The 56,829-nt window shown below is 60.5% G+C and carries 50 protein-coding genes, 1 pseudogene and 1 riboswitch (1 of these 52 only partly in view); of the genes and pseudogenes, 28 read left to right on the top strand and 23 right to left on the bottom strand.

The window, feature by feature from the left end; genetic code table 11:
* The 7 genes from OK411_RS26225 to madM all read left to right on the top strand — a co-directional run.
* Nucleotides 1-47, top strand: the 3' end of a protein-coding gene (locus tag OK411_RS26225; RefSeq protein WP_039757560.1) for a malonate decarboxylase subunit delta. The gene continues 253 nt to the left of window position 1, outside the view; 47 of the gene's 300 nt are visible here — the last part of the coding sequence; its start codon lies beyond the left edge, outside the window; it ends in the stop codon at nucleotides 45-47.
* Nucleotides 40-891: a biotin-independent malonate decarboxylase subunit beta gene (locus OK411_RS26220; protein WP_264365892.1), complete on the top strand. Its 852-nt coding sequence runs from the start codon at nucleotides 40-42 to the stop codon at nucleotides 889-891. The genes OK411_RS26225 and OK411_RS26220 overlap by 8 nt, the downstream gene beginning before the upstream one ends.
* Entirely contained in the window at nucleotides 888-1,673 is a 786-nt protein-coding gene (mdcE, locus tag OK411_RS26215; protein WP_264365891.1) for a biotin-independent malonate decarboxylase subunit gamma, read from the top strand. Before OK411_RS26220 ends, mdcE begins: the two co-directional genes overlap by 4 nt.
* On the top strand, nucleotides 1,667-2,287 hold the full coding sequence (locus OK411_RS26210) for a malonate decarboxylase holo-ACP synthase (RefSeq protein ID WP_264365890.1): 621 nt from the start codon (nucleotides 1,667-1,669) through the stop codon (nucleotides 2,285-2,287). Before mdcE ends, OK411_RS26210 begins: the two co-directional genes overlap by 7 nt.
* On the top strand, nucleotides 2,284-3,204 hold the full coding sequence (gene mdcH / locus OK411_RS26205) for a malonate decarboxylase subunit epsilon (RefSeq protein WP_125916644.1): 921 nt from the start codon (nucleotides 2,284-2,286) through the stop codon (nucleotides 3,202-3,204). Before OK411_RS26210 ends, mdcH begins: the two co-directional genes overlap by 4 nt.
* A 67-nt stretch (nucleotides 3,205-3,271) precedes the next feature.
* Entirely contained in the window at nucleotides 3,272-3,664 is a 393-nt protein-coding gene (madL, locus tag OK411_RS26200) for a malonate transporter subunit MadL (RefSeq protein ID WP_125916642.1), read from the top strand.
* A 5-nt stretch (nucleotides 3,665-3,669) separates the two neighbouring features.
* Nucleotides 3,670-4,434 carry a malonate transporter subunit MadM gene (gene madM / locus OK411_RS26195; protein WP_024014642.1) on the top strand — a complete coding sequence of 255 codons (765 nt, stop codon included), beginning with the start codon at nucleotides 3,670-3,672 and terminating at the stop codon, nucleotides 4,432-4,434.
* Nucleotides 4,435-4,551: 117 nt separating this feature from the next.
* On the opposite strand, the gene OK411_RS26190 is transcribed toward madM, so the two are convergent.
* A complete protein-coding gene (locus OK411_RS26190) occupies nucleotides 4,552-5,472 on the bottom strand; it encodes a LysR substrate-binding domain-containing protein (protein WP_024014641.1) in 921 nt (306 codons plus the stop codon).
* A 141-nt stretch (nucleotides 5,473-5,613) separates the two neighbouring features.
* Here OK411_RS26190 and trhA point away from each other — a divergent pair, with 141 nt between their 5' ends.
* The gene (gene trhA / locus OK411_RS26185) at nucleotides 5,614-6,231 is read left to right on the top strand and encodes a PAQR family membrane homeostasis protein TrhA (protein ID WP_039757573.1); all 618 of its coding nucleotides are present in this window, start codon (nucleotides 5,614-5,616) and stop codon (nucleotides 6,229-6,231) included.
* A gap of 134 nt (nucleotides 6,232-6,365) precedes the next feature.
* Here the strand turns inward: trhA and OK411_RS26180 are convergent, their stop codons facing one another.
* A complete protein-coding gene (locus tag OK411_RS26180; protein ID WP_095181344.1) occupies nucleotides 6,366-7,085 on the bottom strand; it encodes a 16S rRNA (uracil(1498)-N(3))-methyltransferase in 720 nt (239 codons plus the stop codon).
* A gap of 222 nt (nucleotides 7,086-7,307) precedes the next feature.
* Entirely contained in the window at nucleotides 7,308-8,714 is a 1,407-nt protein-coding gene (locus tag OK411_RS26175) for an adenosylmethionine--8-amino-7-oxononanoate transaminase (RefSeq protein WP_217878952.1), read from the bottom strand.
* 223 nt (nucleotides 8,715-8,937) lie between these two features.
* On the opposite strand from OK411_RS26175, the gene OK411_RS26170 reads away from it, so the two are divergent.
* From OK411_RS26170 to OK411_RS26160, 3 genes are all read left to right on the top strand, one after another.
* Nucleotides 8,938-10,707 carry a flavin monoamine oxidase family protein gene (locus OK411_RS26170; RefSeq protein WP_264365889.1) on the top strand — a complete coding sequence of 590 codons (1,770 nt, stop codon included), beginning with the start codon at nucleotides 8,938-8,940 and terminating at the stop codon, nucleotides 10,705-10,707.
* Between the two features lie 618 nt (nucleotides 10,708-11,325).
* On the top strand, nucleotides 11,326-11,877 hold the full coding sequence (locus OK411_RS26165) for a cytochrome b (protein ID WP_024014636.1): 552 nt from the start codon (nucleotides 11,326-11,328) through the stop codon (nucleotides 11,875-11,877).
* Nucleotides 11,878-11,908: 31 nt separating this feature from the next.
* Entirely contained in the window at nucleotides 11,909-12,487 is a 579-nt protein-coding gene (locus tag OK411_RS26160) for a YceI family protein (RefSeq protein WP_024014635.1), read from the top strand.
* Between the two features lie 250 nt (nucleotides 12,488-12,737).
* On the opposite strand, the gene OK411_RS26155 is transcribed toward OK411_RS26160, so the two are convergent.
* The 5 genes from OK411_RS26155 to ahcY form a co-directional block, all read right to left on the bottom strand.
* On the bottom strand, nucleotides 12,738-14,600 hold the full coding sequence (locus OK411_RS26155) for a DEAD/DEAH box helicase (RefSeq protein ID WP_016772767.1): 1,863 nt from the start codon (nucleotides 14,598-14,600) through the stop codon (nucleotides 12,738-12,740).
* Nucleotides 14,601-14,821: 221 nt separating this feature from the next.
* Nucleotides 14,822-15,634 carry a substrate-binding periplasmic protein gene (locus tag OK411_RS26150; RefSeq protein ID WP_264365888.1) on the bottom strand — a complete coding sequence of 271 codons (813 nt, stop codon included), beginning with the start codon at nucleotides 15,632-15,634 and terminating at the stop codon, nucleotides 14,822-14,824.
* 87 nt (nucleotides 15,635-15,721) lie between these two features.
* On the bottom strand, nucleotides 15,722-16,804 hold the full coding sequence (locus OK411_RS26145) for a hypothetical protein (protein WP_197891254.1): 1,083 nt from the start codon (nucleotides 16,802-16,804) through the stop codon (nucleotides 15,722-15,724).
* Between the two features lie 73 nt (nucleotides 16,805-16,877).
* The gene (metF, locus tag OK411_RS26140) at nucleotides 16,878-17,723 is read right to left on the bottom strand and encodes a methylenetetrahydrofolate reductase [NAD(P)H] (RefSeq protein ID WP_130926816.1); all 846 of its coding nucleotides are present in this window, start codon (nucleotides 17,721-17,723) and stop codon (nucleotides 16,878-16,880) included.
* 159 nt (nucleotides 17,724-17,882) lie between these two features.
* Entirely contained in the window at nucleotides 17,883-19,292 is a 1,410-nt protein-coding gene (gene ahcY / locus OK411_RS26135; protein ID WP_016772771.1) for an adenosylhomocysteinase, read from the bottom strand.
* A 23-nt stretch (nucleotides 19,293-19,315) separates the two neighbouring features.
* Nucleotides 19,316-19,414: riboswitch (S-adenosyl-L-homocysteine riboswitch) on the bottom strand.
* Nucleotides 19,415-19,612: 198 nt separating this feature from the next.
* Between ahcY and OK411_RS26130 the strand changes: the two genes are divergently transcribed.
* Together OK411_RS26130 and OK411_RS26125 are read left to right on the top strand one after the other, a co-directional pair.
* Entirely contained in the window at nucleotides 19,613-20,017 is a 405-nt protein-coding gene (locus tag OK411_RS26130) for an acyl-CoA thioesterase (RefSeq protein WP_016772772.1), read from the top strand.
* A gap of 174 nt (nucleotides 20,018-20,191) precedes the next feature.
* Nucleotides 20,192-21,079: a formate/nitrite transporter family protein gene (locus tag OK411_RS26125; protein WP_016772773.1), complete on the top strand. Its 888-nt coding sequence runs from the start codon at nucleotides 20,192-20,194 to the stop codon at nucleotides 21,077-21,079.
* Here OK411_RS26125 and OK411_RS26120 read toward each other — a convergent pair whose 3' ends face one another.
* Both OK411_RS26120 and OK411_RS26115 read right to left on the bottom strand, forming a co-directional pair.
* Nucleotides 21,080-22,345 carry a cation:proton antiporter gene (locus OK411_RS26120; protein ID WP_073471058.1) on the bottom strand — a complete coding sequence of 422 codons (1,266 nt, stop codon included), beginning with the start codon at nucleotides 22,343-22,345 and terminating at the stop codon, nucleotides 21,080-21,082.
* 224 nt (nucleotides 22,346-22,569) lie between these two features.
* On the bottom strand, nucleotides 22,570-23,739 hold the full coding sequence (locus OK411_RS26115; protein ID WP_122698571.1) for an MFS transporter: 1,170 nt from the start codon (nucleotides 23,737-23,739) through the stop codon (nucleotides 22,570-22,572).
* Nucleotides 23,740-24,072: 333 nt separating this feature from the next.
* Here OK411_RS26115 and OK411_RS26110 point away from each other — a divergent pair, with 333 nt between their 5' ends.
* Complete coding sequence (locus tag OK411_RS26110) at nucleotides 24,073-24,456, top strand: MAPEG family protein (RefSeq protein WP_039757593.1); 384 nt, start codon at nucleotides 24,073-24,075, stop codon at nucleotides 24,454-24,456.
* Nucleotides 24,457-24,570: 114 nt separating this feature from the next.
* On the opposite strand, the gene OK411_RS26105 is transcribed toward OK411_RS26110, so the two are convergent.
* Nucleotides 24,571-25,755 carry a murein transglycosylase A gene (locus OK411_RS26105; protein WP_264365887.1) on the bottom strand — a complete coding sequence of 395 codons (1,185 nt, stop codon included), beginning with the start codon at nucleotides 25,753-25,755 and terminating at the stop codon, nucleotides 24,571-24,573.
* Nucleotides 25,756-25,883: 128 nt separating this feature from the next.
* Between OK411_RS26105 and OK411_RS26100 the strand changes: the two genes are divergently transcribed.
* A complete protein-coding gene (locus OK411_RS26100; RefSeq protein WP_136493097.1) occupies nucleotides 25,884-26,333 on the top strand; it encodes a c-type cytochrome in 450 nt (149 codons plus the stop codon).
* Nucleotides 26,334-26,516: 183 nt separating this feature from the next.
* Here the strand turns inward: OK411_RS26100 and OK411_RS26095 are convergent, their stop codons facing one another.
* From OK411_RS26095 to OK411_RS26080, 4 genes are all read right to left on the bottom strand, one after another.
* Nucleotides 26,517-26,912 carry a DUF1090 domain-containing protein gene (locus OK411_RS26095; RefSeq protein WP_016772779.1) on the bottom strand — a complete coding sequence of 132 codons (396 nt, stop codon included), beginning with the start codon at nucleotides 26,910-26,912 and terminating at the stop codon, nucleotides 26,517-26,519.
* Nucleotides 26,913-27,009: 97 nt separating this feature from the next.
* On the bottom strand, nucleotides 27,010-28,686 hold the full coding sequence (gene ligB / locus OK411_RS26090) for an NAD-dependent DNA ligase LigB (RefSeq protein WP_264365886.1): 1,677 nt from the start codon (nucleotides 28,684-28,686) through the stop codon (nucleotides 27,010-27,012).
* Between the two features lie 221 nt (nucleotides 28,687-28,907).
* Entirely contained in the window at nucleotides 28,908-30,098 is a 1,191-nt protein-coding gene (gene metK, locus OK411_RS26085; protein WP_024014624.1) for a methionine adenosyltransferase, read from the bottom strand.
* 18 nt (nucleotides 30,099-30,116) lie between these two features.
* Complete coding sequence (locus OK411_RS26080; protein WP_024014623.1) at nucleotides 30,117-31,112, bottom strand: ArsR/SmtB family transcription factor; 996 nt, start codon at nucleotides 31,110-31,112, stop codon at nucleotides 30,117-30,119.
* A gap of 259 nt (nucleotides 31,113-31,371) precedes the next feature.
* On the opposite strand from OK411_RS26080, the gene tkt reads away from it, so the two are divergent.
* The 9 genes and pseudogenes from tkt to OK411_RS26035 all read left to right on the top strand — a co-directional run bounded on the left by tkt (nucleotide 31,372) and on the right by OK411_RS26035 (nucleotide 41,032).
* Nucleotides 31,372-33,369: a transketolase gene (gene tkt, locus OK411_RS26075; RefSeq protein ID WP_264365885.1), complete on the top strand. Its 1,998-nt coding sequence runs from the start codon at nucleotides 31,372-31,374 to the stop codon at nucleotides 33,367-33,369.
* 166 nt (nucleotides 33,370-33,535) lie between these two features.
* Nucleotides 33,536-34,588 carry an erythrose-4-phosphate dehydrogenase gene (gene epd, locus OK411_RS26070; RefSeq protein WP_264365884.1) on the top strand — a complete coding sequence of 351 codons (1,053 nt, stop codon included), beginning with the start codon at nucleotides 33,536-33,538 and terminating at the stop codon, nucleotides 34,586-34,588.
* A gap of 12 nt (nucleotides 34,589-34,600) precedes the next feature.
* Nucleotides 34,601-35,764: a phosphoglycerate kinase gene (locus tag OK411_RS26065; RefSeq protein WP_016772785.1), complete on the top strand. Its 1,164-nt coding sequence runs from the start codon at nucleotides 34,601-34,603 to the stop codon at nucleotides 35,762-35,764.
* Between the two features lie 34 nt (nucleotides 35,765-35,798).
* Nucleotides 35,799-36,020 carry a hypothetical protein gene (locus OK411_RS26060; RefSeq protein ID WP_016772786.1) on the top strand — a complete coding sequence of 74 codons (222 nt, stop codon included), beginning with the start codon at nucleotides 35,799-35,801 and terminating at the stop codon, nucleotides 36,018-36,020.
* Nucleotides 36,021-36,077: 57 nt separating this feature from the next.
* Nucleotides 36,078-36,410: an MliC family protein gene (locus OK411_RS26055; RefSeq protein WP_016772787.1), complete on the top strand. Its 333-nt coding sequence runs from the start codon at nucleotides 36,078-36,080 to the stop codon at nucleotides 36,408-36,410.
* Nucleotides 36,411-36,673: 263 nt separating this feature from the next.
* On the top strand, nucleotides 36,674-37,738 hold the full coding sequence (gene fba, locus OK411_RS26050; RefSeq protein ID WP_008081027.1) for a class II fructose-bisphosphate aldolase: 1,065 nt from the start codon (nucleotides 36,674-36,676) through the stop codon (nucleotides 37,736-37,738).
* 119 nt (nucleotides 37,739-37,857) lie between these two features.
* A pseudogene (locus OK411_RS26045) lies at nucleotides 37,858-39,280 on the top strand (IS1182 family transposase).
* Nucleotides 39,281-39,489: 209 nt separating this feature from the next.
* Nucleotides 39,490-39,753: a helix-turn-helix transcriptional regulator gene (locus tag OK411_RS26040; RefSeq protein WP_024014619.1), complete on the top strand. Its 264-nt coding sequence runs from the start codon at nucleotides 39,490-39,492 to the stop codon at nucleotides 39,751-39,753.
* Nucleotides 39,746-41,032 carry a type II toxin-antitoxin system HipA family toxin gene (locus tag OK411_RS26035; protein ID WP_136493093.1) on the top strand — a complete coding sequence of 429 codons (1,287 nt, stop codon included), beginning with the start codon at nucleotides 39,746-39,748 and terminating at the stop codon, nucleotides 41,030-41,032. Before OK411_RS26040 ends, OK411_RS26035 begins: the two co-directional genes overlap by 8 nt.
* 190 nt (nucleotides 41,033-41,222) lie before the next feature.
* Here the strand turns inward: OK411_RS26035 and OK411_RS26030 are convergent, their stop codons facing one another.
* Entirely contained in the window at nucleotides 41,223-41,891 is a 669-nt protein-coding gene (locus OK411_RS26030) for a polysaccharide lyase family 7 protein (protein WP_016772792.1), read from the bottom strand.
* A 312-nt stretch (nucleotides 41,892-42,203) separates the two neighbouring features.
* Between OK411_RS26030 and OK411_RS26025 the strand changes: the two genes are divergently transcribed.
* The 3 genes from OK411_RS26025 to OK411_RS26015 are packed head-to-tail and all read left to right on the top strand — an operon-like array spanning nucleotide 42,204 to nucleotide 45,181.
* Nucleotides 42,204-44,327, top strand: coding sequence for a putative bifunctional diguanylate cyclase/phosphodiesterase (locus OK411_RS26025; RefSeq protein ID WP_136493092.1), 2,124 nt, complete (start codon nucleotides 42,204-42,206; stop codon nucleotides 44,325-44,327).
* 44 nt (nucleotides 44,328-44,371) lie between these two features.
* The gene (locus OK411_RS26020) at nucleotides 44,372-44,866 is read left to right on the top strand and encodes a YgjP-like metallopeptidase domain-containing protein (RefSeq protein ID WP_038861199.1); all 495 of its coding nucleotides are present in this window, start codon (nucleotides 44,372-44,374) and stop codon (nucleotides 44,864-44,866) included.
* Between the two features lie 18 nt (nucleotides 44,867-44,884).
* Entirely contained in the window at nucleotides 44,885-45,181 is a 297-nt protein-coding gene (locus tag OK411_RS26015) for a winged helix-turn-helix domain-containing protein (RefSeq protein WP_264365883.1), read from the top strand.
* 96 nt (nucleotides 45,182-45,277) lie between these two features.
* Here the strand turns inward: OK411_RS26015 and OK411_RS26010 are convergent, their stop codons facing one another.
* The gene (locus OK411_RS26010; RefSeq protein ID WP_136493091.1) at nucleotides 45,278-45,730 is read right to left on the bottom strand and encodes a GNAT family N-acetyltransferase; all 453 of its coding nucleotides are present in this window, start codon (nucleotides 45,728-45,730) and stop codon (nucleotides 45,278-45,280) included.
* A gap of 255 nt (nucleotides 45,731-45,985) precedes the next feature.
* Here OK411_RS26010 and OK411_RS26005 point away from each other — a divergent pair, with 255 nt between their 5' ends.
* Nucleotides 45,986-46,723, top strand: coding sequence for a substrate-binding periplasmic protein (locus OK411_RS26005; protein WP_024014615.1), 738 nt, complete (start codon nucleotides 45,986-45,988; stop codon nucleotides 46,721-46,723).
* A gap of 127 nt (nucleotides 46,724-46,850) precedes the next feature.
* Here the strand turns inward: OK411_RS26005 and yccS are convergent, their stop codons facing one another.
* The 6 genes from yccS to OK411_RS25970 form a co-directional block, all read right to left on the bottom strand.
* Nucleotides 46,851-49,025: a YccS family putative transporter gene (gene yccS / locus OK411_RS26000; RefSeq protein ID WP_073476432.1), complete on the bottom strand. Its 2,175-nt coding sequence runs from the start codon at nucleotides 49,023-49,025 to the stop codon at nucleotides 46,851-46,853.
* 230 nt (nucleotides 49,026-49,255) lie between these two features.
* Entirely contained in the window at nucleotides 49,256-50,434 is a 1,179-nt protein-coding gene (locus OK411_RS25990; protein WP_264365882.1) for an NAD(P)/FAD-dependent oxidoreductase, read from the bottom strand.
* Nucleotides 50,435-50,565: 131 nt separating this feature from the next.
* The gene (dbpA, locus tag OK411_RS25985) at nucleotides 50,566-51,951 is read right to left on the bottom strand and encodes an ATP-dependent RNA helicase DbpA (protein WP_024014613.1); all 1,386 of its coding nucleotides are present in this window, start codon (nucleotides 51,949-51,951) and stop codon (nucleotides 50,566-50,568) included.
* Nucleotides 51,952-52,244: 293 nt separating this feature from the next.
* Nucleotides 52,245-53,672, bottom strand: a complete 1,428-nt coding sequence (gene mdtD, locus OK411_RS25980; protein ID WP_042606617.1) for a multidrug transporter subunit MdtD — start codon at nucleotides 53,670-53,672, stop codon at nucleotides 52,245-52,247.
* A 145-nt stretch (nucleotides 53,673-53,817) separates the two neighbouring features.
* On the bottom strand, nucleotides 53,818-55,155 hold the full coding sequence (locus tag OK411_RS25975) for a TldD/PmbA family protein (RefSeq protein ID WP_130900721.1): 1,338 nt from the start codon (nucleotides 55,153-55,155) through the stop codon (nucleotides 53,818-53,820).
* Complete coding sequence (locus OK411_RS25970) at nucleotides 55,155-56,597, bottom strand: TldD/PmbA family protein (protein ID WP_016772800.1); 1,443 nt, start codon at nucleotides 56,595-56,597, stop codon at nucleotides 55,155-55,157. Before OK411_RS25970 ends, OK411_RS25975 begins: the two co-directional genes overlap by 1 nt.
* Nucleotides 56,598-56,829: the final 232 nt, after the last annotated feature.

Genomic DNA, 56,829 nt, shown 5'->3' with positions numbered 1-56,829 from the left:
TGCGCTTGCGTCTGGAACAGGGTTTCGAGGAGATCGGCCATGACTGACAGCGCAGCGTTGCTCAACAAACACAGCTTCGTCGAACTCGGCGCGCGGCAGCGGGCGCAAGCCTTGCTCGACGCCGGGACCTTTCGCGAACTGCTCGATCCGTTTCAACGGGTCATGTCGCCATGGCTTGAGCGCCAAGGTGTGGTGCCGCAAGCCGACGACGGGGTGATCATCGCCAAGGGCCGCCTCGACGGTTTGCCGGTGGTCATCGCGGCGATTGAAGGTGCGTTTCAGGGCGGCAGCCTTGGCGAAGTCGGCGGGGCGAAGATTGCCGGTGCGCTGGAACTGGCTGCCGAAGACAACCGCAACGGTATCCCCACCCGCGCGGTGTTGCTGCTGGAAACCGGTGGCGTGCGCTTGCAGGAGGCCAATCTGGGGCTGGCGGCGATTGCCGATATCCATGCGGCGATTGTCGATTTGCAGCAATACCAACCGGTGGTCGGCGTGGTCGCCGGCAGTGTCGGTTGCTTCGGCGGCATGTCGATTGCCGCTGCGCTGTGCAGCTATCTGTTGGTGACCCAGGAAGCACGTCTCGGTCTGAACGGCCCGCAAGTCATCGAGCAGGAAGCCGGGATCGAGGAATACGACTCCCGCGACCGGCCCTTCATCTGGAGCCTGACCGGCGGCGAACAGCGTTTCAACACGGGACTAGTGGACCGTTATGTCGGCGATGATGTGGCGCAGATTCGTCAGCAGGTCGGTGAATTGCTCCGGCAAGGCTTGCCGGCACAGCCGCGCAGTCAGCGCGCCGCGTGGTTTCTGCAACGCCTCGGCAAGCTGAACACTGACCAGCAAATCGAACCGTCGGTGGTTCGCGATCTGTATCAAGGAGAGCGCTCATGAGCAGTTATTCATTGCGCGGTTTGCACTGGTTCAACGCCTTGAGCATGGGCGCTGAAAGCGTCGAAGGGTTGCCGCCGTCATTGAAAGTGGCCGACGCTGAGCTCGGGCGTTTTATCGCCGTGGTCGCCGACCCGGACAATCGTTTCCCCCGCGCCCGAAACGGCGAAGTCGGTTTGCTCGAAGGCTGGGGGCTGGCCAAAGCTGTGGATGACGCGATCAGCGCCGATCGCGACAACGCGAAGAAGCGTCCGATCATCGCCATTGTCGATGTGCCGAGCCAGGCATATGGCCGGCGCGAAGAAGCCCTCGGCATTCATCAGGCGCTGGCCGGCGCGGCGGACAGTTATGCCCGTGCGCGTCTGGCCGGGCATCCGGTGATTGCGCTGCTGGTGGGCAAGGCCATGTCGGGTGCATTTCTCGCCCACGGTTATCAGGCCAATCGCCTGATTGCTTTGCGCGATCCGGGTGTGATGGTGCACGCGATGGGCAAGGCTTCGGCGGCGCGGGTCACCTTGCGCAGTGTCGAGGAACTGGAAGCGCTCGCCGCCAGCGTGCCGCCGATGGCCTATGACATCGACAGCTACGCCAGCCTCGGCCTGCTCTGGGAAACCCTCTCGGTGCAGCAGATTGAACAGCCGACAGAGGAAGATCTGACCCGCGTGACTGAGTGCCTCAAGCAAGCGATCAGCGATGTGACCAGCACTGATTTGAAAGGGCGCCTTGGTGCGAGCAATCGTGCCGCCTCCAGCAAAGTCCGCGAATTGCTGAGGGCGCAGTGGTGAACCTGCCCCTGGCCCACGATCTGCTCTGGGGCATGACCCCAGCGCAGTTGCCGGCTGATGCGCCGGCGTGGGCGATCGCGGCGCTGGCGGCCGGGCAACCGGTGGTGGTGCGGCGGGCCTTGAGCGAGAAAGGTCTGGTCGCGGTCGGCGTTCGTGGTGTGTTGCGTGAGCAGCGGCTGGCGGCGTTTATGCCGCTCGATTCGATTGCCTGTCGGGTCAGTCCCGAAGCCCTTTGTCAGGTTGAGTGCGAGCGAGATCTGCCGGTGATGCAGGCGCTCAAACAACTGCGGCCGATACTCGATGACTGCGGTTGGGTCTGGGGTGTCAGCGGTAGTGTCGGGTTTGAATTGGCCAGTGGTTTTGCAGCGATGCACGCGGCCAGTGATCTCGATCTGATTCTGCGTGCGCCGCACATCATCGGCCGTAATCAGGCGCGCGAACTGGTCGCGCTTTTTGATCAAACTGCGTGCCGGGTCGACATGCAATTGCAGACCCCATTCGGCGCTGTGGCGTTGCGGGAATGGGCCAGCGGTTCGGCCCGAGTGCTGCTGAAAAATGCCCATCAGGCTGCATTGGTGATCGATCCGTGGAACCCGCAGGAGCAGGCAGCGTGAGCAGTCTGCTGGTGTTTCCCGGCCAGGGCGCGCAGCAAGCGGGCATGCTCCAGCGTTTGCCTCGGGAAACACTGGTCGAGGCCAGTGATGTGCTGGGCGAAGACGTTGCGCTGCTGGATTCAGCCGAGGCATTGCGCACGACCAGAGCGGTTCAGCTGTGCCTGCTGATCGCCGGTGTCGCTGCTTCGCGGCAGTTATTGCAGGATGAACTGACTGCGGATTACGTCGCCGGCCTGTCCATCGGCGCTTATCCGGCAGCAGTGGTGGCGGGGGCCTTGAGTTTCAGCGATGCGCTGCATCTGGTCAGCCTGCGCGGTGAGCTGATGCAACAGGCTTATCCACAGGGCTACGGCATGACCGCGATCATCGGCTTGCAGTTGTCGACCGTCGAAACCCTGCTGGCGCAAGTGCACAGCGAAGATGCGCCGGTGTATCTGGCCAACATCAACGCCGATAACCAAGTGGTCATCGCCGGCAGCGACAAGGCCATGCAAGCAGTGGCCGAACTGGCGCGCAGTCGCGGCGCCGGAGTGGCGAAGCGGCTGGCGGTGAGCGTGCCGTCGCATTGCCCATTGCTGGAAAAACCGGCGCAGGCGCTTGCCGAGGCCTTCGCCAAGGTTGAACTGAAGAACCCGAAAGTCGCTTATCTGAGCGGCAGTCGCGCGCGGCCTGTGAGCAAAGTCGAAGCGCTGCGCGAGGACCTCGCTTTTAACATGTGCCGCGTGGTGGACTGGCGCGGCACCGTGCAAAGCGCCTACGAGCGCGGCGTGCGTCTACAGATCGAACTGCCGCCCGGTGCGGTGCTGACCGGGCTGGCGCGCCGGGTGTTCGAGCAGGGCACCGTCACTGCCTTCGACAGTGCCCGCCTCGATACCCTGCAAGCGCTGTTGCGCGAGGAGGGTGGCCGCCAACTCTAAAACCGCCGCGACTCAAGCTTCGAACAACAAAAACAACATTCGACGATGCACTTTGAGGACTACAACAATGATTATTTACGGTGTGGCGTTTCTCGCCTTCTGCACGCTGGTCGGTATCTGGGTCGGTGAACTGCTCGGCAAGCTGATCGGCGTGCCGGCCAACGTCGGCGGTGTCGGTATTGCGATGCTGCTGTTGATCGGCCTGGGCAGCTATCTCTATAAGAGCGGCTGGCTCAAGGGCAAGACCGAGCAGGGCGTGGAGTTCTGGAGCGCGATCTACATTCCCATCGTGGTCGCCATGGCCGCACAGCAGAATGTCTACGGTGCGCTGAAGGGCGGGCCGATGGCGATTCTTGCCGGCACCCTCGCCGTAGTGATCGCTTTTGCCCTGGTGCCGGTGCTGACGCGCATGGGCAACAAGCAAGAGACGCCGATTGCTCCTGTCAAGACTGCGGGGTAATCGCCATGTACGAATCGATGATGAAAGTGATCACCGGCTACGGTCTGATCAGCGGCTTTTTGATTGTCGGCCTGACCATGTGGGTGTCCTACTGGATGTCCAACACCTTCACCAAGGGCCGTCTGCACGGTTCGGCGATCGCCATTCTGCTCGGGCTGGTGCTGTCGTATATCGGCGGCGCACTCACCGGTGGGCAAAAAGGCGTGGTGGATATTCCCCTCTTGTCCGGCATCGGCCTGCTCGGCGGTGCGATGCTGCGGGATTTCGCGATTGTGGCGACGGCGTTTGGGGTGAGTGTCGATGAGCTCAAACGCGCCGGACTCGTCGGTGTGCTGGCGCTGTTTGTCGGCGTTGGCACCTCGTTCGTCGCCGGCGTCGGCGTGGCGATGGCGTTCGGCTACACCGATGCGGTGAGCCTGACCACCATTGGCGCCGGTGCGGTGACCTACATTGTCGGCCCGGTGACCGGCGCGGCGATCGGCGCCAGCTCCGAGGTGATGGCGCTGTCGATTGCGGCGGGGCTGATCAAGGCGATTCTGGTGATGGTGATGACACCGTTCGTGGCGCCGATGATCGGCCTGAACAATCCGCGCAGCGCGGTGATTTTTGGTGGTTTGATGGGCACCTCCAGCGGCGTTGCCGGCGGCCTGGCGGCCACCGACCCGAAGCTGGTGCCGTATGGTTGCCTGACGGCGGCGTTCTACACCGCGCTTGGGTGTCTGCTGGGGCCTTCGCTGCTGTTTCTGGCGATGCGCGGGTTGATGGGCTGACCGAGCTGACATTGATCGTTCCCACGCTCTGCGTGGGAATGCAGCCCGGGACGCTCCGCGTCCCAAAGCGGACGCAGAGCGTCCATTGAGACATTCCCACGCAGAGCGTGGGAACGATCATGAGCTGGCCTGGCGATTGGCATACATCCGACACTCCGCCAGCAACGCCAGCAGATTCGGATCACGCTCCTTGGCCTTGAGAAACACCACGCCAATGTGCTGCTGCAACCGGTACTTCTCCTGCAACGGGATGAGCTTCACCCGGTTCTCGTACACCGCCGCAATCCGCCCCGGCAACAAGGCGTACCCCACCCCTGAGCTGACCATGCTCAGCAGGGTGAAGATGTCATTGACCTGCATCGCCACCTTCGGCTCGAACCCCGCTTGCTTGAATACCCGCACACCGTCCTGATGGGTGGCGAAGCCCTGGGTCAGGGTGATGAAGGTTTCATCGCGGACTTCCGCCAGATCGACTTCACTGCGCTGAGCGAATTTTGAATCGGCCGGGGTGGCGAGGAAAATGTCGTCGGAGAACAGCGCAATCTGTTCGCAATCCGGATCGTTGATGCTGTCGTCCAGCGACACCAGAATCGCGTCGACTTCCATGTTTTTCAGCTTGTAGAGCAGGTCGATGTTCGAGCCGAGGATCAGGTCGATGTTGAGTTCGCTGCGGCGGATCTTCAGGCCCATGATCAGCTGCGGCACGGTCTTCACCGTCAGCGAATACAGCGAGCCGAGCTTGAAACGCTCGGCGGAGAACCCGGCGGCTTCGCGGGTCAGGCGTACGCTGTCGACGACGTCGTTGATCAGCTTCTGCGCACGTTCTTCCAGCACATAGGCGCTTTCCAGTGGCGTCAGATTGCGCCCTTCGTGTTTGAACAGCGGGCAGCGCAGGGCGTTTTCCAAAGAGTGAATGGCGCGGTGCACGCTGACGTTGCTGGTCTGCAGTTCGGCGGCGGCGCGGGCGAGGTTGCCGGTGCGCATGAAGGCGAGGAACACCTCGAGTTTTTTCAGGGTCAATTCTTCGTCGATCAGCATGGCGCGGACTCTTTTTGGTATCGGCCGATTGTGCCCAATTCCTGCGGGCCGCGCAGGCGAGGTTGAACAGAAACATTGCGCTTTTACGCTCAAGGCCCGAGCCTTGCGCGCTTGCGGTAGTGACTACGAGGTATGCGATACATGTATCACGGGGAAAAACTCAACGCCTGGACCCATCTGGTCGGAGCCATCGCCGCGTTTATCGGCGGCGTATGGATGCTGGTGATTGCCAGTCTCGACGGCAGCCCTTGGAAGATCGTCAGCGTGGCGATCTACGCCTTCACCTTGCTGGTGCTCTACAGCGCCTCGACCGTGTATCACAGCGTGCGCGGGCGCAAGAAAGCGATCATGAAGAAGGTCGATCATTTCTCGATCTACCTGTTGATCGCCGGCAGCTACACGCCGTTCTGCCTGGTGACGTTACGCGGGCCGTGGGGCTGGACGCTGTTCGGGATTGTCTGGGGGCTGGCGCTGATCGGCATCCTGCAAGAGATCAAACCGCGCTCCGAGGCACGGATTCTGTCGATCGTGATTTACGCGGTGATGGGCTGGATCGTGCTGGTCGCGGTCAAACCGCTGATCGCCGCGCTGGGCACGGCCGGGTTTGCCTGGCTGGCGTCGGGCGGGGTGTTGTATACGGTGGGGATTATCTTTTTTGCCCTCGATCACCGACTGCGGCATGCCCATGGCATCTGGCACCTGTTCGTGATTGCCGGGAGCTTGCTGCACTTTGTGGCGATTCTGTTTTACGTGCTGTAGCCCGGCTGACTGATCGTTCCCACGCTCTGCGTGGTAACGCCTCCTGTGATGCTCTGCGTCACGCTGTTTGGGACGCGGAGCGTCCCGGGCTGCATTCCCACGCAGAGCGGGGGAATGCAGCCCGGCAAAAAGGTTTAGAAATCACCCCAAAGTTGCTGGGCTACCGCCAGCGCCACCACCGGCGCAGTCTCGGTGCGCAGCACCCGTGGGCCGAGGCGGGCGGCGTGGAAGCCGTTGCCTTTGGCCTGCTCGACTTCGCCGTCCGTCAAGCCACCTTCCGGTCCGATCAGGAACGCCAGCGTCGCCGGTTTGGCATGGCTGACCAGCGGTTCTGCGACCGGATGCAGCACCAGTTTCAATTCGGCTTCAGTCTGCTTGAGCCAGTCCGCCAGCAACACCGGCGGATGAATCACCGGCACCCGTGAACGCCCGCACTGTTCGCAGGCACTGATCGCCACCTGGCGCCAGTGCAGCAAGCGCTTGTCGGCGCGTTCGTCCTTGAGCCGCACTTCGCAGCGTTCGCTGAAGATCGGGGTGATTTGCGTCACGCCCAGTTCAGTGGCTTTCTGAATCGCCCAGTCCATGCGCTCGCCCCGGGACAGGCCCTGGCCGAGGTGGATCTGCAGTGGCGATTCGATTTGCCCGGCGAATTGCTCGTCGATCTGCACGACCACGCGCTTCTTGCCGACATCCACCAAGGACCCGCGAAATTCATGGCCGGAACCGTCGAACAACTGCACCGCATCGCCTTCGACCATGCGCAACACGCGGCTGATGTAATGCGCCTGGGCTTCCGGCAGTTCGTGTTCGCCAGTGCTCAGCGGGGCGTCGATAAAGAAGCGGGACAGTCTCATTTCGGGTCTCTAAAAAATTGGCGCGTAGTCACTGTTGGCAGAGCTTTGGTGGCGAGGGGATTTAGCGAACCGTCGCACCGCCCCGTTCGGCTGCGCAGCAGTCGTGAAATCAGCACACGCAATAATCCTGACTCACCGCGATTGCAGATTTCAGGGCGGCTTCGCCACCCAACGGGGATAAATCCCCTCGCCACAGGGTCCTTCTCAAACCTTTGGTATCGATCAGCCCGGGTCGCGGAATCCCGGATGGAAGTCTTTCGGCACCGCCACGCTGACGCTGTCACGCGTAGCAATATCAATACCTTCACTGGCCACTTCGGCCAGGAAGTCGATCTGCTCCGGGGTGATCACATACGGCGGCAGGAAATACACCACGCTGCCCAGCGGGCGCAACAACGCACCGCGCTCCAGCGCATGCTGGAAAACTTTCAAGCCACGACGCTCCTGCCAAGGGTAGGCCTCTTTGGTGGCTTTATCCTTGACCATCTCGATGGCCAGGACCATGCCGGTCTGGCGCACTTCCGACACGTTAGGGTGATCGACCAGATGCGCGGTCGCCGAGGCCATGCGCTGAGCCAGCGCCTTGTTGTTCTCGATGACATTGTCCTGCTCAAAGATATCCAGGGTCGCCAATGCCGCAGCGCAGGCCAGCGGGTTGCCGGTGTAGCTGTGCGAATGCAGGAAGGCGCGCAGGGTCGGGTAGTCGTCGTAGAAGGCGCTGTAGACCTCGTCGGTGGTCAGGCACGCGGCCAGCGGCAGGTAGCCGCCGGTCAGGGCCTTGGACAGGCAGAGGAAGTCCGGGCGGATGCCGGCCTGTTCGCAGGCGAACATCGTCCCGGTGCGGCCGAAGCCGACGGCGATTTCGTCGTGGATCAGGTGCACGCCATAGCGGTCGCAGGCCTCGCGCAACAGCTTGAGGTAGACCGGGTGATACATGCGCATGCCGCCGGCGCCCTGAATCAGCGGCTCGACGATCACTGCCGCGACGCTGGCATGATTTTCCGCCAGGGTCTGTTCCATGGCGGCGAACATGTTGCGCGAATGTTCTTCCCAGCTCATGCCTTGCGGGCGCAGATAGCAATCCGGGCTCGGCACTTTGATGGTGTCCATCAACAGGGCTTTGTAGGTCTCGGTGAACAGCGGCACATCGCCGACCGCCATCGCTGCCATGGTTTCGCCGTGGTAGCTGTTGGTCAGGGTGACGAAGCGCTTCTTGTTCGGTTGGCCGCGATTGAGCCAGTAGTGAAAGCTCATTTTCAGCGCGACTTCGATGCACGACGAGCCGTTATCGGCGTAGAACACCCGGTTCAAGCCTTGCGGGGTCATTTTCACCAGACGCTCGGACAGCTCGATCACCGGCTGATGGCTGAAACCGGCAAGAATCACGTGTTCGAGTTGATCGACCTGATCCTTGATGCGCTGGTTGATGCGCGGGTTGGCGTGGCCGAACACGTTGACCCACCAGGAACTGACCGCGTCGAGGTAGCGCTTGCCTTCGAAGTCTTCGAGCCAGACGCCTTCGCCGCGCTTGATCGGGATCAGCGGCAGCTGTTCGTGGTCTTTCATCTGGGTGCAGGGATGCCACAACACCGCAAGATCGCGTTGCATCCACTGGTTATTCAGGCCCATTTACAGTCTCCTCGAGGCGGCTCGCGTCAGGCGCGGGCGAACAATCGCGCAAGCCTATGCAATGCATCGCGCGGGAACAACCCATTGTGTCGATTGAGCTACTTTGTCTGAGCCGATAGACGTCGCTGGCGGCGTTTTGATGGCTAACGTATTCTTCGCGGTTCTTTGAGTCGTCTGACTCGCAAAACTGCTTTTTCCCACATGTTTTTCCGGAGTTCGCTGAATGTCTGTCGGTTGGCTGCGCGCCTGTGCGCTGGTGATGTTGGGGCTGTTCAGCGTTACGGCGCTGGCCAAGGATAAAACCGCAATCGTGATCGGCGGTGGCCTGTCGGGTCTGACCGCCGCTTACGAACTGCAGAACAAAGGCTGGCAGGTCACCCTGCTGGAAGCCAAGCCGAGCCTGGGCGGCCGCTCGGGCATGGCCACCAGCGAATGGATCGGCAACGACAAGACTCAGCCGGTGCTGAACAAATACGTGTCGACCTTCAAGCTCGGCACCACGCCGGCGCCGGAATTCGTCCGTACCCCAGGCTATCTGATCGACGGCGATTATTTCTCCGCCGCTGATCTGGCCACCAAGCAGCCAGCCACCGCCGATGCGCTCAAGCGCTACCAGAAAACCCTCGACGATCTGGCGCGCTCGATCGACGACCCGCAGAACCCGGCGGCGACCGCTACCCTGCATGCACTGGACCAGATCACCGTATCGAGCTGGCTCGACAAGCAGAACCTGCCGGCCACCGCGCGTCAGTTGATCAACCAGGACATTCGCACCCACTACGACGAACCTTCGCGTCTGTCGCTGCTGTATTTCGCTCAGCAGAACCGCGTCTATCGCGGCGTTTCCGACCGCGACCTGCGCGCCTCGCGTCTGGTCGGTGGCAGCCAGGTACTGGCCCAGGCCTTCGTCAAACAGATCAAGACCATCAAGACCAGCTCGCCGGTCTCGGCCATCATCCAGGACAAGGACGGCGTGACCGTCAAAGTCGGCAGCGTCGGCTATCAGGCTGACTACGTGGTGCTGGCGGTGCCGTTGCGCGCACTGAACAAGATCTCGCTGACCCCGGCGCTGGATGCCCAGCATCTGGCGGCGATCAAGGGCACCAACTACGGCTGGCGCGACCAGATCATGCTGAAGTTCAAGACGCCCGTGTGGGAAAGCAAATCGCGCATGTCCGGCGAGATCTACAGCAACGCAGGTTTAGGCATGCTCTGGATCGAGCCGGCGCTGAAGGGCGGCGCCAATGTGGTGATCAACCTGTCCGGCGATAACGCCCGTGTGATGCAGGCGTTCGGCGACAAGCAGATGGTCGATCAGGTGCTGATCCGTCTGCACGCGTTTTATCCACAGGCCCGTGGCTCGTTCACCGGTTATGAAATCCGTCGCTACAGCACCGACCCGTCGATGGGCGGCGCCTACTTGGCTTACGGCCCGGGGCAGATCAGCAAGTTCTGGCGCCTGTGGGAACGTCCGCTGCAACGCGTAGCGTTCGCCGGCGAACACACCGACACCTTGTACCCGGGCACTCTGGAAGGCGCACTGCGCACCGGCCAGCGCGCGGCCAGCCAGGTTGAAGATCTGGCGGCAGGCAAGTCGTTCGAACCGGCCAAAGTGGTTCCGGCTGCAGCTGCGGCAGGCGCGGCGGGTGCGGTAGCGGCGAAGAAGGGCAACTTCTTCAGCAACCTGTTCGGCGGTTCGGATGACGAGAAGAAGCCAGAGCCTGTGAAAGCGCCAGAGCCAGCACCTGCTCCGGCCGCTCCAGCGCCTGCACCGACCCCTGCGCCAGCGCCAGCGCCGGTGGAAGCACCGAAACCAGCGGCCCCGGTGAAAGCCGAGCCGGCGAAAAAAGCAGCGGCCAAGCCAGCGGCGAAGAAGCCTGCGGCCAAAACCGAAACGAAAAAGCCGGCGGCCAAACCGGCAGCGAAAAAGGCTGAGCCGGCGAAGAAACCAGCGGCCAAGCCTACTGCAACGACCGAGACCAAGGCGCAGTAAGGCTTTGTTCACATGAAAACGCGGCCCTCGGGTCGCGTTTTTTTTGCCCTGCGTTTCAGTCCTTCGTCATCCGGTTACGGGACTTACCGGCGTACCGGAGCCTTCCCACAAGATGCTCGGAATGAGGTGATAGCGGCTGCCAGCGCGCCAATTTTATGCTGGAAAAAATTGGAGGCATGCTATGAAAACGCTTATCGCGATACTGGTTTTGATTGCACTTTCCGGATGTAGCAACGGGCAATTTTTCCCCGGCGGCTATGGTTCTGAACTGGCGCACAAGTGCCACATAGACCCCTACAGTGCCGAATGCCTGCAACCGCCGGCAGTACTTCATAACTGATCGGCCATGAATGGCTGGTCAGTTAAAACTCCCACTTGAAGAACTCTGTCCCGTTCGGCAGTTTCCTCAGCCACTTTTGCTTGGGTTTGCGCAGGCGCCCGATATCAAAACCGTTCATTTGTTCAAGCGCCCTATCCTGAGATCGCCTTTAATCCTTCCTTAACACCTCGCTCGCAGACTCTTGATCGTATTTCTCGATATTTCAAAGCAAAATTTTCCGCTTTAATTCGATAGATAACTCGCTAGTCTTGGTTCGCAGTTCTCACAGGATTTGGGCAATGCAGCTACGTAACTCTTCTTCGCGCTATGGTTGGGTCAGCATCTTCATGCACTGGGGCGTGGCGTTGGCGGTCTTCGGGCTGTTTGCGTTGGGTCTGTGGATGGTCGGGCTGGATTACTACAGCACCTGGCGCAAAGACGCGCCGGATCTGCACAAGAGCATCGGTCTGGTGCTGCTCGGTGTGATGGTGTTGCGGGTGGTGTGGCGTTTCATCAGCCCGCCGCCGCCAACTCTGCAAAGCTACAGCCGCATGACCCGTATCGGCGCCAAATTCGGCCACGGGTTTCTGTATCTGGCGCTGTTCGCTGTGATGATTGCCGGTTACCTGATTTCCACCGCAGACGGTGTCGGGATCCCGGTGTTTGGCCTGTTTGAAGTTCCTGCACTGCTCTCCGGACTACCGGATCAGGCAGATACCGCTGGGGTGATTCATCTCTGGCTGGCGTGGGCACTGGTAATTTTTTCCGGTCTCCATGCGTTGGCAGCATTGAAGCACCACTTTATCGATCGTGATGCGACCCTCACTCGAATGCTCGGTCGCAAAGCCTGAAATTCAACCTCGACTCAAAGGAAAAGAAAGCATGTTGAAAAAGACTCTGGCCGCTCTGGCAATCGGTTCTGCACTGCTCTCGGCTGGTCAGGCCATGGCTGCGGACTACAAAATCGACAAGGAAGGCCAGCACGCCTTCGTTGACTGGAAAATCAGCCACCTGGGTTACAGCTTCATCCACGGTACCTTCAAAGATTTCGACGGTACTTTCTCTTGGGATTCGGCCAAGCCTGAAGCCAGCAAGATCTCTGTGGATGTGAAAACTGCCAGCCTGTGGTCGAACCATGCTGAACGTGACAAGCACATCGCCAGCAAAGATTTCCTCGACGTGAGCAAGTTTGCTGATGCCAAGTTCGTCTCCACCGCCGTTAAATCGACCGGTGAAAAGACTGCTGACGTGACCGGCGACCTGACCTTGCACGGCGTGACCAAGCCTGTGACCTTCAAGGCCACATTCAACGGCGAAGGCAAGGATCCATGGGGCGGCGAGCGCGCTGGCTTCAACGCCAAGACCACTCTCAATCTGAACGAGTTCGGGATCAAGGGCCCAGGCCCAACCTCGCAAACGGCAGATCTGGATATCTCGCTGGAAGGTGTGAAAGTCAAATAACTTTCGCTCGCCACAATAAAACGCCCCTGGTCGAAAGGCCCGGGGCGTTTTTTTATTGCCTGCGACACATTCCCTGTGGGAGCGAGCCTGCTCGCGAAAGCGGTCAGTCCGGCAACATCATTGCTGACTGACCCGCCGCCTTCGCGAGCAGGCTCGCTCCCACAGGGGTATTGCGGTGTGGCAGAGATAATCGAGGTAAAAAATGCCCCGGCTCTTTCGAGTCGGGGCATTTTTCATGACGGTATGAAACTCAGCGATTGCGGGTCAGCAGTGCTGGTTTCTCGCCACGTGGGCGGCTTGGCAGTTGATCGAGCTGCTCAGGCGTCGGGAAGCGGTCGGCTTTCGATTCCTTGTGCATGATCTTCGGACCGTTGCTGCGCGGGTTCTGCACGGCCGGTTCGCTGCGTGGCTGATCGTCACGGGCCGGACGGCGGTTGCGCGGCGCGGATTCGTCACGACGACCCTGACCGTCACGCGGTGCGCCATTGCGCGGGCCGCTGCGTTTGGCCGGTGGCGTGCCGGTGCTCGAACCGTTGCTGTTGCGCGGACCGTTCTGGCGTCCCTGAGGCTGACCACCGCGTGGTGCGCCTGCGCCTTGCGCCGGTGCGCCCGGACGACGGCCACGGCCGCCGGCAGGAGCGGCCTTCGGCACGTAGTCAACGCGGTTACCGAAGTTATCGATATCGTCGTCGAGGAATTCGTCCGGGGCACGGTCAGCCGCTGCACGCGGGGGCTGGCTCGGGCGCTGTTCGCGGCTCGGCGTGCCTTCGCGCGGTTTCTGCTGACGGGCAGGGCGCTCGCCACGTTCACCGGCCGGCTTTTCCTTGCCCTTGTCTTTGCCTTTGTCCTTGCGACCGCCGCCACCGCCGCCGCCATTCGGGCCGTCGCCACGTGGGCCACGGGAATTGCGCGGGTTGCGGATGTCCGGACGCTCGCGGGCTTCCGGCTTCTCGGCTTCGATGGTGCTGGAGTCGAAGCCCATCAGATCGCCGTCGGCAATCTTCTGTTTGGTCATGCGCTCGATGCTTTTCAGCAGCTTCTCTTCGTCCGGTGCGACCAGGGAGATCGCCTCGCCGGAACGACCGGCGCGGCCGGTACGGCCGATACGGTGCACATAGTCTTCATCGACGTTCGGCAGCTCGAAGTTGACCACATGCGGCAACTGATCGATGTCCAGACCACGGGCAGCGATGTCGGTCGCTACCAGAATACGCACTTCGCCGGCCTTGAAGTCGGCCAGGGCCTTGGTGCGGGCGTTCTGGCTCTTGTTACCGTGGATCGCCACCGCCGGCAGGCCGTGTTTGTCCAGGTATTCAGCGAGACGGTTGGCGCCGTGCTTGGTGCGGGTGAACACCAGTACCTGTTCCCACGCGCCGGCGGTGATCAGGTGTGCCAGCAGCGCACGTTTGTGGCTGGCGGGCAGGCGGAACACGCGTTGTTCGATGCGCTCGACCGTGGTGTTCGGCGGCGTCACTTCGATGCGTTCCGGATTGTGCAGCAGTTTGCCGGCGAGGTCGGTGATGTCTTTGGAGAAAGTCGCCGAGAACAGCAGGTTCTGACGCTTGGCCGGCAGACGTGCGAGGACTTTCTTCACGTCGTGGACAAAACCCATGTCGAGCATGCGGTCGGCTTCGTCGAGAACGAGAATTTCCACGTGGGACAGATCGACGCTGCCCTGGCCGGCGAGGTCGAGCAAGCGACCCGGGCAGGCGACGAGAACGTCGACGCCACGGGACATGGCCTGGACCTGCGGGTTCATGCCGACGCCGCCGAAGATGCAGGCGCTGACGAATTTCAGGTCACGGGCGTAGATCTTGAAGCTCTCGTGCACCTGGGCCGCGAGTTCGCGGGTCGGGGTCAGGACCAGCACGCGCGGTTGGCGCGGGCCGTGACGCTGGGATTTGTCCGGGTGACCGTTGGGGAACAACCGCTCCAGAATCGGGAGGGCGAAACCGCCGGTTTTACCGGTACCTGTCTGAGCCGCCACCATCAGGTCGCGACCTTGCAACACGGCGGGAATGGCCCGCTGTTGCACCGGAGTAGGCTCGGTATAGCCCGCATCTTCGATGGCACGGACTAAAGCCTCGGAGAGACCGAGGGAAGCAAAGGACATGAGTAATCCTGTTTTAGTTAGGGCTTGGCCCAATGGGAGTCTTGCCTGGCGCGAATCACGTTTAAGAGGACGCAATCCCGTCCGGTCCAGCGGCGGTTCCGAAGGCACGTCAGGAGCGCTCGCGCGGGCTGGAAGCTGCGCTGTAGCGGGTCGAGAGGCCTGTTACGGTTCCGGGCGTCCGGGCGTGAGCCTGGCGGGAACGCCGGAGTATAACAGAGCAATCACTGCGCGCTGCTTTCCTGCTGCTCAACGGTTTTGCCGCCGGCCGTGGCCGAACGCAGTGACGCGCTATCAACGGGCGCAGCACCGTAACGCGCGCTGAGCTCGGCGTAGGCCGGTTCGCGCTTGAAACGCTTGAGCTCGGCGCCGAAACGCTTCACCAGCAAATCCATACCGGCATTGCGCCGAACCGCAAGAAACTGGCTCTGACGGCTGATAACCGTCGGGTTTTCCGTGATCAGATCGCGAATATTCAGCTCATCGAGCAAATGCTGACCGACGCGGCGATCGGTAATCAGCAGGTCAATCCGCCCGCGCACCAGTTTGCCGAAATTGGCTTCATGGGTCGGTGCCGGCTCACGAACAAACAGTTCCGACTGGCTGAAGTCAGGGCTGTACAGATAACCCGGCGAGGTGCCGATGGTCAGGCCTTTGAGTTGTTCGAGGGTGTTGAATGGATGCGGCCGGTCGTTGGCGTAGAACATCACGAATTCGACATCGGACAGCGGTTCGCTGGGATAGAGCAGGGTGGCGTCGCGTTCGGCGCTGTGAAAGATGTCCAGCGCACCGTCGGCCTGGCCGGTCTCGAGCATCGACAGGCAGCGCTTCCACGGCAGGAACTGCCATTCCACTTCAATGCCCAGACGCTGGAACACGATGGCAGTGGTTTCGTAGTCAAGACCAAGGTTTTTGCCACCCTGTTCGTAGACGTACGGCGCCCACGGCTCGGTGACAATACGCAACTTCTCCCCCCGAGCGGCGACGCTCAGGCAAGTCAAAAGAATAACGCTCAGCAGTTGGGCAATAAGGGGCATGGCCTGAGGTTAGTACGCGAAACGCCTGATGAGAAGCTCTGGCATGCATGTTTCGCGCAGACCCCGGGCGCAATGGCCGTGATGGCCTTATTTGCTTGCGGTTTTCAGCAGGTGTTGGTGGACCTTCGCGTGACGCGAACCAAGGATCCGCTTGACCAGGCCGCGACTGAACCAGTCCCTGAGCAAGTGCCTGCAAACCGGCTTGCCAATGCGTTGCTGCTGGTTTTCCAGCGCCTTGTCCCACCAGACCGCTGCACACGCCTGATCGAACTCGTTGGGATGTTCATAGCAGCCGTAAAGGATTTCGCGAATGAACTGACGCAGATGCGCCGGCAGCAGCAGCGTGACGAGCTTGTAGAACATCCGCTGCAGGCGCGGTGGTCGAGGCAGTTGCGGTGATACACGTCGGGTGTCGTCCAGTGCAGCCTCGCCGGTCGGGTTGTCGCCATGTTTGGCGACCCAGGCCTGAACCTTGGCCCTGAACAGGTGCTTGCGGCTCCAGTAATGGTGAATCAGATCCGGGCACTTGTTGACGTCGAGCGTGCGGTAGGCGGCCACTGACAGGCAGAACTCTTCGAGGGTGTAGGCGCCCTGTGCCGACGGGAACAGCTCATCAATCAAAGCGATGGAGCGGTCCAGCACGTGAGCGTCCTGCCGGTGCAAGCCGATGACGCCGGAGTTGAGCAGGCGCATGTGATCGTCAGTCAGGCCTTTGTCCAGCAGTGTGGCCGACAGCGTGCGGTAGAGCAGGCTCATCTTGTTGTCGCCATAGCGGGCGTAGTAGTCATTGCACAGCAGGGTGCCGGGCTGCACCCGCTCGAACAGTTTCAGCGGCGAGCAGTGGAAAAACGTATCGGTGTCGATCAACAGCGCCGTTTCATGCTCTTCAAGTACCGAGCGCAACGCGACATGTTTGATGCGGAAATGATAACCGTGGGGCTCGCTCCATTTCTGGCGCGTTTCGGCGTCCAGCGGGCGAATGCGTACGGGGAGATGCTCGTAGGGTTGCGGATTGTCGCTGAAGACCTGGATATCGATCGCGGCATCCGGTGTCTCGCGCAACCACGCCAGAGCACTGGCGATGCTGAAAACAGCTTCCTGATGGTAGGTCTCGGCACCGAAAACCAGATAGACCAGTTGAGGGCGGGTTTTTGTTTGCGCGCAGATCATCGACGACAATATTCCATTTGTGCTTTTCAGTGAAAAGGCCCGGTGAGGGCCTTTTTTATCGCATGGAAAACCTTCAGCGCGGCAGCTTCAGGTTGTTCCAGATGGCTAGGCTAGGTTCGGCCTGGTTCATCGAGTAGAAGTGCAGCCCCGGCGCGCCGCCCTGCAGCAGGCGTTCGCACATCTCGCTGACGACTTGTTCGCCAAAGCTTTGAATGCTTCGCGTGTCATCGCCGTAGGCTTCCAGTTGCTTGCGGATCCAGCGCGGAATTTCCGCACCGCAGGCATCGGAGAAGCGCGCGAGTTTGCTGTAGTTGGTGATCGGCATGATCCCCGGCACGATCGGCAGATCCACGCCCAGCGCCTGCAAACGGTCGACGAAGTAGAAGTAGCTGTCGGCATTGAAGAAGTACTGGGTGATCGCGCTGTCGGCACCGGCCTTTGCCTTGCGCACGAAGTTGGCGAGATCGTCTTCGTAGTTGCGCGCTTGCGGATGCATCTCCGGGTAAGCGGCGACTTCGATGTGGAAATGATCGGCGGTTTCTTCACGAATGAATTCCACCAGTTCATTGGCGTGACGCAGCTCACCGCTGGTCATGCCCATGCCGGACGGCAGGTCGCCACGCAGGGCAACGATGCGCTTGATGCCGGCAGTCTTGTATTCGTTCAGCAGGCCGCGCAGGTCGTCCTTGCTGTCACCGACGCACGACAGGTGCGGAGCGGCGGGTACTTTGACTTCGCTTTCCAGCTGCAACACGGTGTTGAGCGTGCGATCACGGGTCGAACCGCCAGCGCCGTAGGTGCAGGAAAAGAAATCAGGGTTGTAAGTGGCTAACTGACGGGCAGTGGCAAGCAGCTTTTCTTGCCCGGCATCGGTCTTGGTCGGGAAAAACTCGAAGCTGTAGCGACGGTCTTGGGACATGGTCATACCCTTGGAAACAAGTACCTTCGAGGCGCTGCAATCCCGTGTGGGAGCGAGCCTGCTCGCGAAAGCGCTGGGTCAGACAACACGGATGTTGAATGATAAGCCGCCTTCGCGAGCAAGCTCGCTCCCACAGGGAGAGCGAGCATTCAGCGCCTGTTAGTAGCGATAGGCGTGCGGCTTGAACGGGCCTTCGACGGTGACGCCGATGTAGTCAGCCTGTTGCTTGGTCAGTTGGGTGACCACGCCGCCGAAGCCGCGAACCATTTCCAGGGCCACTTCTTCGTCGAGTTTCTTCGGCAGTACTTCAACGGTCAGACGCTCGGCTTTCTGCGCTGGCGACAGGTCGGCGTACTTCTGGCCGAACAGGAAGATCTGTGCCAGAACCTGGTTGGCGAACGAACCGTCCATGATGCGGCTCGGGTGACCGGTGGCGTTGCCCAGGTTCACCAGACGGCCTTCGGCCAGCAGGATCAGGTAGTCGTCGTTCTGTGGATCGAAGCTGCCAGCGCCGGTGCGGTGAACCTTGTGCACCTGTGGCTTCACTTCTTCCCATGCCCAGTTCTTGCGCATGAAAGCGGTGTCGATTTCGTTGTCGAAGTGACCGATGTTGCAGACCACGGCGCGCTTCTTCAGGGCTTTGAGCATGTTCGCGTCGCAAACATTGACGTTACCGGTGGTGGTCACGATCAGGTCGATCTTGCCCAGCAGCGCTTTGTCGATGCTCGCTTCGGAACCGTCGTTGATACCGTCGATGAACGGCGACACCAGTTCGAAGCCGTCCATGCAAGCTTGCATGGCGCAGATCGGGTCGACTTCGGAGACTTTAACGATCATGCCTTCCTGACGCAGGGACTGAGCCGAGCCCTTGCCCACGTCACCGTAACCGATGACCAGCGCTTGCTTGCCGGACAGCAGGTGGTCGGTGCCGCGCTTGATCGCATCGTTCAGGCTGTGACGGCAGCCGTATTTGTTGTCGTTCTTGGACTTGGTCACCGAGTCGTTGACGTTGATCGCCGGGATCTTCAGCTCGCCCTTGGCCAGCATGTCCAGCAGGCGATGCACGCCAGTGGTGGTTTCTTCGGTTACGCCGTGAACGCGATCGAGCACTTGCGGGTATTTCTTGTGCAGCAGCTCGGTCAGGTCGCCGCCGTCGTCGAGGATCATGTTGGCGTCCCAAGGCTGGCCATCCTTGAGGATGGTCTGCTCCAGGCACCACTCGTACTCTTCTTCAGTCTCGCCTTTCCAGGCGAACACCGGGATACCGGCGGCAGCGATAGCGGCAGCGGCCTGATCCTGAGTAGAGAAAATGTTGCAGGACGACCAGCGTACTTCGGCACCCAGGGCAACCAGGGTTTCGATCAGCACGGCGGTCTGAATGGTCATGTGGATGCAGCCGAGGATTTTCGCGCCCTTGAGCGGCTGCTCGGCAGCGTATTTGCGGCGCAGACCCATCAGGGCAGGCATTTCCGATTCGGCGATGATGGTTTCGCGACGGCCCCAGGCAGCCAGGGACATGTCGGCAACTTTGTAATCGGTAAAATCGGCAGGCGTGTTGACAGCGCTCATGAAGAGCCTCCATTCGTAATGTATGCGAATGGGCGCCGTTGTGCGTTTAGTGTCCGGCGTGAGCCGGTCAACGCCCCATCCGAGCCTGACAGGTCGAACCTGCTGCAGCGCCCCTCGGACAGGTGGCGGGAAAACGGTAGCCAGTGAACGTTACCGTTTTTTGAAACGGGGGCGATTATAGCCGCCCGGGCTGATCTTCCAAAGGGTTTCTGTCGGCCAGATGAAGATCGCCAATGGCGACCATAGTCGCAGCTGCCTGGAGCCTGACTGAGCAGTCTGCCAAGATGGGCGCATCTTTCGGCAAGCGCTCAGGAGTGAACATGAATTTCCACACCCGCAAATGGGTTAAACCCGAAGACCTCAACCCCAACGGCACCCTGTTCGGCGGCAGCCTGCTGCGCTGGATCGATGAAGAAGCGGCGATCTACGCCATCGTGCAACTGGGCAACCAGCGTGTGGTGACCAAGTACATCTCGGAAATCAACTTCGTCAGCGCCTCGCGCCAGGGCGACATCATCGAACTGGGCATCACCGCCACCGAATTCGGCCGCACCTCGATCACCCTGACCTGCGAAGTGCGCAACAAGATCACCCGCAAGAGCATCCTGACCGTCGAGAAGATGGTGTTCGTCAACCTCGGCGAAGACGGCCTGCCGGCGCCGCACGGGCGGACCGAGATCAAATATGTGAAAGACCAGTTCAAGGATGACGAAGCTGTTCAATAAGATCGGCGGCGCATTCTTCGCGAGCAGGCTCGCTCCCACAGGTACAGCGTGATCCTTGTGGGAGCGAGCCTGCTCGCGAAAGCGGTTGCCAATTCAGCGGAGATTCGCCTGGCCACTGAACAGCCATGAAGCGCAACGGTCGTAGCTACATCCCCCCCCACCGGTTGCCACGCCATGACCACCCCCACCAGCGACAAGACCCCCGACCTCTCGGCCAAGGAGCAGCACGAAGTCGAGAAGAGCCAGCCGCCGCGCGCGGCCGTTCTGCATGAAATCATCCGCACCCAGGGCGATCAGGAACTGGAGCGCAGCATTGCCGCGCTGTGGTGGTCGGCGCTGGCGGCAGGGTTGACCATGGGCCTGTCGCTGATGGGCATGGGATTGCTCAATTCGCGCCTGCCCGATGGCGACGAATTCAAGGTGATCGCCAGTTTCGGCTACTGCGCCGGTTTCCTCGCGGTCATCCTCGCGCGCCAGCAACTGTTCACCGAAAACACCCTGACCGCCGTGCTGCCGGTGATGACCAGGCCGACGCTGAAGAATTTCCTGCGCCTGATCCGTCTGTGGACAGTGGTATTGGTCGGCAACCTCTGCGGGACGATTCTGGTGGCGTACGTGATGCTGGAACTGCCGATTTTCGACAGCAAAACCGACGTCGCCTTCCTCGAAATCGGCCGCAAGGTCATGGAGCACAGCGCCAGTCAGATGTTCGCCAAGGGCATCGTCTCCGGCTGGATGATCGCCACCATGGTCTGGATGATCCCGTCCATGGAGAGCGCGAAGATGTGGATCATCATCCTCATCACCTACTTCATGGCGCTGGGCGACTTCACCCATATCGTCGTCGGATCGGCGGAAGTGTCGTATCTGGTGTTTGCCGGCGAGTTGCCGTGGAGTGATTTCTGGGCGGTGTTCGCCGGGCCGACGCTGGCGGGGAACATCATTGGCGGCAGCTTTATCTTCGCGCTGATCAGCCATGCGCAAATTCGCAGTGAAAGCGGTGCGCCGAAGGAATCTGCGGATCAGGCTGTCAAGCCCGACCCGCAGTCGATCAAGAAATGATCAGTGGTGGGCTGGCTCAGGCACGACGGCCGGCTCATTGCGCGTTGCGTGCTTGACCAGTTTGCCGATGGTCAGGCCCTGCAGCAGGATCGATGACAGCACAACGATGTAGGTGATGCTCAGCAGCAGGTCGCGTTCCGGGCCCAGCGGCAGGGCCAGCGCCAGGGCCACCGAAACACCACCGCGCAAACCGCCCCAGGTCAGGATGCGGATGGTGCCGGCCGGCACTGAGCGCCAGCGGCGCAGCAAAAGGATCGCTGGCGCCACGGTGAGCAGGCGCGACAGCAGGATCGCCACCGCCAGCAGGCCTGCGGCGGCCATGTGCAGCCAGTTGAACGGCAGCAGCAACAGTTCCATGCCGATCAGCGCAAACAGCAGCGCGTTGAGCATGTCATCGAGCAATTCCCAGAAGCCGTCCAGATAACGCCGGGTCATGTCGTTCATTGCCAGATTGCGCCCCAGGTTGCCGATGATCAGACCGGCCACCACCATCGCGATCGGTGCCGAGACGTGCAACTCGGTGGACATCGCCGAACCGCCGATCACCAGGGCCAGGGTCAGCATCACGGTGATCTGATGCTGCTCGACGCTTTTGATCATCCGATAGACCAGATAACCGATCAGCCCGCCGAACAACACACCGCCAATGGCCTCATGGACGAAGAGCATGGCCGTGGCGCTGACGGTCGGGGTTTCGCCCAGTTGCGCGATGCCCAGCAGCACGGTGAAGACCACCACCGCCGTGCCGTCGTTGAACAGTGATTCGCCGACGATGGTGGTTTTCAGTGGCTTCGAAGCGTTGGCGGTACGCAACACGCCGAGTACCGCAATCGGGTCGGTCGGTGAGATCAGCGCGCCGAACAACAGGCAGTAGAGGAAACTCACGTGCCAGCCGAACAGGGCAAAAATGTAGAAGGCCAGGCTGCCGATCACCACGGTGGCGATCAACACGCCGAAGGTGGCCAGCAGGCCGATCGGCCAGCGGTAGCTGCGCAAATCATTGAGGTTGACGTGCAGGGCGCCGGCGAACAGCAGGAACGAGAGCATCCAGTTCATCAGCAGATCGCCGAAATCGATCTGGCCGATCAGTTGCTGCACGCGGTCTTCGAGGCCGGGAAAGCCGAGGACGCTGAGGCCTTGCAGGAGCAGTGAGAACAGCAGGGCGGTAACCATCACGCCGATGGTCGGCGGCAGGCCGATAAAGCGGAAATTGACGAAGGTCAGGAGGGTGGTGAGGCAGATGAAAGCGGCGACGAGTTCAAGCATCCGGGGTCCTTTGGATGGAGAGTGAATGGAGCGCGACCGGAGGTTGGACGCAGGGGTTTGATGGGCAAACAGCGACATGGGACACACCACAGTTCATTGTGGCGAGGGGATTTATCCCCGCTCGGCGGCGAAGCCGTCGCAATCGGGCTTATCGATAATTCCTGACAAAACCCGATCGAAGGTTTTGGGGCTGCTGCGCAGCCCAACGGGGATAAATAGAGGTCTCAGCCAGACACATTGACCGCACTCGCCCGCCGACGTTGCAGGTAAATGAACAACAGCGCCGTCAGCACCGTCAGCACGCCGACCAGCGCCCCGGTCCACGGCAGGTCCGCCAGATCCGCGCCGCTGGCAACCACCAGTCCGCCGATCCAGGCGCCTGCGGCATTGCCAAGGTTGAACGCGCTCTGGTTCAGCGTCGAACCCAGATTCGGCGCTTCATGCGCCTGATCGATGATCAGCAGCTGCAGAATCGGGCACAGCGCAAAGGCGAAAATCCCCCACAGCATCAGGGTAATCGCCGCCGGAATCACCGCACGGCTGGTCTGGCTGAACGCCGCGAGAATCACCACGACCGCCAGCGCTACACCGACCAGTGACGGCAGTAAGCGGCTATCGGCCAGGCGCCCGCCGAGCATGCTGCCCGCTGTCAGGCCGACGCCGAACAACAGCAGCATCACCGTCACGCCGTGGGGGCTGACGCCAGTGATGTCTTGCAGGATCGGTGCGATATACGTGAACACGCTGAACAGGCTGGTCGAGGCCAGCACGCTCATGCCCAGCGCCAGCAGCACGTTGGCCTTGCCCAGCACTTTGAATTCGCTGGCGAGGTTGGCCTTGTCCATCGCGATGTGTTTTGGCAGCCACAACCACTGCGCCAGCGCCGCAACAATGCCGATCACCGACACCGCCCAGAAGGTCGAGCGCCAGCCGGCGTATTGGCCCAGCGCGGTGCCCAAGGGTACGCCGAGCACGTTGGCCAAGGTCAGGCCGGTGAACATCATGGCAATGGCTTGCGCGCGTTTGTTCGGCGCAACCAGGCCGGCGGCGACCACCGAGCCGATGCCGAAAAACGCCCCGTGACACAGCGCCGTGACCACCCGCGCCGCCATCAGCGTCGCGTAGTTCGGCGCGAGCGCGCAGAGCACGTTGCCGAGAATGAACATCAGCGTCATGCCCAGCAATGTTGCTTTGCGCGGCATATTGGCGGTGCCGATCGCCAGGATCGGTGCGCCGAACACCACGCCCAGGGCGTAACCGGTGATCAGCAGCCCGGCGTGAGGAATGCTTACCGCCAGATCGCGGGCGACGTCGGGCAGCAGGCCCATGATGACGAATTCGGTGGTGCCGATGCCGAATGCGGCAACGGCGAGTGCAAGTAAAGCGAGGGGCATGCGCAAGGTCTCTGTCGGTAGTCTTGACGCTTTGATCAGGCATACGCGTGCCAGCGACCGTTTTCGAAGAAAGCGGAGCAGGCAGCTTTTATTGGAATTTTTTGGTGTGCAGCTGAGTACGGCGTGGTGGGTTGCAGTATAAACAGCTGCTGACACATGACGAATCAATAATCTGACTAATCGACGGCGCGCTTGAAGTGCCGTGTTATATCCAGCTGAAAGAACCTTTCGGCCGGGCGCGGCTCTTAGCCTGTGGGCAGGTGCTGATCGGCATGCTGGTGATGAATTTCTGATCGCTCGCCAATTTCTCCAATCGAAAAAAAGGACGACGTTATGACAGTGGCTCTGTGGTGTGTGTTGATCGCGATTTTCCTGCCGTACGTGTGCACGATCGTGGCCAAGGCCACCGGCGGTTTCCGCCTCAAGGACAATTACGATCCACGGGACTTTCTCGACAGCGTCGATGGCGTCGCCCGTCGCGCCCACGCCGCGCAACTGAACAGCTTTGAAGTAACGCCTGCGTTTGCCGCTGCGGTGATCGTTGCCCACCTGGTCGGCACTGCGCAGCTGGTGACGGTCAATGTGCTGGCCGTGCTGTTTATCACCAGTCGCCTGCTGTACATCATTTGCTACCTGGCTGACTGGGCTGCACTGCGTTCGGTGGTGTGGTTTATCGGGATGGGGCTGATTGCTTCGTTCTTCTTTGTGTCGATCTGATTATCGGCTATTGCTGCCGGCCTCTTCGCGAGCAGGCTCGCTCCCACATGGAAATGCATTCCAGATGTGGGAGCGAGCGTGCTCGCGAAAGCGATAGATCAGACTACGAAGAACCTAAGACTTTTGCTTCGGTGTATCCGCCACCTGTGGCACTTGCGGCAACTCTTGTCCTTTAGGCCAGAGCATCCAGATCTGCCCCTGCTGCTTCATGTCCCCGGCCAGTTGCCCGGCCGCATCACCAGTGCCCCAGAACAGATCCGCGCGCACCTCGCCGGCAATCGCGCCGCCGGTATCCTGCGCCGCGACCGGGCGCACCAGTGGGGCGCCATCCGGCTTGGTGGTCGACAGCCATAACAGACTGCCCAACGGAATCACCTTGCGATCCACTGCCGCGCTGTAGCCGGCGGTCAGCGGTACGTTCAGCGAGCCGCGTGGGCCTTCGTTGCTGTCCGGGTTGCGGGTGAAGAACACGTAGCTCGGGTTGCTGGCCAGCAGTTCCGGAATGCGCGTGGGGTTGGCCTTGGCCCAGTTGCTGATCGCACTCATGGTCACGTCTTCTTTTTTCAGTTCGCCTTGCTCGACCAGCCAGCGACCGATTGGTCGGTACGGGTGGCCGTTCTGATCGGCGTAGGCGATGCGCAACTGTTTGCCGTCCTCGGTCTGGATCCGGCCTGAGCCCTGGATCTGCAGAAATTGCAGATTCATCGGGTCAGTCAGATAGGCGACCACTGGCGCTTTCACGCCTTTGGATTCAATGGTCGCCGCGTCGTCGTAAGGCTTGAGCACGCGACCTTCGAGGCGACCGCGCAGGCGCTTGCCCTTCAATTCCGGGTAAATGCTGTCGAGCGAGACGATGATCATGTCTTCCGGCACGCCATACACCGGCACGTTTGCTGCCGCGGTCGGCGTCAGGCTGCCGGGGTACACCGGTTCGTAGTAGCCAGTGATCAGACCATTGGGGTTGTCGTTCTCGGCGCGCAGGCCGTAGACATCGAGATTCTGCTTGAGAAATGCACGAATCTCGGCGGCGCTTTGCGGCACATTCACCGCCGCAGCGCAGGTCGGGCCCCACACCGCGTCGGCTTTGAGTCGTGTGCAGGCGCTGCGCCACGAGCCGAAACCGGCGACCAGATCGCTGTCGGAGACCGCAGGCAAGGCTTCCCATGTCGCGCTGGAATAGGTAGCCAGCGCATGGGTTTTTGGTTTGGCGCTGTCGCCGCCTGTGCAACCGGCGAGAATGGCGAGCAGTGGAAGGGTGACGATAAGCGGGTGACGCCAGGCCGTGAAGCGGCTGTTCATGGAGTGATTCCTGTGCCGGTTGGCCGAGTGCTCCATGCGCTCGACCAACCCGTATTTTTAATAGGGCTATTGGTGTTTGGCGGTGAGCCGAGGATACTGGCCGCCGATTTCCGCGACCTGAAGCCACCATGACTCTGAAACCCATTGCTGTTGTATTGCTGGCCTGCCTGACCTTGTCCGCCTGTGGCGGTGTCGACCCGAATTCGCCGCTGGGTCAACGCAAGGCCATCTTCAAGCAGATGCTCAAGACCAGCGAAGACCTCGGCGGCATGTTGCGCGGGCGCATTGCCTTCGACGGGCCGAAATTTGCCGAGGGCGCAGTCAGACTTGATGCGTTGGCCCATGAGCCGTGGAAGCATTTTCCGCAGGTGCGCGAGGAAGATCACACCAGCGCCAAAGATGATGTCTGGCAGAAACAGGCGCGTTTTCAGGAACTGGCCCGCGCCCTCGAGATAGCCACCGGTGAATTGGTGGTCGCCAGTCAGGTTCAGCCGTACAAGGCCAGCAATCTTGGGCCGGCAGTGCAGAAAGTTGAAGATGCCTGCAGTGCTTGCCATAAAGAGTTTCGCGATCATTGATTCCTGAAGCTGCTGAGTGCCTTGTGGCGAGTGACTACCTTGTGGCGAGGGGATTTATCCCCGATGGGCTGCGAAGCAGCCCCAAAACCATACAACCGGTTTTTTTCAGTCGGACCCGACTAGCCAAATTTGCGACGGCCTCGCCGCCGGAAGGGGATAAATCCCCTCTCCAAAGGGCTTCGGTTACTTATCGATCTCGTCCAGCGCTTCCTGCAGTTCCTTGCGCGACTCGGCGAGCTTCTCCTTGCGCTTGTTGATCTTCTCCGGATCGCCTTTCTTCATGGCCTTGTCGAGGTCCGCCTGACGCTGGCTCACCTCATGCTTGGCCTCAAGCACTTTGTTCTCACGTTCTTTTTTCAGCCCGGCGTCTGTGCAGTGTTCATTGACTTCACGCAGTGCGGTTTCCAGGCCTGCCTGCTGCTCCATGTTGCCGCGCGACTTGGCCTGTTCGATCTGATTGATGATGCCCTGCTTCTTGGCAGCGCAACCGGTCAGGCCCGGGCCGTCTTCTTCGGCCATGACCGGAGCGGCCATGACGCCGCAAAGAGTAAGCAGGGCGAGCGGTGCGAGAAATTTCATAAAAGCTCCATGTGCAAAGGCAATCGGGGTGGGAGGGCACTGCGCTGTTGGAGCGTCTGGCCGGCCGTTGGGTTCCCGCCGGGCGGGGATTGCAGGTTCAGAAGCCGTCGATTCCGGCGGCTTTCAGGGTTTCACTCAAAGCCAGTACCTGCGGGTCGCGAAAGAATGCGCTCAGTTGCGCCGCGCGTCCCGGGCCGATGCCGGCTTCTGCCTGCCATTGTTCAGTGTCGCGTTGTGCCAGGGCCTGCCACGAATCGTCCAGTTGTGCCTGTCCGGTCGGCGGCATGCCCAGCGCTTTCAACCATCGAGCGAACGGCTGTTGCCGCGCGCCCTCAAAACTCTGGATCAAACGTGCGCTGCTGCGCTCGCCGAGGCCGGCAATGTTAGCAAGCTCTGACACATCGAGGGTCAGCCAATCCAGCAGGTGTTTCAGACGGCCTGTTTCCAAAAGTTTCTCCCAGGTGCCACGCCCGACATGCTGCATGGCCAGGCCCTGCTTGCCACTGAGCCAGGTCAGACGCGCGAGAAACTGGCTTTCACACCCCGGCGTCGGCTGCCAGCAGCTCAGGGCGTGGTAGTCGCCGGCATCGGGGATGTTGATGTCTGCCCGTTCGCTGGTGCGCAGCACGACACTGTCCAGGCGCGGAATGGTCAGCCCGGCCAGACTGATTGCCACCTGATCGCCTGGACGGATGTCGAGGGTTTGCCAGCGCTTGAGCGAGCTGACGCTGACCCGTTTGATCTCGCGGTCATCGAGTCTGACCGGCAGTAGTTCCAGCACTGGAGTGATTCGCCCGGTGCGGCCGATTTTGAAGTTGACCTTGCGCACTTCGGCCAACGCCTGGGCGAAAGGGTATTTCCAGGCGACCGCCCAATACGGCGCGCGAGCCTGCCAGCGTTCGGCGGGTGGCCGTTGGCTCTGACGCAGCACCACGCCGTCGCTGGCAAAGGGCAGGGGCGAGCGATACCAGTGCTCGCGCCATTTTTGCGCATCTTCGAATCGGTTGACGGGCTGTGTAAAGGGCTCGGTTGCAGCGAACCCCAATGCCTGGAGTTCGGACAATCTCTCCGGCAGCCGCACAGGACCTTGCGGCCAGTCCCAGACAAACAGGCCGATCCCGGCGGCCTGTTCAACATCGAGTGTTTTACGTCCCATCAGCCCGGCGATGGTGGCGCGGGCATTGACGCTGCCGGACTGTGATTGAACATGCGTATTGAGGCGCCAATAGAGTTCGCCTTGTACCAGCAGATCCCGTGGCTGCCTCAACCGTTGCGGAATGGCTGCAATCCTGCGCGCGGAAGCGGTCCAGTCCTGACCATTGACACCGTCGCCGCGACTGATCGCCTGCTGCAATACTCCCTGGCGGTAGATCAGCGTGACAGCCACGCCGTCGACCTTGGGCTGCACCCAGACGTTCTGGCGATCGCGTAACCAGTGGGCGACGTCTTCGGCTTTGTGCAGCTTGTCCAGACCGGTGTGGGCGATGGGGTGGGTGACCGGGCCGGACGCGGTGTGCAACGGCTGCGGGGATGAGGGTTGATTGAAACAGGCTTGCCATTCTCTCCGCCGCAGCCGGGACTGGTCATAGAGTTCGTCGCTGATCAATGAACGGCCTTCGCGGTGATAGGCGTCGTCCCATTGGTCGATCTGGTTTTGCAGGGCGGTGATTTCGCGTTGGGCTTGGGAAAGATCCCAGTTCGGGCAGTTGGCTTGGCTGACGAGGGTGATGAGTGCCACCAGCAAGGCCAGCAACAGGCGCAGTGTGAAGAGCATTGTGAGCGTCCTTGCTCGGGGGGTGATGCTTGAAGGGTAGGTGAGGATCTGAAGAACGTTGCGCGGCTTTTTTGCGAACTGTTTCGGGGCAGGGGAACTGGTGTTGCCGGGGCGGGCGTCTTCGCGAGCAGGCTCGCTGCCACAGGGATCTCAAAAATCTGTCAGGCATGAAAAAGCCCCGCACGGCGCGAACCGTGCGGGGCTTTCATGCAGCCAGGGGGTTACAGGCCAGCGGCAGAACGCAGGGCGTCGGCGCGGTCGGTTTTTTCCCAGGTGAACGTGGTGAAGCTGTCTTCGCCAACGGTCTTGGTCTGCGGCGCACGACCGAAGTGGCCGTAGGCTGCGGTTTCCTGGTACATCGGGTGCAGCAGGTCGAGCATGGTGGTGATTGCGTATGGACGCAGGTCAAACACTTCACGCACCAGTTTGATGATCTTGTCATCGCTGATCTTGCCGGTGCCGAAGGTGTTCAGCGAGATCGACGTAGGCTGGGCCACACCGATCGCGTAGGAAACCTGGATCTCGCAACGCTCGGCCAGGCCGGCCGCAACGATGTTCTTGGCCACGTAACGGCCAGCGTAGGCAGCCGAACGGTCAACCTTCGATGGATCCTTGCCGGAGAACGCGCCGCCGCCGTGACGGGCCATGCCGCCGTAGCTGTCGACGATAATCTTGCGGCCGGTCAGACCGCAGTCACCTACCGGGCCGCCAATGATGAACTGGCCGGTCGGGTTGATGTGGAACTGGGTGTCCTTGCTCAGCAGTTCGGCAGGCAGTACGTGCTTGACGATCAGCTCCATCACGCCTTCGCGCAGGTCTTTGTACGACACTTCCGGGTTGTGCTGGGTCGACAGCACCACAGCGTCGATGCCGACAACCTTGCCGCCTTCGTAACGGCAGGTCACTTGCGACTTGGCATCCGGACGCAGCCAAGGCAGCAGGCCCGACTTGCGTGCTTCAGCCTGACGCTGCACCAGCTGGTGCGAGAAGGTGATCGGTGCTGGCATCAAAACGTCTGTTTCGTTGCTGGCGTAGCCGAACATCAGGCCCTGGTCGCCGGCGCCCTGATCTTCAGGCTTGGCACGGTCAACACCCTGATTGATGTCGGGGGACTGCTTGCCGATGATGTTCATCACGCCGCAGGTGGCGCCGTCGAAGCCGACTTCGGAGCTGGTGTAGCCGATGTCGCAAATCACGTCACGAACGATCTGCTCCAGGTCGACCCAGGCGCTGGTGGTCACTTCACCGGCAACGATGGCCACGCCGGTCTTGACCAGGGTTTCCACGGCCACGCGAGCGTGTTTGTCCTGGGCAATAATGGCGTCCAGCACCGCATCGGAAATCTGGTCGGCGATTTTGTCCGGATGTCCTTCAGACACGGACTCGGAGGTGAAGAGGGAGTATTCGCTCATCTCGATGTTTTCCTGAATTTACCGATGGTGAGTGTCGCCAGCCGGTCGCTGAAAGTGGCGAACCTGGATCTGGAAACCATTACGTAAGCCTACATAGAGGCTTTCCCCGGGAACGAGTCCCGCAGCGGTGGCCCAACGGGCCAGATCGTCCTGTTCAAACCCCAACCAGAGATCACCGCAGGCCTCCCTGGCCCAACTCTGGTTGTGGCTACATAACTCTGTCACGAGCAGGCTACCGCCCGGTTGCAGCAAGTCGGCCATGTGCCTGAGCGCATCGGCCGGGGCGGCGAAATGGTGCAGGACCATGTTCAACACCACGCAATCGGCTTGAAGGCTTGTGCCGTTCAATGCATCGGCCAATTGCAGGCTGACGTTAGCCAGCTGTTCACGTTCACATACCTGACGCGCCAGTTCGAGCATCGCCGGGCTGTTGTCCAGCGCGGTTACGGTGCCGAAGCGACGGGCCAGTTCCGGCAGAAAAGCACCATCGCCGGGGCCGACTTCAATGGCCGTGGCTGCACCATCGAAGTTCAATTTGTCGAGCAGGGCCAGCACGCTGTCACGGTACTGCGGCAGGCCTGCGATCAAATCCTGCTGGGCACGGAATTTTTCCGCGACCCGGGCGAAAAAGTCTCGGCTGGCGGCGGCACGCTGACCATGAACCTGCTCGATGCGTGCTTGCACTTCATCAGGCAGATCCAGATTGTCGACTTCTTCCAGCAATGCCGCGTGCAGCTTGCCGCCGAGCAATTCGCTGTGCGGCAGGGCGCGACGATAGAAAATCGCGTTGCCCTCACGGCGTGTCGCCACCAGGTCGGCTTGCGCCAGCACCTTGAGGTGGTGGCTCATGCCCGACTGGCCAATGCCGAAAATCTGCGCCAGCTCCAGCACGCCAAACGAATCGTTGGCCAGCGCGCGCAATACATTCAGCCGCAGCGGATCGCCGCCGGCCTTGCACAAGGCCGCCAGCTCGTCGCAATCGTCATGGCGAATGGAAGGCACGCGTAAGTTCATAGGGCTGGCAGTCTAGAGACGGGGGCAAGGCACCGCAAGGCCAATATCAAAAAGTTTTGATATTGCTCGATAAATGGCACTTCTCGGCGGACGGCAGTCTCTACAAACGAATAGCGGAAAGGTTTCACCAAGCGAAACCTGTGCTATCGATTGGAAAAACGCCTGCCAATGACTATCTGTCATTGCCCCGAGGCGCATGGGTGAGGGAAAATGCCCTCCTTTTTTCCGTTTCAGTCTATTCACACCCAGGAGATCAGCGATGCCTAGCCGTCGTGAGCGTGCCAACGCCATTCGTGCCCTCAGCATGGATGCCGTGCAAAAAGCCAACAGCGGCCATCCCGGTGCCCCTATGGGTATGGCAGATATTGCCGAAGTGCTGTGGCGCGACTACCTCAAGCACAACCCGAGCAACCCGTCGTTCGCCGACCGTGACCGCTTCGTGCTGTCCAACGGCCACGGCTCGATGTTGATCTACTCGCTGCTGCACCTGACCGGCTACGACCTGTCGATCGACGACCTCAAGCAGTTCCGTCAACTGCACAGCCGCACTCCAGGTCATCCGGAATTCGGTTACACCCCGGGCGTCGAAACCACCACCGGTCCGCTGGGTCAGGGTCTGGCCAACGCCGTCGGTTTCGCTCTGGCGGAAAAAGTCATGGGCGCGCAGTTCAACCGTCCCGGCCACAACATCGTTGACCACCACACCTACGTGTTCCTCGGTGATGGCTGCATGATGGAAGGCATTTCCCACGAAGTCGCTTCCCTGGCCGGTACGCTGGGCCTGGGCAAGCTGATTGCCTTCTACGATGACAACGGCATTTCCATCGACGGTGAAGTCGAAGGCTGGTTCACCGATGACACGCCGAAGCGTTTCGAAGCCTACAACTGGCAGGTGATCCGCAACGTCGACGGCCACGATCCGGAAGAGATCAAGACTGCCATCGAAACCGCACGCAAGAGCGCTCAACCGACGCTGATCTGCTGCAAGACCACCATCGGTTTCGGTTCGCCGAACAAGCAGGGCAAGGAAGATTGCCACGGCGCCCCATTGGGTGACTCAGAAATCGCCCTGACCCGTCAGGCGCTGAACTGGAACCACGGCCCGTTCGAAATCCCGGCCGAGATCTATGCCGAGTGGGACGCCAAAGAAGCTGGCCGCGCGGTCGAAGCCGAGTGGGATCAGCGTTTCGCCGCTTACTCCGCTGCATTCCCGACTGAAGCCAACGAGCTGATCCGTCGTCTGAGCGGCGAACTGCCGGCCGACTTCTCGGAAAAAGCCTCGGCCTACATCGCCGAAGTCGCGGCCAAGGGCGAGACCATCGCCAGCCGCAAAGCCAGCCAGAACACCCTCAATGCTTTCGGCCCGCTGCTGCCGGAAATGCTCGGCGGTTCGGCTGACCTCGCCGGTTCCAACCTGACCCTGTGGAAAGGCTGCAAAGGCGTCAGCGCTGAAGACGCCAGCGGCAACTACATGTACTACGGCGTGCGCGAGTTCGGCATGACCGCGATCATGAACGGCGTCGCCCTGCACGGCGGTCTGGTGCCTTACGGCGCGACCTTCCTGATGTTCATGGAATACGCGCGCAACGCCGTACGCATGTCGGCTTTGATGAAGAAACGCGTGATCCACGTCTACACCCACGACTCAATCGGTCTGGGCGAAGACGGCCCGACGCACCAGCCGATCGAGCAACTGACCAGCCTGCGCAGCACGCCGAACCTCGACACCTGGCGTCCAGCCGATGCCGTGGAATCGGCAGTGGCCTGGAAAAACGCTCTGGAGCGCAAGGACGGCCCTTCGGCGCTGATCTTCTCGCGGCAGAATCTGCAACATCAGGAACGCGACGCTGGCCAGATTGCCAACATCAGCCGTGGCGGTTATGTGCTCAAGGATTGCGCAGGCGAGCCTGAGCTGATCCTGATCGCCACCGGTTCGGAAGTCGGTCTGGCCGTACAGGCCTTCGATAAACTGACCGAGCAGGGCCGCAAGGTTCGCGTGGTTTCGATGCCTTGCACCAGCGCGTTTGATGCTCAGGATGCGGAGTACAAGCAGTCGGTTCTGCCGTTGCAGGTCAGCGCACGTATTGCCATCGAAGCGGCCCACGCCGATTTCTGGTTCAAGTACGTGGGTCTGGAAGGTCGTGTGATCGGCATGACCACCTACGGTGAGTCGGCGCCGGCTTCGGCATTGTTCGAAGAGTTCGGTTTTACCCTGGAAAACATCTTGGGTCAGGCTGAAGAGCTGCTGGAAGACTAAATCTGACAGTTGTGTTGTCCGGGCTGACGCCTTCGCGAGCAGGTCGAGTCGTCGCACCGTCGCTCCCACAGGGAAATGCATTCCAATGTGGGAGCGAGCCTGCTCGCGAAAGCGTTGGTTCAGGCAATATCGCACTGCATGATTCACCACGGTAATCGAGAACCCCATGCCTCAACCGCGTCCCTACAAAGTTGCACTCAACGGCTACGGCCGCATTGGTCGTTGCGTCTTGCGGGCGTTGTTCGAGCGCGGCGCGAAGGCCGGGTTTGAAATTGTCGCGATCAACGATCTGGCCGACATGGCCAGCATCGAATACCTGACACGCTTCGACTCCACCCACGGCCGGTTTCCCGGCGAAGTGCGGGTTGAAGGCGATTGTCTGCATATCAATGGCGACTGCGTGAAGGTCTTGCGCAGTGCCACCCCCGAAGGCATCGATTGGGCGTCGCTGGACGTCGATCTGGTGCTGGAATGCTCCGGCGCTTACCACACCCGTGCCGATGGCCAGCGATTTCTCGATGCCGGCGCGCCGCGTGTGCTGTTCTCGCAGCCGATGGCCAGCGAAGCGGATGTCGACGCCACCATCGTCTACGGCGTCAATCAGGAATGCCTGACCGGCGACGAACTGCTGGTGTCCAACGCCTCCTGCACGACGAATTGCGGCGTGCCGCTGCTGCGTCTGCTCGATCAGGCGATCGGTCTGGATTACGTGTCGATCACCACCATTCACTCGGCAATGAACGATCAGCCGGTGATCGACGCCTATCATGACGAAGACCTGCGCCGCACGCGTTCGGCGTTCCAGTCGGTGATCCCGGTGTCCACTGGTCTGGCACGCGGTATCGAGCGTCTGCTGCCGGAACTTGCCGGGCGAATTCAGGCCAAAGCCGTGCGCGTGCCGACAGTCAACGTGTCCTGCCTTGACATCACGATGCAGACCGCCACCGCGACTGACGCCAACGAGGTCAACCGGATCCTGCGCGAAGCCGCCACCAGCGGCCCGCTCAAAGGCCTTTTGGCCTACACCGAGTTGCCGCACGCCAGCTGTGATTTCAACCATGACCCACATTCGGCCATCGTCGATGCCAGTCAGACCCGTGTTTCCGGCCCCAAACTGGTGAACATCCTGGCCTGGTTCGACAACGAATGGGGTTTTGCCAACCGAATGCTGGACGTTGCAGACCACTATCTGCAAACAGCAACTTCAAAAAAACCGTAGGAAGTGCGACCCATGACCGTGTTGAAGATGTCCGACCTCGATCTGCAAGGTAAGCGCGTATTGATCCGCGAAGACCTCAACGTCCCCGTCAAGGACGGTGTTGTCACCAGCGACGCGCGCATCCTGGCTTCGCTGCCGACCATCAAGCTGGCCCTGGAAAAAGGCGCGGCGGTGATGGTCTGCTCGCACCTGGGCCGTCCTACCGAAGGTGAGTTCTCCGCCGAAAACAGCCTGAAACCTGTCGCCGACTACCTGAGCAAAGCGCTGGGCCGCGAAGTGCCGCTGGTGGCTGATTACCTCGGTGGTGTTGAAGTCAAGGCTGGCGACATCGTGCTGTTCGAAAACGTGCGCTTCAACAAGGGCGAGAAAAAGAACGCCGACGATCTGGCTCAGCAATACGCGGCCCTGTGCGACGTGTTCGTGATGGATGCTTTCGGTACCGCTCACCGCGCCGAAGGTTCGACCCATGGTGTCGCCAAGTTCGCCAAAGTCGCCGCTGCCGGCCCGTTGCTGGCCGCTGAACTGGACGCACTGGGTAAAGCCTTGGGCGCACCGGCCAAGCCAATGGCGGCCATTGTTGCCGGCTCCAAGGTCTCGACCAAACTCGACGTGCTCAACAGCCTGAGCCAGATCTGCGATCAACTGATCGTCGGCGGCGGCATCGCCAACACCTTCCTCGCTGCCGCCGGCCACCCAGTCGGCAAGTCGCTGTATGAACCGGACCTGCTCGACACCGCCCGTGAAATCGCGGCGAAAGTCAGCGTGCCGTTGCCGGTTGACGTCGTGGTCGCCAAGGAATTTGCCGAAAGCGCTGAAGCGACTGTGAAGCTGATCGCTGACGTCGCGGCAGATGACATGATTCTCGACATCGGCCCACAAACCGCGGCCAACTTCGCCGAGCTGCTGAAATCGTCGAAAACCATTCTGTGGAACGGCCCGGTCGGCGTGTTCGAGTTCGATCAGTTCGGCAACGGCACCAAAGTGCTGGCCCAGGCCATCGCCGAGAGCTCGGCATTCTCCATCGCGGGCGGTGGCGACACCCTGGCGGCGATCGATAAATATGGCGTGGCTGAGCAGATCTCCTACATTTCCACCGGTGGTGGCGCGTTCCTCGAATTCGTCGAGGGCAAGGTGCTGCCTGCCGTTGAAGTCCTGGAAAGCCGGGCCAAGGCCTGAGGCCGCCCGTTTGGCCAGGCAAAGGAGTGTTCACATGGTCAAGTCGTTAGCGCTGTTGTTGCTGACCGGTACGCTGGCGGCCTGCGGGAGCACCCCGAAGGCTGACGCGACGCCAGCACCGAGCGAACCCCAGAAGGGCTGTTATCAGGCCGACTGGCAGGCCGAAACCAACCCGGTGCTGAACAAGCGCTCGGGTCCGGACGGCCTGGACAAATACGAGACGCAAACCCCGGTCAAGGAACATGGTTGTCCTTGACGGGTCTGACTCTTTAACTCAGGGCTGGCGGCGTGCGTCGTCAGTCGAGGAACACGGATGAAAGGCTTGATCGCCGTTGCGGCGTTGGCATTGTTGGGTGGCTGCGCGCAGTTGAACCTGTTTCAGTCGTCGGCCCCGGCAGACAACTGGACGACTTGGACCTGCGACAGCCAGGCCAAGGTGTTATGGCGTTACGTCGATGCCGGCCAGAAGGAAGTCGACGTTCGCCTCGGCGGCGGTGATCAGGTCTATCGCCTGAAAGAAGAGCCGGGCGCCTCGGGTACGCTGTACAGCGATGGCATGCTGGCGTTTCACGTCAAGGGTGACGAAGGCCTGGTGTACTGGGTCGCCACCAATGACCTGATTGGCCGTGGTTGCAAGGCCGAGTAACACGATTGAATTGGTGTACAGAGATCCAAATGTGGGAGCGAGCCTGCTCGCGAAAGCAATCTTGCCGTCGATGATGCAGTGTCTGTCAGACCGCTTTCGCGAGCAGGCTCGCTCCCACAGGGGTTCTCTGTTGTTCACACAGTTTTGGTAACACCGAATCACCAGGCCGGGCCTCAACCCCCGATCTGCATTAACTTGAATAGCCGCCGCCGCTCCGGCAGGCTGGCACGATCAACGACCCTCAACCGGGAGAGACACACACAATGGCACTTATCAGCATGCGCCAGATGCTGGACCACGCAGCCGAGTTCGGCTACGGCGTTCCAGCCTTCAACGTCAACAACCTTGAGCAGATGCGCGCCATCATGGAAGCCGCTGACAAGACTGACTCCCCGGTGATCGTCCAGGCTTCGGCCGGCGCCCGCAAATACGCCGGCGCGCCATTCCTGCGTCACTTGATCCTGGCGGCGATCGAAGAATTCCCGCACATCCCGGTGTGCATGCACCAGGACCACGGCACCAGCCCTGACGTCTGCCAGCGTTCGATTCAACTGGGCTTCAGCTCGGTGATGATGGACGGCTCGCTGGGCGAAGACGGCAAGACCCCGACCGACTACGACTACAACGTCCGCGTTACCCAACAAACCGTCGCCATGGCCCACGCCTGCGGCGTTTCGGTAGAAGGCGAGCTGGGTTGCCTGGGTTCGCTGGAAACCGGTATGGCCGGTGAAGAAGACGGCATCGGCGCCGAAGGCGTTCTGGATCACAGCCAGATGCTGACCGACCCGGAAGAAGCCGCTGACTTCGTCAAACGCACCCAGGTCGATGCCCTGGCCATCGCCATCGGCACCAGCCACGGCGCCTACAAGTTCACCAAGCCACCGACCGGTGACGTGCTGGCGATCGACCGCATCAAGGAAATCCACAAGCGCATCCCCAACACCCACCTGGTGATGCACGGTTCGTCCTCCGTGCCACAAGAGTGGCTGGCGATCATCAACCAGTACGGCGGCGACATCAAAGAAACCTACGGCGTCCCGGTTGAAGAAATCGTCGAAGGCATCAAGCACGGCGTGCGCAAGGTCAACATCGACACCGACCTGCGCTTGGCATCGACCGGTGCGATGCGTCGCCTGATGGCCACCAACCCAAGCGAGTTCGACCCACGTAAATTCTTCGGCGCCACCGTGACAGCAATGCGCGATGTATGTATCGCTCGTTATGAAGCGTTCGGTACCGCCGGTAATGCCTCGAAGATCAAACCGATCTCGCTGGAAGCGATGTACCAGCGTTATCTGAAGGGTGAGTTGAACGCGAAGGTCAACTGAGCCTGAGGGTTGAGCTGATTCAAAAGAAACCCGCCGAGGCAGACTGTGTGAAAACCTAGCAATCTGCGCAGCGCTCAAAGAAAATGCTCCGTATCGAAAGATACGGAGCATTTTTCGTTATGGCCTACATCCAGGGACAGTCTCGCAGCCAGACCAGCCTGTTTCCGGTCTCGCTGGAAGAGTTGATCCCCGAGGATCACCTCGTTCGCGTTATCGATCTTTACGTCGCCAAGCTGGATCTGGTTCGACTGGGCTTTGATAAAGCACTTCCCAAAAGCACCGGCCGTCCTCTTACGATCCAGCGGATCAGCTCAAACTCTACCTCTACGGCTATTTCCAGCGGATTCGCTCATCACGACGGCTCGAAGCCGAGTGCCAGCGCAACGTCGAAGTGATGTGGCTGATCAATCGACTCAAGCCTGATTTCAAGACCATCGCCGATTTCCGTAAAGACAACAAAGCCGCTTTCATCGCGACGTGCCGGGCCTTCGTGCAGTTTTGCCGCACAGCGGGGCTGATAACCGGCGAGTTGGTGGCCATTGATGGCAGCAAATTTCAGGCGGTCGCCTCTTCACGGCGTCATATGAATTTGAAGCGGCTCCAACATCAAGAGCAGAAGCTGGAGAAGCGCATCGCCCACTATTTGGCAGAGCTGGACGAGGCGGATAAAACCGAAGCCGGCGAGAAGATTGACCGCAATGCAATCAAGGCGACTTTGGCGCAACTTGAGTCAGGCATTCCAATAACTTGACGTGCCAGGCGCTGATGAAATCCATGGAGCTTGAGCAATTCAATACCCACGAAAGCGATGCGCGAATGCTGCGAACGCACAAAGGGCCTCGGGTCGGGTACAACGTGCAGACAGCCGTGGACGCTGAAAACTGCATGATCGTGCATCATGAAGTGACTCAGGACAGCGATGATCGCAAGCAACTTGAACCGATGGCCAAGGCCGCCAAGGAACAACTTTCGCAGGATGAACTGACGGTCACCGCGGATGCGGGCTATTCCAATGGCAAGCAGTTCCAGGCATGTGAGGATGAGAACATCACGGCTTATGTGCCTGTGGCGCGATCACTCAACTCCTGCGGCTAGGAACAGATATTTTTCGATCGAACAGCATTTGCCTACGATGCGTCGCAAGATCGATATCAATGCCCTGCCGGAAAATGGCTGATCTTTAAGCAGATCAGCAATAAAGGCCGGATCTACCAAGCGAAGGTCAGCGACTGCGCAAGCTGCCCGATTAAAGCGAAGTGCACCGACGCCAAACGCCGATACATCTCGCGCCATCTGCACGAACAGGCTTTCGAGCGAATGGAGCAGCGAATGCAGACACATCCCGAAATGATGGTCAGTCGACGATCCATCGTCGAACATCCCTTCGGCAACCTTAAACAGTGGTTATTTGGTAACGCTCGCTTCTTGCTGCGACAGCTTGAAGGCGCGAGAGCTGAAATGGCCTTGGCGGTGAACGCCTACAACCTGAAAAGAGCAATTAACGTGTTGGGCGTGCGCCAGATGATGGCGCTGATGGGCTGAAACGCCTTTTTTCGTTTGCTGTGAGCACAAAAGCAAACGCCCCGAACAAGTCGGGGCGTTTGCTGGAACCACCATCAGTGCGTTTTCACACAGTCTGGAGAGGCGGGTTTTTTTTGTGGTGCAAACGCTGTGACGAGACATCGGGATCCTTTTGCTTGATATGTCACCTAAAGTGGACTTTACTGGCGATAATCTATTTAAAGTCCGATATGGGTGACATTTTGCTTCTCGATAATCCAGCAACGTTTGCCCAGCGTATTCGCCAATTGCGCAAAGCCAAGGGCTACAGTCAGGCGCTGCTTGCGCATAGGGCTCATTGCAGCCGCAAAACCATCATCGATCTCGAAGCAGGCGAAAACGTCGCTTTTTATACCGTGTTTAGAGTCATTGCCGCGTTAGGCATGGCGTTGGAGATTGTCGATAACCGAATCGATCTCAAATCACTCGCCGAATTGGTGGAGCATGATGAGTAAGGTGAAACGACTGAATGTCATGACGCCTCAGGGCCATTCCGGCGAGTTGTCCAAAGGTTCGCAGTTTTCATTCGCTTACCAGTCAGCGTCGCCACTCAGAGAAGTTTCCCTGGTCATGCCCTATGACCCGACACCGTCGGTGAGCAGCGTATTGCAGCCCATCTTCGATATGAATGTGCCTGAGGGATATCTGGCCGACCAAATCAAGCGGCGCATGGCCAAGCATATGCAAGTGGATGAAATGCGCCTGTTGTCCGTCATTGGCGGTAATCAGATCGGTCGCCTCACGTATGAGAATCCGGTAGAACCTTCAAACTCTGTTCGTGCGCAGGTCGGCCTGCAGGAGATCCTGTCGGCGGACACCTCTCAGCATGTTTTCGGTTTTTTGGTCGAAACCTACTTCGAGTCGGGCATTTCAGGTGTTCAGCCCAAGGTTCTGGTGCCCGATCTGGACAAGCTGACTGGTAGCCGAAAAACAGTGATCAGCTCCGACCTCATCGTCAAATCAGGAGCGGAAGAGTATGAGCACCTGGCTCAAAACGAGTTTCTGTGTCTGGAAGCAGCGCGGCTGGCTGGACTGTACACGCCGCCTTTCTGGCTTTCCGATAACGGTGAGCTGTTTGTCATGGAACGTTTTGATCTGACGGCGTCTGATCGCCTTGGCTTTGAAGACATGGCGGTGCTGCTGGGGTTAAACAAGGATCCCCACGATAACTATAAATATTCGCAGAGCTACGAAACCCTTGCTGCAGTGATCCGTCAGGTATGCAGGCATGCCGACCCGATACGAGAACTGGAACGATTTTTTTCGTCCGTCTGTCTTTCGGTCATGGTGCGTAACGGCGATGCGCATTTGAAAAACTTCGGGGTGACCTACACGCACCCTGCGGCCACTGAAACGGTGCAGTTGGCGCCGGTATACGATGTCACGACCACAACCGTATACGAGAACTACAACCCCAGGACCGGGCAATCGCTGGTTGACCGTACTCTCGCCATCAAGATGAACAAGGCCAAAGCTTATCCCGATCGTCAGCAATTGATTGAGTTTGGTCGTAAACACTGCGCTGTGGATAAGCCAACACTGATCGTCGACCGGATAGCCGAGGCAATGAGTCAGGCGCTTTTGATTCACCGACCACGGATAGACGTTGAATTGTTTGCAAGGATGCAACGCGAATGGGACACCGGGCGCATGGTCGCGTTGAATGACTCGGTCGGTTCTGGTTTGAAGCGTCATCCTTTATCAAGCGGTAGAAAGGAAAAGGCTGATAAATGATAAGCGGTGTACCGCTACCGTGACATTTGCTTCTCAAAGTCGCGTATACGCGACATTTCGCCAAGGCAGCGGCCCGCATGTGGAGGTGGCGCAGTCCGCAGCCCATCCCTGAAGCCCTTGCAGGCTCACTCCTACAATTGGAGCGAATGTGGCCTGCAAGTTATGGGTCGTTTGTCATTTTGGCGGCTAGCTACTTGTCGTGATCAATATCCAGTTTGGTAAACGTCACCTGTCCACCCTCACTCGTATACCCGGTGTTGTCCTGCACATACACCCCAGCCTTGAAATACAGCGGCTTGTCGCGCCAGGTCGCGCTGATCTGGGAGTCCCACTGATACCCCGCCGCACTCACGCCCAGGGCACCGCCGGGGCTCAAGTGGATGAGATAGTTGAATTCACGATCAAGCTTGACGCCGGTGGCGAGGGTGATGACGCGGCTTTCGGCGTCGTCCGGCCGCATGCGCACTTTAATCACCAGATTGCCGGTCTGGGTTTTTTCCTTGTACTGGTATTCGAGCTTGACCATCGGCCGCTGGCTCTCGTACGCGTGGATCTGGCCGATGACGATCTTGCCCGAGCTCGGCACCTTGTTCACCGCGAGGGTGGCGCGCAGCAGGTTGTCGGCGTCCGGGTAGTACCAGTTGCGCAGGGTGCCGTTGCTGTAGGTTTCGCGCAGTTCTGTACGCGGGTAGATGGCGTTTTCGGTTTTCGAGCCGGTCACCGGGGACCAGAAGAACAGGGTGCCGGTGTCGGAATGGAAGTACTGATCCTTGAAGCCATCCACCAGTTTTGAGGTTTCGACGGTGTACGGCGGGCTGCCAACAGGAACGCTGAGGTTCCAGGTTGCGAGGTCGATCATGACGGTTCTTCCAATCAATTCATCCGGAACGCCGGTGCCAGAAGCTCTAGCCCGCGCGTTTTCGGGCGTCTTTATAAGCGTAGCGGCAATTTTTGTTAATGCCCGCCCGGCGATTACTTGACGTCAAAGTCCTGTCGAAATGCCATCCCGCCCGGTTTTCGGGGGCTGTAGCGGTGACCGTTAGTCGGCTGGGTTGAGCATTGTTTAAATGATGGCGGGATGACAGCTTCTGCTTTCACTGATCCGCGTCTAGAGTGAAGGCTCAGTACGTCTATGGTTTTGCCGGCAACCGGTCCCGATAAGAGAAGCAGCATGGAATGCGCGCAACCCCAGCCAGGTGAAGGCAGCTCGGTCCTTTTGATCGTCGATGATTACCCCGAAAATCTGATCAGCATGCGCGCGTTGCTGCAGCGTCAGGATTGGCACGTGATGACCGCCGCCTCGGGTTTCGAGGCGCTGAACCTTTTGCTCGAACACGACATCGACCTGGTTCTGCTCGATGTGCAGATGCCCGGCATGGACGGTTTCGAGGTCGCGCGGCTCATGCGCGGCAGCCAGCGTACGCGGCTGACACCGATCATTTTCCTCACCGCCAACGAGCAATCTCAGGATGCCGTGATCAAGGGATATGCCAGCGGCGCGGTGGATTACCTGTTCAAGCCGTTCGATCCGCAAATCCTCAAGCCCAAGGTCCAGGCGCTGCTCGAGCACCAGCGCAATCGTCGTGCCTTGCAACGCCTGAGTCATGACCTGGAAGTGGCGCGCGCCTTCAATGCCTCGGTGCTGGACAACGCCGCCGAAGGCATTCTGGTGTTGAGCGAGGACGGCGTGATCCGCTTTGCCAACCCGGCGATTTCGCGACTGCTCAATGCGCCGGTGAAGGATCTGGAAGGCAAGGAGTTTCTCGATTTCCTGCAGAAGCCACACATTCCCCTGTGGGCCGATTCCGAGTTCTACGCCGGCTACCAACGTGGCGAAACCCTGCGCCTGCATGATGCGTTGCTGCGCACGGCGCCGGGGCAGCAAGTGCCGGTGGCATTGTCCTGCGCGCCGCTGCCCTCGGAGCAGCACGCGATGGTGGTGACGGTGCTGGACATGTCGGTGGTGCGTCACTTGCACCAGCAACTGGAGTTTCAGGCGGTGACCGATCCGCTGACCGGGCTGCTCAACCGGCGCGGGTTCTACCAGACCGTGGAAAACCTGTTGTTGCGCGGCGAACGCAGCGACAGCAGCTGGGTGCTGCTCTACCTCGATCTCGATGGCTTCAAACGGGTCAATGATTCCCTCGGCCATGACGCCGGCGACCGTGTGTTGCGCTGGGTTTCCGAGCAACTGAAGGCGTGCCTGCGGCCGTTCGATATTCTCGCGCGCATGGGCGGCGATGAATTCACCGCGCTGCTGGATCTGGAGTTTCCCGAGCAAGCGGCGAAGATTGCCGAAAAACTCATCGAACGGGTATCGGTCTGTCAGCAGATCGAAGGCCTGGATATCGTCCTTGGCGCCAGTATCGGCATCGCTACTTATCCCGACTGTGGGCGCAATCTCGACGGTTTGCTGCGCGCTTCGGACATTGCCATGTACGAAGCCAAGCGTGCCGGGCGTCAGCAATATCGTTTCTATGATCATGAAATGAACGGCCGCGCGCGTTCGCGTCTGATGCTTGAAGACAGCGTGCGCGAGGCCATCGAGAATCGTGATTTCAATCTGGTCTATCAGCCGCAAGTGGCGATCGGCAGCGGACAGATCCGTGGGTTCGAAGCGTTGCTGCGCTGGCAGCATCCGAGCGTCGGCGATGTGCCGCCGGGGTTGTTTCTGCCGTTGCTGGAAGAGGCGCGCTTGATCAGTCGCCTCGGCAGCTGGATCTATCACCGTGGCGCCGGCCAGCGCAAAGCCTGGGAAACCTTGTTCGCCGAAGATCTGGTGCTCGGCGTGAGCCTGAGCAACACCCAGTTCGGCCTGCCGAATCTGGTCACTGAATTGCGTCAAGTCATGGAGCGCCATGCGCTGCAACCTCAGCAACTGGAAGTTGAAATCACCGAAGAAGCGTTGATGCAAAACCCGGACGAAACCCGCAAGCAACTGCGGCTGCTGCGTCATCTCGGGGTGCGCGTGGCGCTGGATGATTTTGGTTCGGGGCCGTGCTCGCTGGCGCATCTGCGCGATCTCGAACTGGATACGCTGAAACTCGACCGCCACTTGATCGCGCGCTTGCCGGACTCGCCACGTGATGCGGCGCTGGTGCGCATGGTCATCGATCTGTGCAAGCAATACGGTCTGCTGGTGATTGCCGAAGGGGTGGAAACCCTCGAGCAATATCAGTGGCTGCAAACCCATGGTTGCGAATACGTGCAGGGCTTCCTCGTCGCGCGGCCGTTGATCGCCGAAGACGCGGTCAGCTTCGTTGAACCGTTTGACTGGAGCGCGTTGCCCGGTTGAATTCGCTACACTGGCGGACCTTTTTCGAACCGCGTCGCTCGTCCATGACTGTGTTGAAGTACCTCCAGGCCTACCCTGCACAATTGCAGGATCAGGTGCGCCAACTGATTGCCGAAGGGCGTCTGGGTGAATACCTGAATCAGCGCTATTCAGGGCGACACGACGTGCAGAGCGACAAGGCCTTGTACAGCTACGCGCTGGATCTCAAGCAGCAGTACATGCGCAATGCGCCGGCCATCGACAAAGTGCTGTTCGACAACCGCCTCGACCTGACCCACCGCGCGCTCGGTCTGCACACCACGGTGTCGCGGGTGCAGGGCGGCAAGCTCAAGGCCAACAAGGAAATCCGCATCGCCGCGCTGTTCAAGGACGCCGCGCCGGATTTTCTGAAGATGATCGTGGTGCACGAGCTGGCGCACTTCAAGGAATCGGATCACAACAAGGCGTTCTATAAACTGTGCGAGCACATGCTGCCGGGGTATCACCAGATCGAGTTCGATCTGCGTGTGTACCTGACGTGGCGGGATATGCAGGCTTGACCAATCAGGAAGGTGTGGATGGACGTCAGCAAGACCAAGAGCAGTTTCTATCGCCGTTTGTACGTGGCTTATCTGATCGATAGCGGCTCGGCGCCGAGTGTGCCGACGCTGACCGAAGTCACCGGCATGCCGCGACGCACGGCGCAGGACACGATTGCCGCGCTGGCCGATCTGGACATCATCTGTGAGTTCGAACAGGAAGAGGGCGCGCGCAATCATGCCGGGCGCTATCGGATTCGCGAGTGGGGAGCGATTGATCGCGGCTGGATCGAGCGCAATTTGCGGCAGATAAAAGCGGTGCTGGAATACCCCTGATTCCTGCGCCGACGGTTCTGACGCCTTCGCGAGCAGGCTCGCTCCCCCAATGGATATGCATTCCCTGTGGGAGCGAGCCTGCTCGCGAAAGGGCCTTCAGGACCGACGCATGCCGATGTGCGGAATGTCATCCTCGAGATATTCCTCGCCGACTGAGACAAACCCGTACTGGCCGTAATACCTCTGCAAATGCGCCTGCGCCGACAGATAGATCGGTACCTGCGGCCAGTGCTTTTCGGCCTGCTTCAGCGCTTGTTCCATCATCGCGTGGCCCAACCCTTTGCCACGGCCGGCGGGGGCGGTCACCACGCGGCCAATCACCACGTCGCCGCCTTGGGATTCCGGGTCCAGCAGGCGCAGATAAGCCATCAGCTGATCATCCTCCCAGCCCATCAGGTGATGGGTATCGCCCTCCAGATCCTGGCCGTCGAGGTCTGGATAAGCACATTTCTGTTCGACCACGAATACGTCAGAGCGCAGCTTCAACAAGGCGTACAACTGCTCTTTGCCCAAATCGCGATGATGTTTGCAGATCCACTCGATTGTCATTTTTCGATTCCTTGACCATGTCGCCCGATACTAAGCGCAGCAGCGCCGTATGTCTGTATGGCGCAACAGTCTGTGATAAAGGTCAAAATGCCACTATTCCTTTCTCGCGCTGGCTGCGACTTTGTGTAATCTGCTCAAGAGCACTGTCCACTGGCTCCCATGAGCTAATGTTCAATGCTTGGGTTTTGCCGGTAAGGGGCCTTGGGTTTTGACGTGAAACCACGTCGGGCGGTTGCCCGCTGAGGATGTTCAAGCATGCTGCGATTGCTTCAAGCCGTTGCTTTGATCGGACTGCTGGTGCTCGGCCAGGATGTTGCGGCGCAGAAGCTGCGGCTGGCGTTCGATAATTGGCCGCCATTTACCGACGATGCACTGGTCAACGGTGGCCTGGCCACCGACATTGTCAGCACCGCACTGGCTCGCGCCGGTTATGCCAGCGGTTACGAACAAGTGCCGTGGGCGCGAGCATTGCTGGGGATTGGCGAGGGGCGTTACGACGTGCTGGTCAACGCTTGGTACAACGACGAGCGCACGCAGATCGGCCAGTTTTCCGGTGAGTACCTGATCAACCGCATCCGCTTCCTCAAGCGCAAAGACGCACCTATTGAATACAACAGCCTCGAGCAACTGCACACCTATCCGATTGCGGTGGTGCGCGGCTATGCCTATTCCGCCCCTTTCGATGCCGACACGGCGATGCAGAAAGTGCCCGTGCACAACTTCGCCATGGGCGTGCGCATGCTCGCGGCGGATCGGGTCAAGCTGACGCTTGAGGATGAGTACGTAGCGAAGTATTACCTGGCGCGGGAATCGGCCAAGGTACGCAATTCGGTGGAGTTTTTACCCAAGCCGTTGAGTGAGAACAGCCTGCATATTCTGGTCAGCCTGAAGAATCCGCAGCATGAGCAGATCGTCGCCGGGTTTGACCGGGCGATTGCAGCGATGAAGGCTGACGGGACTTATGAGAAGTTATTGCGGCGGCATGGAATGTAGTTGGGAGCGGCAAGCGGCAAGCGGCAAGCGGCAAGTTAGAAGCCGGGTAGCGTTTGGCTTGTAGCTTGTAGCTTGTAGCTTGTAGCTTGTAGCTTGTAGCTTGTAGCTTGTAGCTTGTAGCTTGTAGCTAGACCTCTTTGATCAAATGCGCCGCCAATGTCCGAAGCGGCCCCAACTGCCGGCAAATCAGCGCCAACTGCGTTTGCACCAACCGCTGCCCTTCATCGATTTCATCCGGCATCTGTTCCAGCTCATTGGCCAGCGCTTCTTCTTCATCACTCTGAATTGCAATCGGCTGCTTGCTCGCAAGGCCTTGAGCGATTTCGTCGATGCTGGTCGCCAGTTTCACCCCGGCGCCTTCGATCAGATGCTCGCGCACCTCCGCTGGCAACTGCGTTTCGCGGTGTGCGCCGAGCCCTGACAAATAGCTGAGCAACGTGTGCGATAGCACCAGAAAGCGGAAGCCGACATCCGCCTCCTTACGGAAATGCCCCGGCTCCATGAGCATGTTCGCCAGTGTCGTCGACAGCGCCGCGTCGGCGTTGTGCGCGTTGCGTCGGGCCAGGCGATAAGCGAGGTCGTCACTTTTGCCGGCGGCGTATTGCTGCATGATCTGGCGCAGGTAGATGCTGTTGCAGGTCAGGGTGTTGGCCAGCACTTTGTTCAGGCGCCGGCCCTGCCAGTCCGGCAGGAACAGGAACACCGCCAGACCCGCGATCAAACTGCCGAGCAAGGTATCGAACAACCGTGGAAGGAACAGCCCGTAGCCATCGCCGACCTGATTGAAGCAGAACAGCACCATGATCGTGATCGCCGCCGTCGCCAGGGTGTAGCGGGTGGTGCGATTGGTGAAGAACACCACGCCGGCAGCGATGGCGAAGCACGATTGCACTACCGGGTTGGGGAACAGATCGAACAGCGCCCACGCCACCGTCAGGCCAATGGCCGTGCCGATGATCCGCTGGCCGAGTTTGCGCCGGGTGGCGCCGTAGTTCGGCTGGCAGACGAACAGCGTGGTGAGGATGATCCAGTAGCCTTGGGACGGGTGGATCAGGTGCACCATGCCGTAGCCGATGCTCAGTGCCAGCGGCAAGCGCAGGGCATGGCGGAACAGCAGCGAGGTCGGCGTCAGTTGCGTGCGCAGGCGAATCCACACGTCCTTGAGATTGCGCGGTGAGCGGTCGAGCAGGCTGCTGTCGGTGGCGTCCGCCAGGGCATCGGGGTTGCTGGCATCGCTGAGCAAGCGATCGAGGGTGCCGAGGTTGGCCGCCAGTGCGCGCAGCGAGCGCAGCAGGCCGCGCCATGCCGGATTGCTCTGGATGCGCAAGTGTTCGAGGGAGGCATGCAGGTCGTTCAGGGCTTCGGCGAAACTGGCGTCGTAGATGAACGGCTGGCGCATCTGGATGGATTCGGCCAAGGCCCGGCAGGCCTTGCCTTGCTGGCGCAGCAGGCGCTGGCAGCGGAACAGCACGTCGCTGTGGAAGAACGCCTCGGCCAGTGCGTTGTAAGGATAGTGCGAAGAGCTGGCGCGTTCGTGAATGTCTTGGGCGAGGAAGTACAGCTTCAGATAACGGCTGACTTTCGAGCCGGGTCGACCGTTGCCGACCCGGTGCAGGATGATTTCCTTGGCCGTGTTCAAGGCGGCGACCACCCGGCCATTCTGCTGCGCCAGTTCGAGGCGGCGGGCTTCGACGTCCATCTGCCGGATCGGCTCGAACAGCGAGGATTTCAGCTTCAAGTACAGGCCCAGTTCACGGAACAGCCGCGCCAGACTTTGCTGCACCGGTTGATTGGAAAAAAGCGCCTGCCACAGCACCGACAGCAGGCCATACCACGCCGCGCCGGCGACCAGCAGCATCGGTTCATGCCAGAAATCGGTAACCGCGCCGCCGCGCTGATCGACGCCGATCATCGTGTACACCGAGAGAATCAGCGTCGCCGAGGCGATCGCACCGTAACGCTCGCCCAGTGCGCCGAGCATGGTCAGGCCGAAACTGGCCAGCGCCAGGGCCACGGCAAAAATGATCGGGTAGGGAAAGAGCAATTCCACCGACAGCGCGGCGATGCTGAAACACACCAGCGTCACCGCCAGAGCGTTGAGACGACCCTGCCAACTGTCGTCGGTCTCGGCCAGGGCGCTGGCGATGATGCCGAGGAACAACGGGATCAGCAGGCCCATTTCATCCTGATACCAGCACAGCGCCATGCTGCCGGTCAGGGCGATGAATACCCGCACGCTGTAGCTGAATTTATCCAGCGCCCACAGGCGCCGCAAAGACTGACGAAACGAGGTCGAGGACATGAAGTGCGAAGGCCTTCCGAGGCGATGCCGCTAAATTGAGCCAGTAATGACGTCGACGCAATGGCGTCGAGCACATCTGACAGCAAAAAGTGTTCCTTTTACTTACACCACAAACCATTGTGGGAGCGAGCCTGCTCGCGAAAGCGGAGTGTCATTCAACATTGATGTCGACTGGTACACCGCATTCGCGAGCAGGCTCGCTCCCACAGGGTTTTGTATTTGGCCTTGAGTTAAACGAACTGCGCCGCAGCGTAACCAGAGGCCCAGGCCCACTGGAAATTGAAGCCGCCCAAGTGCCCGGTGACGTCGAGCACTTCACCAATGAAGTACAGGCCCGGGCTTTTCAGCGATTCCATGGTCTTCGACGACACCTCGCGGGTGTCGACGCCGCCCAGGGTCACCTCAGCCGTGCGATAGCCTTCAGTTCCCGCCGGCACAACCTTCCAGCTGCCGAGCTTCTCGGCAATCTCCGCCAGTTCAGCGTGGGTGTACTGCTTCATCGGTTTGGAGACAAACCAGTTGTCCGCCAGCAGATTGGCCATCTTCTTGGTGAAGATCTCGCCAAGCAAAGTCTTCAGCTCGCTGTTCGGACGCTCGGCGACTTGCTCTTGCAGCCAGCTCGCCGCGTCGTGATCCGGCAGCAGGTTGATCTCTACCGTATCGCCAGACTCCCAGAACGAGGAAATCTGCAGGATCGCCGGGCCACTGAGGCCGCGATGGGTGAACAGGATGTTCTCGCGAAAGCTCTGATCATTGCAGCTGACCAGACAATCCACCGAGGTGCCGGACAGCTCTGTGCACAACTCTTTGAGCTGGTCGGTGATGGTGAACGGCACCAGACCGGCGCGGGTCGGCAGCAGCTCATGGCCGAACTGTTTGGCGACCTGATAACCGAAACCGGTAGCGCCGAGAGTCGGGATCGACAGGCCTCCGGTAGCGATCACCAGCGACTGGCACTGGACCAGGCCGAGGGTGGTGTCGAGCAGGTAACCACTGTCGGTTTTTTCGATGGTCTGGATCGAGGTGTCCAGGTGCAGCTCGACGCCGGCCTGATCGCATTCATCAAGGAGCATGCCGAGGATGTCGCTGGATTTGTTATCGCAGAACAGCTGGCCGAGTTTCTTCTCGTGGTACGGCACGCCATGTTTGCCGACCAGACCGATGAAATCCCACTGGGTGTAACGCGCCAGCGCCGATTTGCAGAAATGCGGGTTCTGCGAAAGGAAATTGCTCGGTTCGGTGTACATGTTGGTGAAATTGCAGCGGCCACCGCCGGACATGAGGATTTTCTTGCCGGCCTTGTTCGCGTGGTCGAGCAGCAACACCTGACGCCCGCGCCCGGCGGCGGTCAAGGCACACATCAAGCCGGCCGCGCCAGCGCCAATGATCACGACTTCGGTAGAGCGCAAAACGGTGTCCTCACACAATGATCGTTCCCACGCTCTGCGTGGGAATGCCGCCATGGACGCTCTGCGTCCGTTGTTATGTGACGCGGAGCGTCACGGGATGCATTCCCACGCAGAGCGTGGGAACGATCAGGTCAGAGAATACGCACGCGCAACGAGCGGCCCTTGATCTTGCCGTCGTTCAGGCGCTGCAAGGCCTGCATGGCCACGGTGCGCTCGACAGCGACATAGGCCTGGAAATCGAAGATCGCGATCTTGCCGACCTGCGCACCGGGAATGCCCGCTTCGCCGGTCAGTGCGCCAAGAATGTCGCCCGGGCGCACTTTGTCTTTGCGGCCAGCGCCGATGCACAGGGTGGTCATCGGCGGTTGCAGCGGCGCCAGGCCCTGGGACTTGAGGTTGTCGATCTGATCCCAGTTCAGCGGCGCTTTCTGCAGTTGTTCGATGGCTTGCGCACGATGAGCTTCGGACGGCGCGACCAGGCTGATGGCGATGCCTTTCTCGCCCGCGCGACCGGTACGGCCGACGCGGTGGATGTGGATTTCCGAATCGCGCGCCAGCTCGACGTTGATCACCATGTCCAGCGCATCGATGTCCAGACCACGGGCGGCGACGTCGGTGGCAACCAGCACCGAGGTGCTGCGGTTGGCGAACATCGCCAGTACCTGATCACGATCACGCTGTTCCAGATCGCCGTGCAGGCCAACGGCGGAAATACCTTTGGCGGTCAGGTGATCGACGGTTTCCTGAACCTGCTGCTTGGTGAAGCAGAACGCCACGCAGGACGCCGGACGGAAGTGGTGCAGGACTTTGGTCACCGCGCTCATGCGCTCTTCCGGGGAAATCTCGTAGAAGCGCTGCTCGATCTGCGTGTCGTCGTGGAAGGCTTCAGCCTTGACGGTCTGCGGATCGCGCATGAATTTCGAAGCCAGTTGCTTGATGCCCACCGGGTAGGTCGCGGAGAACAGCAGAGTCTGCCGGCGCTCCGGGGTCTTGATGATGATGTCTTCGATCGCGTCGTAGAAACCCATGTCGAGCATGCGGTCGGCTTCGTCGAGGATCAGCGTGTTCAGGCCATCGAGCACCAGCGAACCCTTGCGCAAGTGCTGCTGAATGCGCCCCGGGGTGCCGACGATGATGTGTGCGCCGTGTTCCAGCGAAGCGATCTGCGGGCCGAACGACACGCCGCCGCACAGGGTCAGGACCTTGATGTTGTCTTCGGCGCGGGCCAGACGGCGGACTTCCTTGGCCACCTGGTCGGCCAGCTCGCGGGTCGGGCAGATCACCAGCGCCTGGCAACCGAAGTAGCGCGGGTTGATCGGGTTGAGCAGGCCGATGCCGAACGCGGCGGTCTTGCCGCTGCCGGTCTTGGCCTGGGCGATCAGGTCCATCCCCTTGAGGATCACCGGCAAGCTCTGCGCCTGGATCGGCGTCATCTGGGCATAACCGAGTGATTCGAGGTTAGCCAGCATGGCGGCGGACAGCGGCAGAGTATTAAAAGCGGTGGCGATGGTGGTCACGGGACTGGCCTGCAAAACAAAATGTCGCGCAGTGTAGCAGCCCCGTGCCAGTTTCCTCGACAGTTCTGGACGAACAGCGATTGAATCCGAGGCAGGGATTACCTGTGGCGAGGGGATTTATCTGTGGCGAGGGGATTTATCCCCGATGGGGTGCGCAGCACCCCCCAATACCTGCCACCTCAATTCATCAGGCTGACCGCATACAACCTTTTTGGGGCTGCTGCGCAACCCAGCGGGGATAAATCCCCTCGCCACGGAAGTCCTTCAGCAGCCACAGAAGTTTTTCAGCAGAATCAGTGTTCGATGTGCTCCTGCGGCCGTTTCGCCCGGCGCCCGTCTTCCTTGGACAGCTGCGAGAAAATCGTCGCCGCCAGCATCGCCATCACGCCGACCGTGACGAAGGTCAGTTGGAACGCGCCGAGCACGGTTTCCACGCCATCGTTGCCGACCTTCGCAGTGAAGCCGCCGAGCAGCGCACCGGCGCAAGCCACGCCGAGGCTCAGCGACAACTGCGCTACCACCGACAGCAGACTGTTGCCGCTGCTGGCGCTGGCATCGTCGAGGTCGATCAGCGTCACCGTATTCATCGCGGTGAATTGCAGCGAGTTGATCGCACCGAGCACCGCCAGCAGGCACAGCAGCAGCCAGTACGGCGTCTGCTCGCTGACCAGCCCCATGCTCGCCAGCATGATCCCCAGCGCCAGCGTGTTGCCGGTGAGGACGATGCGATAGCCGAGGCGTTCGATCAGCGGACGCGCGACCCACTTGGCGATCATCGCTGCAGCGGCCAGCGGCAACATGCTCATCCCCGCTTGCGACGGCGAGTAACCCAACGCCACTTGCAGCAGTAGCGGTACCAGAAACGGCAGGGCGCCGCTGCCCAGTCGCGCAAACAGGTTACCGAGGATGCCCACGGCGAAAGTGCGGGTCTTGAACAATGACGGCGCGAACAACGGGTTTTCGATGTGCCCGGCGCGCAGCCAGTACGCCGCCAGACAGGCCATGCCGGCGAACAGCAGCAACATCACCCGCAGGTGCGGCAGGTGCAGTTCGCCAAGGCCTTCCATGGCGATGGTGATGAGGATCATCGCCGCGCCGAACAGCAGAAAACCGAGGCTATCGAAGCGCGTGCGCTCCGTGCCGCGCAGGTCGGGAATGAATTTCCACACCGCATAACAGCCGATCACCCCGACCGGCAGATTGATCAGGAAGATCCAGTGCCACGTCACGTATTCCACCATCCAGCCGCCCATGGTCGGGCCGATCAGCGGGCCGAGCAGGCCGGGAATGGTGATGAAACCCATGATCCGCACCAGTTCCGAGCGCGGGTAGGCACGCAGCACCACCAGTCGCCCGACCGGCAACATCAGCGCACCGCCGAGGCCCTGAATCACCCGCGCACCGATAAGCATGCTCAGACTGCTGGACAAGGCGCAGAGCAACGAGCCGAAACTGAACAGCAGAATCGCGCCGAAGAAGATTTTCTTGGTGCCGAAGCGGTCGGCGATCCATCCGGAGGCCGGGATCAGCAGGGCCACGGTGAGCATGTAGGCGATGATCACACCCTGCATGCGCAACGGGTCTTCAGCGAGATCGCTGGCCATGGCCGGCAGCGCGGTGTTGAGGATGGTCCCGTCGAGGGACTGCATGAAGAACGCAATGGCGACGACCCACGGCAACCAGCGGGCGGTGATGGCGTCGAGAGGCGGGCGGTTGGGCATGGAACCTCGTGTGGGTGGTTAATCCAGATTGATCGTTCCCACGCTCTGCGTGGGAATGCCTCAACGGACGCTCTGCGTCCGCTTTTGGCTGGGACGCGGAGCGTCCCGGGCTGCATTCCCACGCGGAGCGTGGGAACGATCGCTGTCAGAGGGTCAGGGTCAACCGGCTGACCAGCGCCCCCGGCAACAGCGATGACGAGGTATTGCGCTGACTGTAGGTACTCGCCGACAGCAGCAATTCACGCTCGGTAGTCAACGCTTCCAACTGCGAGCCGAGCAGGTTGTAGGCGCTGTCATCGAAACGCATGGTGCTGACCGGCGCCTGGATTTCGCCGTTCTCGACCCAGAAGGTCGCGAAGCGGGTCATACCGGTCATGCGCGCCGCCGGTTGGTCCGAGTAGTTCAGGTACCACAGATTGCTGATGTACAGCCCGGTGCCCAACTGCTTGAGGATCTGTTCTTGCGACAGATCACCGGCGGCCATGTTCAATGCACTGGGCATCTCGCCGCCGCCCGCACCGTTCGCCGCCAGACCATATTCGGCGGCGCTGCGCGAGCCGACCAGTTGATCACCGGCCCGGCCTTCGATGATCAGACGCAGATCGCTGCGCGGATAACCCTCGGCGGAAAACGCCGGGCTCAGGGATTCGCTGACTTTCTCGTCCAGCGACACCAGCGGACTGAACGCCTGATCGCCGACGTAGAGTTTCTGCAACGGACTGCTCTTGCTGGCGATCGATTGCGCCGAGAACCCGCCCCAACTGAGCATGCCCATGATTTCTTCCAGTGCCGCCGGCGCCAGATAGGCGCGGTACTGTCCCGGTGCCAAAGTGCGTAACGGTCGGCCGAGAAACTCCAGCTGTTCGCGGGCCTGGGCGAAACGCCGGGCAAACCCTTCGTCGCTCCAATCGTGGCCGGCGTAGCTGGCCTTTACCGCTTCGCCGTTTTCATGGAACAGGCTGAAATCGAAGTTGAAACTGTTGGCTTCATGCCAGCCGAACGCGCCGGCGGAACTGGCGAAACCGCGGCTGATCGGGCCGGCAGCATAGAAACCGACCAGATCCAGACCTTCAGCGGCAGCGCAGATTTGCCCGACGACATCTTCGGTGTCCGGCAGCGGATGCGCTTGTACGTGCGTGCTCTGCCAGCTGTTGTGATTGAGCAGCAGGTACGGATCCTGCGGCAGCAGCGGCAGGGTTTCGCGCAGTTGTTGCAGGCCCTCGGCGAGCCGTTGCAGATCGGCTTCCTGATCCCCGGACAAGGTGATCTGCAGGTCGGCGTGGCGACCGTCGTCGATCAGTTTCAGGCCGACGTTGGCCTGCTGTACTTGCCCGGCCTGGCGCACCTTGGCGTGATTGAAGCGCACGAACGCCGAGGCTTCGGCGGCGTAGCTGAGCGTGAACTGTTCCGGCTCGCGCACGCTGTCGCGCAGCCAGTTGACCATGACCTTGAAGGCGTCGGACTGACGCTTCGAAATGCTCATCAGGCGTCTCCCCCAAACACATCAATGTTGCTGAATACGCAGGCCGGCGAAGCGTGGCCGACGCGAATCACCTGGTTCGGTTCGCCCTTGCCGCAGTTCGGCGTGCCCAGCACCTTGACGGTGTTGGCATCGCCGACGGCGCGCAGGCTCTTCCAGAAGTGCGCGGAAATGGCCCGGTAGTTGGGATTTTTCACCACGCCTTTAAGTTCACCATGCTCGATCAACTGGCCCCATTCGCAGCCGAACTGGAATTTGTTGCGCGCATCGTCGATCGACCACGAGCGGTTGGTGCTCATCAGGATGCCGTGCTCGATACCACCGATCATCTGCTCCAGCGTCTGATCGCCCGGCTCGATGTTGAGGTTGGCCATGCGGTCGATCGGCGGCCGGTTCCAGCCGCAGGCGCGGCTATTGGCAACGCCATCGAGGCCGGCGCGATACTGCGACAGCGCCCCGCCCAACGGCCGCAGCAACAGGCCGTCGCGGATCAGGAATTGTTTGCTCGCCGCAGTGCCGTCGTCGTCATGGCCGTAGCTGGCGAGTTCTTCCGGGATGCCCGGGTCGAAGGTTACGTTGAGCAGGTTGGAGCCGTATTGCAGGCTGCCGAAATCGCTAGTCTTGACGAAACTGGTGCCGGCGTAATTGCGCTCATCGCCGAGGATGCGGTCGAGCTCCAGCGGGTGACCGATGGATTCATGGATCTGCAGCATCATCTGATCAGGCATCAGCAGCAGGTCGCGCGGGCCTTGCGGGGTGTTCGGCGCGAGCAGCAGTTGCAGGGCCTGGTCGGCGACTTGCGGACCGGCACCGACCAGGCCGCAGCGGCTGATGACATCGGCGCCACCCTGCTGGCCGAAGTTCTCCCGGCCGAGGCTGCGGGTCTGGCTGTCGTTGCCGTCGTAGGCGGTGACGTCGAGGCTCGGATAGACGAAGCGCTGGGCCTGGCGCAATTCGGCGCCGGCGCTGCTCAGGTAGATCTGCTCGACGTTAGTGATGCCGATGCTCACCTGCCAATTGACCAGGCGTTCATCCTTGGGCACCGAGGCGGATTCCGCACCGAGCAGATCGAAGCATTCGCTCAGGGACGGGAAGGGCTGTTCGAGGTTGGGTGAAAAATAATCCGCGCGGTCACTGGACAGCGTCTGCTCGCGCAGATCGAGCAAGGCGTGCGGCTTGAGCCGGCGGGCCTGTTGTTCGGCGCGCTCGAGGGCGGCTTGCAGGCCTTGTTGCGAGAGGTCATTGGTCGCCGCATAGGCTTCGACGCCATTGACACGTACGGTGAGCATCGCCCCTTCATCGCGGCTCAGGCTCGGCGGTTCGGCGACGTTCTTGCGCACCGACAGAAACTGCCCGGACTCGCGCACATACCGCAGGGAAAAAAATTCAGCGCCCGTGCGCAAGGCAGCAAAGCGCTGCTTGAGCTGGGGGTGGAAATCGAACATTCGGGAACCTCCTTGTAATGGAGTAGCGGCATGGCGACAGCGGGGAGGGGTGAAACGGTTGCGCGAGGTCTAGAGTAGGCCTGCGTGGGGGTAGGATCAAGTGAAGAGGGGGTGTAGGAGGATTTACTGTGCCCGATAGCAGATCGTTCCCACGCTCTGCGTGGGAATGCCGCCATGGACGCTCTGCGTCCGCTTTGGGACGCGGAGCGTCCCGGGATGCATTACCACGCAG

It is taken from the genome of Pseudomonas sp. RG1 (assembly GCF_025910115.1).
In the GTDB taxonomy this organism is placed as follows: domain Bacteria; phylum Pseudomonadota; class Gammaproteobacteria; order Pseudomonadales; family Pseudomonadaceae; genus Aquipseudomonas; species Aquipseudomonas atacamensis.
The sequence above is the reverse complement of the archived record's forward strand: the minus strand, read 5'-3'. Positions and strand labels throughout refer to the sequence as shown.

Excerpts from the sequence above, each read along its gene's own strand:
- madL (WP_125916642.1), top strand. The coding sequence starts at position 3,272 with ATGATTATTTACGGTGTGGCGTTTCTCGCCTTCTGCACGCTGGTCGGT.
- metF (WP_130926816.1), bottom strand. The coding sequence starts at position 17,723 with ATGTCCCAAGACCGTCGCTACAGCTTCGAGTTTTTCCCGACCAAGACC.
- OK411_RS26015 (WP_264365883.1), top strand. The coding sequence starts at position 44,885 with ATGGACGTCAGCAAGACCAAGAGCAGTTTCTATCGCCGTTTGTACGTG.
- OK411_RS26125 (WP_016772773.1), top strand. The coding sequence starts at position 20,192 with ATGACCACCCCCACCAGCGACAAGACCCCCGACCTCTCGGCCAAGGAG.
- OK411_RS26220 (WP_264365892.1), top strand. The coding sequence starts at position 40 with ATGACTGACAGCGCAGCGTTGCTCAACAAACACAGCTTCGTCGAACTC.
- OK411_RS26120 (WP_073471058.1), bottom strand. The coding sequence starts at position 22,345 with ATGCTTGAACTCGTCGCCGCTTTCATCTGCCTCACCACCCTCCTGACC.
- OK411_RS25975 (WP_130900721.1), bottom strand. The coding sequence starts at position 55,155 with ATGAGCATTTCGAAGCGTCAGTCCGACGCCTTCAAGGTCATGGTCAAC.
- OK411_RS26095 (WP_016772779.1), bottom strand. The coding sequence starts at position 26,912 with ATGAAATTTCTCGCACCGCTCGCCCTGCTTACTCTTTGCGGCGTCATG.
- OK411_RS26130 (WP_016772772.1), top strand. The coding sequence starts at position 19,613 with ATGAATTTCCACACCCGCAAATGGGTTAAACCCGAAGACCTCAACCCC.
- ahcY (WP_016772771.1), bottom strand. The coding sequence starts at position 19,292 with ATGAGCGCTGTCAACACGCCTGCCGATTTTACCGATTACAAAGTTGCC.
- OK411_RS26010 (WP_136493091.1), bottom strand. The coding sequence starts at position 45,730 with ATGACAATCGAGTGGATCTGCAAACATCATCGCGATTTGGGCAAAGAG.
- trhA (WP_039757573.1), top strand. The coding sequence starts at position 5,614 with ATGTATCACGGGGAAAAACTCAACGCCTGGACCCATCTGGTCGGAGCC.
- OK411_RS26180 (WP_095181344.1), bottom strand. The coding sequence starts at position 7,085 with ATGAGACTGTCCCGCTTCTTTATCGACGCCCCGCTGAGCACTGGCGAA.
- OK411_RS26005 (WP_024014615.1), top strand. The coding sequence starts at position 45,986 with ATGCTGCGATTGCTTCAAGCCGTTGCTTTGATCGGACTGCTGGTGCTC.
- OK411_RS26060 (WP_016772786.1), top strand. The coding sequence starts at position 35,799 with ATGGTCAAGTCGTTAGCGCTGTTGTTGCTGACCGGTACGCTGGCGGCC.
- OK411_RS26190 (WP_024014641.1), bottom strand. The coding sequence starts at position 5,472 with ATGCTGATCGACGAAGAATTGACCCTGAAAAAACTCGAGGTGTTCCTC.
- OK411_RS26170 (WP_264365889.1), top strand. The coding sequence starts at position 8,938 with ATGTCTGTCGGTTGGCTGCGCGCCTGTGCGCTGGTGATGTTGGGGCTG.
- OK411_RS26100 (WP_136493097.1), top strand. The coding sequence starts at position 25,884 with ATGACTCTGAAACCCATTGCTGTTGTATTGCTGGCCTGCCTGACCTTG.
- tkt (WP_264365885.1), top strand. The coding sequence starts at position 31,372 with ATGCCTAGCCGTCGTGAGCGTGCCAACGCCATTCGTGCCCTCAGCATG.
- metK (WP_024014624.1), bottom strand. The coding sequence starts at position 30,098 with ATGAGCGAATACTCCCTCTTCACCTCCGAGTCCGTGTCTGAAGGACAT.
- OK411_RS26030 (WP_016772792.1), bottom strand. The coding sequence starts at position 41,891 with ATGATCGACCTCGCAACCTGGAACCTCAGCGTTCCTGTTGGCAGCCCG.
- yccS (WP_073476432.1), bottom strand. The coding sequence starts at position 49,025 with ATGTCCTCGACCTCGTTTCGTCAGTCTTTGCGGCGCCTGTGGGCGCTG.
- fba (WP_008081027.1), top strand. The coding sequence starts at position 36,674 with ATGGCACTTATCAGCATGCGCCAGATGCTGGACCACGCAGCCGAGTTC.
- OK411_RS26080 (WP_024014623.1), bottom strand. The coding sequence starts at position 31,112 with ATGAACTTACGCGTGCCTTCCATTCGCCATGACGATTGCGACGAGCTG.
- OK411_RS25970 (WP_016772800.1), bottom strand. The coding sequence starts at position 56,597 with ATGTTCGATTTCCACCCCCAGCTCAAGCAGCGCTTTGCTGCCTTGCGC.
- mdtD (WP_042606617.1), bottom strand. The coding sequence starts at position 53,672 with ATGCCCAACCGCCCGCCTCTCGACGCCATCACCGCCCGCTGGTTGCCG.
- ligB (WP_264365886.1), bottom strand. The coding sequence starts at position 28,686 with ATGCTCTTCACACTGCGCCTGTTGCTGGCCTTGCTGGTGGCACTCATC.
- OK411_RS26160 (WP_024014635.1), top strand. The coding sequence starts at position 11,909 with ATGTTGAAAAAGACTCTGGCCGCTCTGGCAATCGGTTCTGCACTGCTC.
- OK411_RS26105 (WP_264365887.1), bottom strand. The coding sequence starts at position 25,755 with ATGAACAGCCGCTTCACGGCCTGGCGTCACCCGCTTATCGTCACCCTT.
- OK411_RS26150 (WP_264365888.1), bottom strand. The coding sequence starts at position 15,634 with ATGCCCCTTATTGCCCAACTGCTGAGCGTTATTCTTTTGACTTGCCTG.
- OK411_RS26165 (WP_024014636.1), top strand. The coding sequence starts at position 11,326 with ATGCAGCTACGTAACTCTTCTTCGCGCTATGGTTGGGTCAGCATCTTC.
- epd (WP_264365884.1), top strand. The coding sequence starts at position 33,536 with ATGCCTCAACCGCGTCCCTACAAAGTTGCACTCAACGGCTACGGCCGC.
- OK411_RS26020 (WP_038861199.1), top strand. The coding sequence starts at position 44,372 with ATGACTGTGTTGAAGTACCTCCAGGCCTACCCTGCACAATTGCAGGAT.
- OK411_RS26110 (WP_039757593.1), top strand. The coding sequence starts at position 24,073 with ATGACAGTGGCTCTGTGGTGTGTGTTGATCGCGATTTTCCTGCCGTAC.
- OK411_RS26115 (WP_122698571.1), bottom strand. The coding sequence starts at position 23,739 with ATGCCCCTCGCTTTACTTGCACTCGCCGTTGCCGCATTCGGCATCGGC.
- OK411_RS26155 (WP_016772767.1), bottom strand. The coding sequence starts at position 14,600 with ATGTCCTTTGCTTCCCTCGGTCTCTCCGAGGCTTTAGTCCGTGCCATC.
- mdcE (WP_264365891.1), top strand. The coding sequence starts at position 888 with ATGAGCAGTTATTCATTGCGCGGTTTGCACTGGTTCAACGCCTTGAGC.
- OK411_RS26040 (WP_024014619.1), top strand. The coding sequence starts at position 39,490 with ATGGGTGACATTTTGCTTCTCGATAATCCAGCAACGTTTGCCCAGCGT.
- OK411_RS26035 (WP_136493093.1), top strand. The coding sequence starts at position 39,746 with ATGAGTAAGGTGAAACGACTGAATGTCATGACGCCTCAGGGCCATTCC.
- OK411_RS26055 (WP_016772787.1), top strand. The coding sequence starts at position 36,078 with ATGAAAGGCTTGATCGCCGTTGCGGCGTTGGCATTGTTGGGTGGCTGC.
- OK411_RS26145 (WP_197891254.1), bottom strand. The coding sequence starts at position 16,804 with ATGATCTGCGCGCAAACAAAAACCCGCCCTCAACTGGTCTATCTGGTT.
- madM (WP_024014642.1), top strand. The coding sequence starts at position 3,670 with ATGTACGAATCGATGATGAAAGTGATCACCGGCTACGGTCTGATCAGC.
- OK411_RS26025 (WP_136493092.1), top strand. The coding sequence starts at position 42,204 with ATGGAATGCGCGCAACCCCAGCCAGGTGAAGGCAGCTCGGTCCTTTTG.
- OK411_RS26175 (WP_217878952.1), bottom strand. The coding sequence starts at position 8,714 with ATGGGCCTGAATAACCAGTGGATGCAACGCGATCTTGCGGTGTTGTGG.
- OK411_RS26065 (WP_016772785.1), top strand. The coding sequence starts at position 34,601 with ATGACCGTGTTGAAGATGTCCGACCTCGATCTGCAAGGTAAGCGCGTA.